Source organism: Streptomyces sp. NPDC048600 (assembly GCF_055587025.1).
This window is the reverse complement of sequence record NZ_JBVJGZ010000009.1, coordinates 242,219-286,751: the sequence shown is the minus strand read 5'-3', so window position 1 is coordinate 286,751 and position 44,533 is coordinate 242,219. Positions and strand designations below refer to the sequence as shown.

General features: G+C 73.0%; 38 protein-coding genes and 1 pseudogene. 24 read left to right on the top strand and 15 right to left on the bottom strand.

What is annotated here, in order from left to right; translation table 11 throughout:
* Positions 1 to 655: 655 nt before the first annotated feature.
* Positions 656 to 1,408 (bottom strand): hypothetical protein, encoded by a 753-nt coding sequence (locus ACZ6SQ_RS15790; RefSeq protein WP_469561649.1) that lies wholly within the window; start codon positions 1,406 to 1,408, stop codon positions 656 to 658.
* Positions 1,409 to 1,574: 166 nt separating this feature from the next.
* Positions 1,575 to 2,135: an RICIN domain-containing protein gene (locus tag ACZ6SQ_RS15785; protein WP_469561647.1), complete on the bottom strand. Its 561-nt coding sequence runs from the start codon at positions 2,133 to 2,135 to the stop codon at positions 1,575 to 1,577.
* On the opposite strand from ACZ6SQ_RS15785, the gene ACZ6SQ_RS15780 reads away from it, so the two are divergent.
* The 5 genes from ACZ6SQ_RS15780 to ACZ6SQ_RS15760 all read left to right on the top strand — a co-directional run bounded on the left by ACZ6SQ_RS15780 (position 2,080) and on the right by ACZ6SQ_RS15760 (position 6,813).
* Positions 2,080 to 3,090 carry an amidohydrolase family protein gene (locus tag ACZ6SQ_RS15780; protein ID WP_469561644.1) on the top strand — a complete coding sequence of 337 codons (1,011 nt, stop codon included), beginning with the start codon at positions 2,080 to 2,082 and terminating at the stop codon, positions 3,088 to 3,090. The two genes, ACZ6SQ_RS15785 and ACZ6SQ_RS15780, sit on opposite strands and share 56 nt — an antisense overlap.
* A 13-nt stretch (positions 3,091 to 3,103) precedes the next feature.
* Positions 3,104 to 3,685, top strand: coding sequence for an NUDIX domain-containing protein (locus ACZ6SQ_RS15775; protein ID WP_469561641.1), 582 nt, complete (start codon positions 3,104 to 3,106; stop codon positions 3,683 to 3,685).
* A gap of 102 nt (positions 3,686 to 3,787) precedes the next feature.
* Complete coding sequence (locus ACZ6SQ_RS15770) at positions 3,788 to 5,350, top strand: serine hydrolase (protein WP_469561638.1); 1,563 nt, start codon at positions 3,788 to 3,790, stop codon at positions 5,348 to 5,350.
* Positions 5,351 to 5,554: 204 nt separating this feature from the next.
* On the top strand, positions 5,555 to 5,893 hold the full coding sequence (locus ACZ6SQ_RS15765) for a hypothetical protein (RefSeq protein ID WP_469561635.1): 339 nt from the start codon (positions 5,555 to 5,557) through the stop codon (positions 5,891 to 5,893).
* 41 nt (positions 5,894 to 5,934) lie between these two features.
* Positions 5,935 to 6,813, top strand: a complete 879-nt coding sequence (locus ACZ6SQ_RS15760; protein WP_469561632.1) for a TetR/AcrR family transcriptional regulator — start codon at positions 5,935 to 5,937, stop codon at positions 6,811 to 6,813.
* A gap of 34 nt (positions 6,814 to 6,847) precedes the next feature.
* On the opposite strand, the gene ACZ6SQ_RS15755 is transcribed toward ACZ6SQ_RS15760, so the two are convergent.
* The gene (locus ACZ6SQ_RS15755; RefSeq protein WP_469561629.1) at positions 6,848 to 7,498 is read right to left on the bottom strand and encodes a TetR/AcrR family transcriptional regulator; all 651 of its coding nucleotides are present in this window, start codon (positions 7,496 to 7,498) and stop codon (positions 6,848 to 6,850) included.
* 190 nt (positions 7,499 to 7,688) lie between these two features.
* Here ACZ6SQ_RS15755 and ACZ6SQ_RS15750 point away from each other — a divergent pair, with 190 nt between their 5' ends.
* From ACZ6SQ_RS15750 to ACZ6SQ_RS15730, 5 genes are all read left to right on the top strand, one after another.
* Entirely contained in the window at positions 7,689 to 10,295 is a 2,607-nt protein-coding gene (locus ACZ6SQ_RS15750; protein ID WP_469561626.1) for a beta-glucosidase, read from the top strand.
* 103 nt (positions 10,296 to 10,398) lie between these two features.
* Positions 10,399 to 11,679, top strand: a complete 1,281-nt coding sequence (locus tag ACZ6SQ_RS15745; RefSeq protein ID WP_469561623.1) for an extracellular solute-binding protein — start codon at positions 10,399 to 10,401, stop codon at positions 11,677 to 11,679.
* Between the two features lie 32 nt (positions 11,680 to 11,711).
* A complete protein-coding gene (locus tag ACZ6SQ_RS15740) occupies positions 11,712 to 12,692 on the top strand; it encodes a carbohydrate ABC transporter permease (RefSeq protein WP_469561619.1) in 981 nt (326 codons plus the stop codon).
* A gap of 3 nt (positions 12,693 to 12,695) precedes the next feature.
* Positions 12,696 to 13,559: a carbohydrate ABC transporter permease gene (locus ACZ6SQ_RS15735; RefSeq protein ID WP_469561617.1), complete on the top strand. Its 864-nt coding sequence runs from the start codon at positions 12,696 to 12,698 to the stop codon at positions 13,557 to 13,559.
* A 256-nt stretch (positions 13,560 to 13,815) separates the two neighbouring features.
* Entirely contained in the window at positions 13,816 to 15,684 is a 1,869-nt protein-coding gene (locus tag ACZ6SQ_RS15730; protein WP_469561614.1) for an RICIN domain-containing protein, read from the top strand.
* 54 nt (positions 15,685 to 15,738) lie between these two features.
* Here ACZ6SQ_RS15730 and ACZ6SQ_RS15725 read toward each other — a convergent pair whose 3' ends face one another.
* From ACZ6SQ_RS15725 to ACZ6SQ_RS15715, 3 genes are read right to left on the bottom strand one after another with little or no spacing between them, the layout of a single operon-like run.
* Positions 15,739 to 16,488, bottom strand: a complete 750-nt coding sequence (locus ACZ6SQ_RS15725) for an anti-sigma factor (protein ID WP_469561609.1) — start codon at positions 16,486 to 16,488, stop codon at positions 15,739 to 15,741.
* Positions 16,485 to 17,081, bottom strand: a complete 597-nt coding sequence (gene sigK / locus ACZ6SQ_RS15720; RefSeq protein WP_469561608.1) for an ECF RNA polymerase sigma factor SigK — start codon at positions 17,079 to 17,081, stop codon at positions 16,485 to 16,487. The genes ACZ6SQ_RS15725 and sigK overlap by 4 nt, the downstream gene beginning before the upstream one ends.
* A 5-nt stretch (positions 17,082 to 17,086) precedes the next feature.
* On the bottom strand, positions 17,087 to 17,611 hold the full coding sequence (locus tag ACZ6SQ_RS15715; protein WP_469561605.1) for an ATP-binding protein: 525 nt from the start codon (positions 17,609 to 17,611) through the stop codon (positions 17,087 to 17,089).
* A gap of 222 nt (positions 17,612 to 17,833) precedes the next feature.
* On the opposite strand from ACZ6SQ_RS15715, the gene ACZ6SQ_RS15710 reads away from it, so the two are divergent.
* The 6 genes from ACZ6SQ_RS15710 (at position 17,834) to ACZ6SQ_RS15685 (ending at position 23,384) form a co-directional block, all read left to right on the top strand.
* A complete protein-coding gene (locus tag ACZ6SQ_RS15710; protein ID WP_469561603.1) occupies positions 17,834 to 18,217 on the top strand; it encodes a hypothetical protein in 384 nt (127 codons plus the stop codon).
* Positions 18,218 to 18,403: 186 nt separating this feature from the next.
* A complete protein-coding gene (locus ACZ6SQ_RS15705; RefSeq protein ID WP_469561600.1) occupies positions 18,404 to 19,717 on the top strand; it encodes an NAD(P)/FAD-dependent oxidoreductase in 1,314 nt (437 codons plus the stop codon).
* A complete protein-coding gene (locus tag ACZ6SQ_RS15700; RefSeq protein ID WP_469561597.1) occupies positions 19,714 to 20,472 on the top strand; it encodes a DUF1365 domain-containing protein in 759 nt (252 codons plus the stop codon). The genes ACZ6SQ_RS15705 and ACZ6SQ_RS15700 overlap by 4 nt, the downstream gene beginning before the upstream one ends.
* Positions 20,469 to 21,752, top strand: a complete 1,284-nt coding sequence (locus ACZ6SQ_RS15695) for a class I SAM-dependent methyltransferase (protein WP_469561595.1) — start codon at positions 20,469 to 20,471, stop codon at positions 21,750 to 21,752. Before ACZ6SQ_RS15700 ends, ACZ6SQ_RS15695 begins: the two co-directional genes overlap by 4 nt.
* Before the next feature lie 103 nt (positions 21,753 to 21,855).
* Positions 21,856 to 22,692, top strand: a complete 837-nt coding sequence (locus tag ACZ6SQ_RS15690) for a DUF1295 domain-containing protein (RefSeq protein WP_469561592.1) — start codon at positions 21,856 to 21,858, stop codon at positions 22,690 to 22,692.
* Entirely contained in the window at positions 22,689 to 23,384 is a 696-nt protein-coding gene (locus tag ACZ6SQ_RS15685; RefSeq protein ID WP_469561589.1) for a dienelactone hydrolase family protein, read from the top strand. The genes ACZ6SQ_RS15690 and ACZ6SQ_RS15685 overlap by 4 nt, the downstream gene beginning before the upstream one ends.
* Before the next feature lie 53 nt (positions 23,385 to 23,437).
* Here ACZ6SQ_RS15685 and ACZ6SQ_RS15680 read toward each other — a convergent pair whose 3' ends face one another.
* From ACZ6SQ_RS15680 to ACZ6SQ_RS15670, 3 genes are all read right to left on the bottom strand, one after another.
* Positions 23,438 to 24,190 carry an anti-sigma factor gene (locus tag ACZ6SQ_RS15680; protein WP_469561586.1) on the bottom strand — a complete coding sequence of 251 codons (753 nt, stop codon included), beginning with the start codon at positions 24,188 to 24,190 and terminating at the stop codon, positions 23,438 to 23,440.
* Positions 24,187 to 24,771 carry a sigma-70 family RNA polymerase sigma factor gene (locus tag ACZ6SQ_RS15675; RefSeq protein ID WP_469561584.1) on the bottom strand — a complete coding sequence of 195 codons (585 nt, stop codon included), beginning with the start codon at positions 24,769 to 24,771 and terminating at the stop codon, positions 24,187 to 24,189. Before ACZ6SQ_RS15675 ends, ACZ6SQ_RS15680 begins: the two co-directional genes overlap by 4 nt.
* Before the next feature lie 88 nt (positions 24,772 to 24,859).
* Positions 24,860 to 25,498 (bottom strand): hypothetical protein, encoded by a 639-nt coding sequence (locus tag ACZ6SQ_RS15670; protein ID WP_469561582.1) that lies wholly within the window; start codon positions 25,496 to 25,498, stop codon positions 24,860 to 24,862.
* 184 nt (positions 25,499 to 25,682) lie between these two features.
* On the opposite strand from ACZ6SQ_RS15670, the gene ACZ6SQ_RS15665 reads away from it, so the two are divergent.
* A complete protein-coding gene (locus ACZ6SQ_RS15665; RefSeq protein ID WP_469561579.1) occupies positions 25,683 to 26,957 on the top strand; it encodes an archease in 1,275 nt (424 codons plus the stop codon).
* 54 nt (positions 26,958 to 27,011) lie between these two features.
* On the opposite strand, the gene ACZ6SQ_RS15660 is transcribed toward ACZ6SQ_RS15665, so the two are convergent.
* From ACZ6SQ_RS15660 to ACZ6SQ_RS15645, 4 genes are all read right to left on the bottom strand, one after another.
* The gene (locus ACZ6SQ_RS15660) at positions 27,012 to 28,799 is read right to left on the bottom strand and encodes a serine/threonine-protein kinase (RefSeq protein WP_469561577.1); all 1,788 of its coding nucleotides are present in this window, start codon (positions 28,797 to 28,799) and stop codon (positions 27,012 to 27,014) included.
* Positions 28,800 to 28,907: 108 nt separating this feature from the next.
* Entirely contained in the window at positions 28,908 to 30,026 is a 1,119-nt protein-coding gene (locus ACZ6SQ_RS15655) for an ABC transporter substrate-binding protein (RefSeq protein ID WP_469561574.1), read from the bottom strand.
* Positions 30,027 to 30,184: 158 nt separating this feature from the next.
* On the bottom strand, positions 30,185 to 30,607 hold the full coding sequence (locus tag ACZ6SQ_RS15650) for a DUF6003 family protein (RefSeq protein WP_469561572.1): 423 nt from the start codon (positions 30,605 to 30,607) through the stop codon (positions 30,185 to 30,187).
* 183 nt (positions 30,608 to 30,790) lie between these two features.
* Complete coding sequence (locus tag ACZ6SQ_RS15645; RefSeq protein ID WP_469561569.1) at positions 30,791 to 32,548, bottom strand: ATP-binding SpoIIE family protein phosphatase; 1,758 nt, start codon at positions 32,546 to 32,548, stop codon at positions 30,791 to 30,793.
* Between the two features lie 268 nt (positions 32,549 to 32,816).
* On the opposite strand from ACZ6SQ_RS15645, the gene ACZ6SQ_RS15640 reads away from it, so the two are divergent.
* The gene (locus tag ACZ6SQ_RS15640; RefSeq protein WP_386385366.1) at positions 32,817 to 33,200 is read left to right on the top strand and encodes a VOC family protein; all 384 of its coding nucleotides are present in this window, start codon (positions 32,817 to 32,819) and stop codon (positions 33,198 to 33,200) included.
* 96 nt (positions 33,201 to 33,296) lie between these two features.
* Here the strand turns inward: ACZ6SQ_RS15640 and ACZ6SQ_RS15635 are convergent, their stop codons facing one another.
* Positions 33,297 to 34,667 carry an FAD-dependent oxidoreductase gene (locus ACZ6SQ_RS15635; RefSeq protein WP_469561566.1) on the bottom strand — a complete coding sequence of 457 codons (1,371 nt, stop codon included), beginning with the start codon at positions 34,665 to 34,667 and terminating at the stop codon, positions 33,297 to 33,299.
* Positions 34,668 to 34,877: 210 nt separating this feature from the next.
* Between ACZ6SQ_RS15635 and ACZ6SQ_RS15630 the strand changes: the two genes are divergently transcribed.
* The 3 genes from ACZ6SQ_RS15630 (at position 34,878) to ACZ6SQ_RS15620 (ending at position 38,858) form a co-directional block, all read left to right on the top strand.
* Positions 34,878 to 35,735, top strand: a complete 858-nt coding sequence (locus ACZ6SQ_RS15630) for an endonuclease/exonuclease/phosphatase family protein (protein WP_469561671.1) — start codon at positions 34,878 to 34,880, stop codon at positions 35,733 to 35,735.
* Between the two features lie 65 nt (positions 35,736 to 35,800).
* A complete protein-coding gene (locus tag ACZ6SQ_RS15625) occupies positions 35,801 to 38,581 on the top strand; it encodes a SpoIIE family protein phosphatase (RefSeq protein WP_469561563.1) in 2,781 nt (926 codons plus the stop codon).
* Positions 38,582 to 38,687: 106 nt separating this feature from the next.
* On the top strand, positions 38,688 to 38,858 hold the full coding sequence (locus ACZ6SQ_RS15620; protein WP_386385373.1) for a hydrophobic protein: 171 nt from the start codon (positions 38,688 to 38,690) through the stop codon (positions 38,856 to 38,858).
* Between the two features lie 137 nt (positions 38,859 to 38,995).
* Here ACZ6SQ_RS15620 and ACZ6SQ_RS15615 read toward each other — a convergent pair whose 3' ends face one another.
* Positions 38,996 to 39,616: a CBS domain-containing protein gene (locus ACZ6SQ_RS15615; protein ID WP_469561558.1), complete on the bottom strand. Its 621-nt coding sequence runs from the start codon at positions 39,614 to 39,616 to the stop codon at positions 38,996 to 38,998.
* A gap of 274 nt (positions 39,617 to 39,890) precedes the next feature.
* Between ACZ6SQ_RS15615 and ACZ6SQ_RS15610 the strand changes: the two genes are divergently transcribed.
* The 3 genes and pseudogenes from ACZ6SQ_RS15610 (at position 39,891) to ACZ6SQ_RS15600 (ending at position 44,359) form a co-directional block, all read left to right on the top strand.
* On the top strand, positions 39,891 to 40,796 hold the full coding sequence (locus ACZ6SQ_RS15610) for a universal stress protein (protein ID WP_469561555.1): 906 nt from the start codon (positions 39,891 to 39,893) through the stop codon (positions 40,794 to 40,796).
* A 181-nt stretch (positions 40,797 to 40,977) separates the two neighbouring features.
* Positions 40,978 to 43,677: a bifunctional acetate--CoA ligase family protein/GNAT family N-acetyltransferase gene (locus ACZ6SQ_RS15605; protein WP_469561552.1), complete on the top strand. Its 2,700-nt coding sequence runs from the start codon at positions 40,978 to 40,980 to the stop codon at positions 43,675 to 43,677.
* A 12-nt stretch (positions 43,678 to 43,689) separates the two neighbouring features.
* Positions 43,690 to 44,359 (top strand): annotated as a pseudogene (locus ACZ6SQ_RS15600) (CBS domain-containing protein).
* Positions 44,360 to 44,533 lie beyond the last annotated feature (174 nt).

The window sequence follows — 44,533 nt, the reverse complement described above, 5'->3', positions numbered from 1 at the left end:
GATCCGAGGACCCGCTCCCCGACCGCTCACCACCCTCGTCGTCACTGCTGCTCGTGCCGCAGGCGGCGAGCGCGGTCAGCGTCAGCGCGGAGACGAGGGCGGCGGCGCCGGCACGACGACTGCGGCGGAACCGGGTTCTACTCATGCGGATCCCCTTCGGGCATGTGCGTGGAGGTTGCCCGACACCGATGCGTTGTGTGGGGCGCGGCACACTCAACCATCGTCGACAAGTGGACGCAAGATGTCGCGTCAGTTTTGCAATTGCTCGACAGTCCTTCGTCGTTTGCGGGTGCGGGTCCCCGGTGGCCGTTCGCGCAGTTCCCCGCGCCCCTTGGGTTCTCGGGTGCGGGTGGTCGATGGCTGATCGCGCCCGCGCGGCGGAGCCGCAAATCGATACAGCCCCGCGCCCCTTAGGGGGTGGGTGGCTCGCGCGCGTTAGCGAGTGCGGGTCTCCCGTGGCTGGTCGCGCAGTTCCCCGCGCCCCTTAGGTCGGTGGTTGCTCGCGTCCGCGCGGCGGAGCCGCAAATCGATACAGCCCCGCGCCCTGTCTTGGGGGCGCGGGGAACTGCGCAATCTTTTAGGGGGCGCGGGGAACTACGCGAGCGGGCAGGGGTGAGCCGTGGTCGAGGTCTCTCACAGGCCCGGCGGCGAGCCCTCAGTGCTGGGTGGCCATCGCCAGCGCGGTGAGGACACGCTTGGTCTTGTTCTCGGCGTGCTCCGAGACCGTCACCCCACGCCCCCGCACCGCATCCAACAGCTTCCGCTGCTTCCGCTCGGCCCGAGCGACGAACTCCTCGGCGTCGTCATCATCCTTGGGCTTCACCCGGATCGAGCACTCCAGGAACTCCAGTCCGGCGACCGACCACGCCTCCAGGTCGACCTCCAGATCGTCGAGCGGGACGTCGTCGAACTTGGTCGCCAGGACCGGCCCGAGCGCGACCAGCGCGTCCACCGGGACATCGGGAGCGCAGGCATGCAGGAACTGATCCTGCAGGGCGTCGACCGGCAGCGCGGGATCGCCCCCGGGGGCCACCGCGCCGGACAGCGCGCCCGGCGGGTGGTCGCGTACGAGAGAAGCGGCCAGCACCCGCCCGCCGGCCGACCAGTCATGCTCGATCTTGTACGTGAGCGGTCGCACCTCGAAGGGCGCGGCGAACCGGCCGACGAGCTGTTCCCGTTCGCAGGGGCGCAACTTGACCGTCAGATCGTCGCCCCCGCCGCCGATTCTGAACCGTACGATCACGCCGCCGGTCAGGAGGGGCAGCCGCCCCTCGCTGACACCGTCGCGGTCCTCGGCGAACCAGATCCGACGCGTCGTCATCGGACCGTTCCCCCCGCCGAGTGCCGACACCGCGGCAGGGACGTCGCCCTCGACATTGACCTTGATCTCGACCGGTGACAGGTCCATCGCACGGCTCCCACACACATCGAAGGAGAGGGGGGAGGAGGGGAGGGAAGGACGAGGAGCGGGCGGAGCAGCTCTTTCCAGGATATGCGCCCCCTCACCCGGCCGCAGTCCGGAGATGAGGGGGCGGGCGGAGGATCCTGACCAGGCCGGCTGACCTCGCGGTCCTTCAGACCCGCCGGAGGCGCCAGATCTGCGGCTGGAGGCCGTTGCAGGTCCACTGCTGGACATCGGCACCCGGCTCCCGCGAGCCCGCGGCCACGTCCAGGCACTGTCCACTGGAGCGGACGACCAGCCGGTAGTAGCCCCGGCCGACGTTCTCCAGTCGCCAGTCCTGGGCGGACTGCCCGTTGCAGTACCACTGCCGGACGTTCGCGCCCGGTGCCGGGGACCCGTTCTCCACGTCCAGGCACAAGCCGCTGTTGCGGCCGGTCAGGGTGAAGTGGCCGCCGCCGTGGGCCCGCAGGGTCCAGTCCTGGGGGCCGAGTCCGTTGCAGGTCCGCTGCTGGACGTTGCCGCCGGCCGTGCGGGAGTCACCCGCCACATCGAGGCAGTGGCCGCTGCCCGAGGCGACCAGCCGGTGGAGCCCGCCGTCCACGACTCCGGCCGCGTCGCCGCTGCCGGTCAGGCCGCCGGTGCCGAACCAGGCCCGGCACACCGTGCCGTCGAAGTCGGTGGCGATCGGCTGGAACGCCGAACGCCACCTGGAGCTGATGGACGAGTGGGGCATCGCGACCTCCCTGCTGTCGATCTCCTCGCCCGGCACCCACTTCGGCGACGACAGGGCCGCGCGCGACCTGACCCGCCACGTCAACGAGACCGGAGCCGCCCTGAAGCGGTCCCACCCCGGCCGCTTCGGCCACTTCGCCTCCCTCCCGCTGCCCGATGTCGACGCCGCCCTCGACGAACTCGCCCACGCCATGGACGTGCTCGGCAGCGACGGCGTCACCCTCGAGACCAACGCCCACGGCGTCTACCCCGGCGATCCCCGGCTGGAGCCGCTGCTCGCCGAACTCGACCGCCGCCGCACACCCGTCTTCGTGCACCCCACCTCACCGCCGAACCAGGAGGCGGTCTCCCTCGGACGCCCGCGCCCCATGCTGGAGTTCGTCTTCGACTCCACCCGCGCGGTGAGCGACCTCGTCTTCAGCGGGCGCCTGCGGCAGTACCCGGACATCCCCTGGATCTTCACGCACGGGGGAGGGACGCTGCCCCTGCTGACCCAGCGCATGGAACTCTTCCGCAGTGTCTTCGCCGCCCACACTGCCACGGGCGGGGACCCGGACCCCGTTCCGGAACAGGTCGCGGGCCTGTGGTTCGACATGGCAGGTACCCCGTTCCCGTACCAGGTCCCGGCCCTGGCCGCCGCGTTCGGCACGGAACGGCTCCTCTACGGAAGCGACTACTGCTTCACTCCCCACCAGGGCGCCGCGGCCCAGATCGCCTCCCTCGACTCGGCCGCTCAGCCGGCCCCGCACACCTGGCGCTCCCTGACGACCCGCAACGCCCGACGGCTCTTCCCGCACCTGGCCACACCCGACCGCACCTGGCCACACCCGACCGCACCTGACCTCACGTCACCATCGGGGACGGGTGAAGGGATTCGGCCAGGAGCCGACCGAAAGACATGTCCTGAAACACCGCGCCGCCTCGTTGGACTCCGTAGACAGCCGCCAACCTGCTGAACCGAGGCCGACGATGACGACTTCCGTCCCCGACGACGCGGCCGCCGCCGGTGAGTTCTGGCTGCCGCCGGAGGAGTACGCCGCGACCCTGCCGAAGGCGACGGTGTTCGGCGCGTTCTTCTTCACCGACCGGCACGACCGGCCCCTCCAGCTCCACGCTGTCTACACCGTGGAACACCCCTGGCAGTGGCCCGGTGGCACGGCGGAGGAGGGCGAACGGCCGTGGGACACCGCCGTCCGCGAGACCCAGGAGGAGACCGGGCTGGTGGTCGACGGACCGCCGAGGCTGCTCGCGGCCGTGTTCGGACTGCCCGGCGCGGCATGGCCGCACGCGACCGTGGGCTATGTCTTCGACGGCGGCCGACTCACCGACGAACAGATCGCGCACATCACGCTCTCGCCCGCGGAGCACGACGAGGTGCGCGTGCTGGCCCTGGAGGACTGGCGCCATCTGATGCCCCGTCGGGACTTCGAACGCCTCGACGGTGTCATGCGGGCCCGCGGCACAGGCGTTGCGGCCTACCTCGACACCTGGGACTGGGACGGCGACCCGGAGGACGACCCGGCCGCCCGCCCCGGCCCGCCTCTGTACTGACCCGGCCCTGCACCGGCCAGGCCCTGCAGGACCGGCGCATCCGGTCCGGCCGTCCGCGACCGATCCGGTCATCGCGCGACAGAACGTGCCACGCGTCCTTCAATGGAAGATGTGAGCCTTCTCGGATGCATGGCCGCGGCCGGACTGACCGCGCTGCTCGGGGTGAGTGCGCCGGGGCCCTCGCCGCCCCCGCCGCAGCCGCCGCCCCAGCTGGACGACGCCGATGTCCAGCGGGCCGTTGACCAGCTGGACCAGGTGGTCGAGGGGGCCATGAAACGCACCGGGGCGCCCGGAGTGGCCGTGGCCGTCGTCCACGAGGGCGAGGTCGTCCATCTCAAGGGCTACGGCGTCCGGAAGGCCGGTGAGAAGGCGGCGGTGAACGCCGACACCGTCTTCCAGCTGGCCTCCGTCTCCAAACCGATCGCCTCCACCGTCGTCGCCGGTGCCGTGGGCGTCGACGGCTGGAGCGAGCCCGTCGCGCCGAACGTGCCGGACTTCCGGCTCAAGGACCCGTGGGTCACCCGCCATGTGACGGCCGCCGACCTCTTCTCGCACCGCAGCGGCCTGCCCGACCACGCCGGCGACCTCCTCGAGGACCTCGGCTACGACAGGGCGTACGTCCTGTCCCATCTGCGCTACGAGCCCCTCGCGCCGTTCCGCGCGAGCTACGCGTACACCAACTTCGGTCTGACGGCCGCCGCCCAGGCCGTCGCCGACGAGAAGAACACGAGCTGGGAGAAGCTCGCCGCCGACACCCTCTACGAGCCCGCCGGTATGGCGTCCACCAGCTCGCGCTTCGAGGACTTCGCGAAGGCACGGAACCGGGCCTGGGGCCATGTGGAGACCGCCGACGGCGACTGGACGGCGCGGTACGTGAGGGATCCGGACGCGCAGTCACCCGCCGGCGGGGTCAGTTCCAGCGCCCGTGACATGGCGGTCTGGATGCGGCTCCAGCTCGCGGACGGCAAGCTCGACGGCAAGCAGATCATCGACGCCGAGGCCCTGGAGCGCACCCACTGGCCCGAGTCGGTCGCCAACCCGCCCGGGGCCCCGGCCGCCCGGACCGGCTTCTACGGCCTCGGCTGGAACGTGAGTTACGACGACGCGGGCCGGCTCAGGCTCTCGCACACCGGCGCGTTCGCGCTGGGCGCGCACACCAACGTCACCATGCTGCCCGGCGAACAGCTCGGCATCGTCGTCCTGACCAACACCTCACCGGTAGGGGTCGCCGACGCCGTCGCCCTGGACTTCTTCGACATCGCGGAGCACGGGAAGGTCAGCCGGGACTGGATCCCGCTCGTCGACGCGCTGTACCAGCAGCAGGAGGACGCGGGCAGGTCGAAGACCGACTACGCCCACCCGCCCTCCGGCGCCGAGCCCGCGAAGCCCACCGGCACCTATACGGGGACGTTCCGGAGCGACTACTACGGCCCGGCCCAGGTCGTCGCGGGCACGGACGGCACCCTGACACTCCGGCTGGGGCCGAAGCCGCAGTCGTACCGCCTCACGCACTACGACGGCGACACGTTCAGCTTCCGGACCGCCGGCGAGAACGCCGTCGGCCTCACCGGGGTCACCTTCACCCCGGACGGGAAGTCCTTCACCGTCGAGTACCTGAACGCCGAGGGCCTCGGCACCTTCACCCGGACCGGGCCTGCGCCCTGACGCCCACGCGGTCCGGCGAACGCGGCCCCGGCCCGTGCGCGCTCCCGCGACACGCTCGGCGTACGCCGAGCGGAGGCCCGCGCGCCCCGCGCACCGGGCAACGCCCACAAGCAAAGTAACGGCCCGTTACCCGGTGACGCCGACGGGCGTTTCCCAGGTACGGGCACGGCGGGATGCCACGGGGTGAGCGGAGGAACGGTGCTGTTGGAAACGTTGTGGGGGCTGGCCGCGGGCGGGGGAGCGGCGGTGGCGGGAGCCGTGGCGACAGACGTCTGGGGAGCCGCAAGGCTGCGGTGCGCGGGACTGTTCGGCCGAGGGCCGGCCCGGCGGCGGGGGGAGCCGGACGGAGGCGGGCCGGGGCGACCCGGTCCTGTCGCCGCGGACGGCGCCGGGGCTCGCGCGCAGGCCCCGGAGGACGGACACCGGCCGCCCCTGGACCGGCTGACCCTGGCCCAGCACAACATCGCCCACGACGGCGGGACACAGCACATCACCCTCAGCGGCGACGTCACCGTCCGTGGCGAGAGCCGGGTCCGGCGGTGAAGGGCGAGGCGGAGCCCGGGGGCGTCGGCTCGGCTGCCGCGATGCCGGGGCAGACGAACGCGGCGCATCAGGGCGGCACGCAGTACATCACCGGCGGCGGTGACGTGAGGACGGTCAACGTGTTCGTCGTGCTCCCCGAGCACGCGCGGCCGGACGCCCCGCCGACGGCCGCCCCCACCCGTCGGGAGAGGCAGCGTCGCGCGATGTCGAGGGACGTCCGTGCGGCGGCGCGGGACGTCATCACCCGCCAGGGCGTGGAAGCACTGACCCTCGCCGAGATCGCCCGGCGGGTCGGGGTGACCCCGGCGGCGCTCTACCGTCACTTCGACGACCTCGGGGACATCGTGCGGCACACGGCCCGGGACATCGTCGCCGAACTCACCGGCCGGTTGCGGGAGGCCATCGAGGGGGAGCGCGAGTCGGACCACGCGGCCCGGCTGATCGCCCCCGCCCGGGTGTTCCGCCGCTGGGCCCTGGCGCATCGCCAGGAGTTCAGGCTGCTGTTCGGCACCCCCACCGTCGCGTCCGGTGTGACCCACACCGATGTGACCGCCCAGTGGGTACGGGAACTCGCCGGCCTCTGGGGCGCCGAGCACATGCGGCTCTGGGCGGCCCGTCCCTATCCGATCCTGGCCGATGACGAGCTGGATCCGAGAGTGCGCCGCCAGATCGCCGACTACCGCGCCGCCACGGGCGTCGAGATCCCCCTCGGCGCGCTGGTCGTCATGCTGGGCTGCTGGCGCACCCTGTTCGGGCAGGTGGCCCTGGAGGTGTTCGAGCACCTGCCGCCGCTGATCACGGATCTGGAGCCGCTGTTCGAGATGCTGATGCTCGACTCCGTGTCCCGGATGGGGCTGGGCGCCGACTACCGGGCACCGGAAGGCCTCGGCTGCCGCCTCGAGGCGCAGCCTTCGGCCTGAGGCCTGTCCGGCGAGTGACCGCCCGCCGTGCTCGTCACCGGCCGACGGGGAACCGGTCGGGCGCCAGCGTGCTGAGGAGGGAGGACACGACGAGGTCCGTCGACACCGCCATGTCGACGGAGCCGGGCGCCAGGAGCCACTGGACCTGGAGGCCGTCCATGACGGCGATGACCGCGTTGGCGGCGGGCTCGACGCGGGCGTCGTCCTCCGGCAGTCCCGCGGCCTCGCGCAGCGCGTCGGCGACGAAGGCCCGCAGTCCGGTGTAGCGGTCGCGGAAGTAGGACTGCGCGGGGTGGTCGTCGGTGACGGACTCGGCGGACAGTACGGCGTAGAGCCGCACGATGCCCTCGCGCTCCGCGTTGCGGCGGGCGGTGTCCACGAGGTGGTGCAGGAACTCCAGCCCGTGCGGTCGGACAGGGCCGAGCTGCTCGATGTCGCTGTGGTCGCGCAGTTCGAGGACGCTGGTGAGGAGCTGGGCCTTGGTGCGGAAGTAGTGCAGGACGCCTGCCTGGGTGAGTCCGGCGCGGTCGGCGATCTCCTGGAGCGAGGCGTTGTTGTAGCCGCGGGCGGCGAACGTGTCCATCGCGATGCCCAGGATGTCCTGCTGCCGCTGCTTGGCCTCCGCGCTGCGAGGTGTGCGGGGCCCGCCCCTGCGGGCCGTTCTGCCTACCGAGTGGTTACTCACCTGCGACAGCATAAACCTCTCGTAATCCCCGTTGATCGACTTCCGGGGCCCGTCGGCGATGTGTGATCCACACCACTTACCAACTACTTAGTAAGTGTGATCTCTGTCACTTACTAAGTACTTAGCAGGTGTGCTTTCATGTGGCCGTCATCACGACGACATGCCGCCGATACGGCTCGAAAGGATCCCCATGCCCGTCCTGTCGCCCGCAGTCTCCGCCTCCCCGGCCCGGCCGGAACCGGCGGACGAGAGCAACTGGGCCGAGCTGATCCAGGGCTTGGACCTGGCGGAGAAGGTGCGCCTGCTGACCGGGGCGACCCTTTGGGCCCTGCACGCGGAGCCGCGCCTCGGCCTGCACCCGGTCGTCACCTCCGACGGACCGCAGGGCGTGCGCGGCACCGGCGCGGTGCCCGGCGGGACGGGGCTGCTGGCACCGGCTCCGAGCGCGACCGGCGCCACCTGGGACACCGGCCTGGCGGAGCGGCTGGGCCGCCTGTTCGCCACCGAGGCCCGCCGCAAGAACGTCGACGTCGTCCTCGCACCCCTGGTCAACCTCCAGCGCACCCCGGTCGCCGGACGCCACTTCGAATGCCTCTCCGAGGACCCCCTGCTGTCCGGCGCGCTCGGCGCCGCACTCGTCCGCGGCCTTCAGAAAGAGGGCGTCGCGGCCTGTCTGAAGCACTTCGTCGCCAACGACTCCGAGACGGACCGCACCCGGTACCGGTCGAGGATCGACGCCCGGACGCTCCGTGAGGTCTATCTGGCCCCCTTCGAACGCATCGTCGCCGAGGCCGGCCCCTGGAGCGTGATGGGCGCCTACTCCGGACTGGACGACGGCGTCGAGTCCGCCCCCGTGCTGGAACACCACCGCGTCCTGCGCGGTGTGCTGAAGGACGAGTGGGGCTTCGACGGGGCGGTGATCAGCGACTGGGCGGCCACCCGGACGACCGCCGCCTCGGCGAACGCCGGGCTCGACCTCGTCATGCCCGGCCCCGACGGCCCGTGGGGCGCCGCCCTCGTCGCGGCGGTCCGCGGCGGCGAGGTGGACGAGGCGGTCGTGGACGACAAGATCCTGCGGCTGATGCGCCTGGCCTCCCGGGTCGGCAGGCTCACCGAGCCCTGGACCCCCGGCGAGCAGGCCCCGCCGCCACCCGTCGCCGGCCCGCCCGCACCGGTCGGCGAGGAGGACTTCGCCGTGCTGCGCGAGGTCGTCACCCGGGGCACCGTCCTGCTGCGCAACGAAGGCGGTCTGCTGCCGCTGGACGCGCGGCGGCTCGCCCGTGTCGCGCTGATCGGCCCCAACGCGGTCGCACCCTACCTCCAGGGCGGCGGCAGCGCCTACGTCCCCGCCGTACGCACCGTGGGCTTCGCGGAGGGACTGCGGGCCGCCCTGCCGGACGAGGTGGAACTGAGCGTCCACCGCGGCGGGTCCTCCCGCAGACACGCCCCGTTCGTCGAACCCTCGCGCCTCGCCGGGCTGCACGCCAGGTACCTGGCCGAGGACGGCTCGACGCTGGGGGAGGAGGTCCGCGCCACCGGAGACTGGGGGTTCCACCGCCTGCCGGAGGAGGTGGCCGACGTAGTGCTGACCGGCCGGGTCACCCTGGCCGAACAGGGCACCCACACCTTGGAGTTCGGGTGCGCCGGGCGCTTCACGGTCGCCCTCGACGGCGAACGCGTCCACTCGGGCGACGACGACCGGGGCGTCGAGCTGATCCTCGAATCCAGCCACAGCCACCCCGAAACCCACCGGCACACCGTGCGCGTGGGCGACACCCCCGTCGAACTGGACCTGAGGATCGCCCTGCACGTCGTCGACGGCGAGGGATACGGCCACTTCGTCACCGCCCACGTACGCCACCAGCCGCCCGGCCCTACGGTCGAGGAGGAGATCGCCGAGGCCGTCACGGCCGCCGGGGCCGCCGATGTCGCGGTCGTCGTCATCGGCACCAACGAGGAGATCGAGTCCGAGGGCTGGGACCGCCTCGACCTCGAACTCACCTCGCAGCAGCACCAGTTGGTGCGCGCGGTCACTGCCGCCAACCCCCGCACGGTCGTGGTCGTCAACGCCGGCGCCCCGGTGCTGCTGCCCTGGGCCGACCAGGTGCCCGCCCTGCTCTGGGCCTGGCTGCCCGGCCAGGAGGCGGGGCACGCCCTCGCCGACGTCCTGCTCGGCCGCGCCGAGCCCGCCGGCCGCCTGCCGTGGACCCTGCCCGCACACCCCGCCGACGTCCCGGTCCCCCACGCCGTACCGGTCGACGGCGTCGTCGACTACCGGGAGCGGCTGCACATCGGCCACCGCGCCTACGACCGCTCCGGCACCGCCCCCGCCTTCCCCTTCGGACACGGCCTGGGCTGGACCACCTGGTCCTACACCGGCGCCCGCGCCCACGAACTGTCCGTCCCCGCCGACCTGGCACGCCCCGCGGGCGGGGACGGACCCCAGGTCACGGTGACCCTCGCCAACACCGGGCCCCGGACCGGAAGCGAGGTCGTCCAGGCCTATCTGGAGGCACCGGCCCCGGGCGCCCCCGACGACGACCCCGTCCGCGTCCTGGCCGGGTTCGCGGTCGCCGAGGTCACGGCCGGCGACACCGCCGAGGTCACCCTGACCCTGCCCTGGCGGGCCTTCCAGTACTGGGACGACGGCAAGGGCTGGCGACCGCGCACCGGACGGCACCGGCTGCGCATCGGCCGCTCCAGCCGCGATCTGCGCCTGGCCCTCGACCTTGACCTGGACCTCGACGTCCCGGCCGACGCCACCGGCACCCGGCACACCCTGCGCCCCGCCCGCTGACCCACCCCGGGCCGGACACCGCCCCCTCAGCACCGGCGCGCGCAGCCTGACCTGTCGCGCGCCGGCCCATCCGCGCACCGCCCGCACACCAGGAGTGATGAGCATGTCCCGCACCACCCGCGCCGCGAGAGTCACCACCGCCTCACTCGCCGCCCTGCTGCTGGCCACCGCCTGCGGCCGCGGCGAGGACAGCGGCCCGGACAAGGCGGCCGCCGCCCTCGGTGAAGGGCCCGCCAAGGGCGAGGTCACCATGTGGTCCATGGGCGACCCCGACCCGACCCTGGAGGCCCTCGCCAAGGAGTTCGAGAAGCAGAACCCCGAAGCCGACATCCGGATCACCCCGGTTCCCTGGGACGCCGCGCACGACAAGCTGACCACTGCCATCGCGGGCGGCAACGGCCCCGACCTGTCCCTCGTCGGCTCCACCTGGATGGCCGAGATGGCCGCCATGAACGGCTTCGAGGCCACGCCGAAGGAGATACCCGCCGACTCCTTCTTCCCGGGTCAGTGGGCCACCACCGAATACCGCGACACCGCGTACGGAGTGCCCTTCATCGCCGACACGTCGGTGATCTACTACCGGGCCGACCTCGCCGCGAAGGCAGGCATCGACCGGCCCGCCACCGACTGGAACGGCTTCTACGCCGACCTCCAGGCCCTCCAGCGGACCGCCGGCAAGCAGAACCCGAAACTGCGCTACGCCTCCGGCCTCCAGACCGGGTTCAACGCCTGGCTGTTCTGGCTCCCCATGGTGTGGCAGAGCGGCGGCGACATCTACGACCCGAAGACGAAGACGTTCACCTTCGACACCCCCGAGGTCGCCCGGGCCCTCGACTACTACGGCAAGATCTTCGACGCGAGGATGGCGCCCACCGACAAGACCGACGGCCCGCAGGGTTTCCACGACGGTCTGATCGCCACCCTCCAGCAGGGCGCCGGCGTCGGCGGCAACCTCCACAAGGACAGCCCCGAACTCGATGCCAAGTGGCAGACCGTACCGCTGCCGGTGAACAAGCAGGCAGCCGGTCTGGCCGGCGGCAGCGACCTCGCCGTCTTCCGCAGCAGCGACAACAAGGACGCCGCCTGGAAGTTCGTCCGCTTCCTCACCGACGGCAAGAACCTCGCCACCTACGGCGCCGGCACCGGACAGCTGCCCGCCGCCACCGCCGCCTGGGACGACGAGCGCATGTCCGGCAACGCCAAACTCGCCGCGTTCCGCGAGCAGTTGGAGGTCACCAAGGCCCCGCCGGCGCTCACCACCTGGCAGCAGATCGCCTCGGTCATCGACTCCGAGCTGGAGAAGCTCGCCCTCGGCAAGGCCACACCCGACGACGTACGCAAGGCGCTCCAGTCCCAGGCCACCTCCATCGGCACCGGACGCTGATCCCGCCCACCCCACGGACGGACCACACCGCCATGCCCTCCACCCGAACCCCCGGGCCGCCGCCCACCAGGACACCGGCACACCCGCCGCGGGCGAAGTCGGACACCCCAAGGCGCCCGCTCGTCACCAGGCCCACCAGGGCCCGGCGCCAGAGCCGCGCCGCATGGACCCTGGCACTGCCGTTCCTCGCCCTGTTCGCCGTGTTCATGCTGCTGCCGGTGACCTGGTCGCTGCTGATGAGCGTCACGGACACCAAGAGCGCGGACCTCCGGACGCCGCTCGCCGTCGGCTTCGTCGGCCTGGACAACTACGTGAAGCTGTTCCAGGACCCGGTGTTCTTCACCGCCCTGCGCAACACCGGCGTGTTCGTCCTGTTCGGCCTGCCCCTGACCCTCGCGGCCGGTCTCGCCGCCGCCGTGGTCCTCGACCGGGGCGTCCGCCGCTTCCGGGCCGTCTTCCGCGTCGGGCTCTACCTGCCCGTCGTCACCAGCGTCGTCGCCATCGCCGTCGTGTGGAAGACCCTGCTCGAACCCCGCGCCGGACTCGTCAACACCGCACTCGGCTGGGCCGGCGTCGACGGCCCCGCCTGGCTCGCCGACACCCGTCTCGCCCTCCCCGTCATGATCGCGATGGCCGTGTGGCGCAACCTCGGCACCGTCATGATCATCATGCTGGCCGGACTCCAGGGCGTCCCGCGGTCCCTCATCGAGGCGGCCGAGCTCGACGGCGCCGGCCCCTGGCAGCGGTTCTGGCGCGTCACCTTCCCGCTGCTGCGCCCCGCCCTGCTGCTCACCTCGGTCACCACCGGCATCGGCTATCTCCAGTTCTTCGACGAGCCGTTCGTCATGACCAACGGCGGCCCGCTGGACTCCACGCTGTCCGCCACGATGTTCTCCTACCGCCAGTTCGGCTACGGCAACTACGACTACTCCGCGGCGGCCAGCTACGTCGTCTTCGTGCTCATCGCGGCACTGACCGTGCTCCAGTTCCGTGTGCTGCGGGAGAAGGACTGACCCATGGCCACCACCGCCGTCACCCGACTCGCCCGAAGGCGCCGCACCCGGCAGCGCTGGGGCAACCCGTGGCTCTACCTGCCCATGACGGGCGTCCTCCTCGTCATGACCGTGCCCTTCCTGTGGATGCTCTCGGGCTCCTTCAAACCCGAGTCCGACATCCGCGAGGTGCCCCCGGTCCTGGTCCCCACCGAGCCGACCACCGCCAACTACGCCGAACTCTTCGACAGCCTCGACTTCGTCGGCATGTTCACCAACTCGCTCGTCGTCGCCCTCGCCGTCACCGCCGGCAACCTGCTCTTCTGCTCGATGCTCGGCTACGCCCTGGCGAAACTGGAGTTCCGCGGCCGCCGGGCCGTCTTCGCCCTGGTCCTCGCCACCCTCATGGTGCCCGGCCTCGTCACCTTCGTGCCCCTGTACGTCCTCACGACCAACCTGGGGCTCACCGACTCGCTGCTCGGGCTGGTCCTGCCGTTCCTCGCCGCGCCCTTCGGGGTGTTCCTGATGCGGCAGTTCATCGGCTCGCTGCCGGACGAGCTGATCGACGCCGCCCGGATGGACGGCTGCGGGGAGACCGCGATCTTCTGGCGGATCATCCTGCCGATGACCAGGCCAGCCCTCGCCACCCTGGGCATCATCAGCTTCCTCGGCTCCTGGAACAACTTCCTGTGGCCGCTGGTGGTGGCCCAGAACGAGGACCAGTACACCCTGCCCGTCGGCCTCGCCCTCGTCAGCAGCGGCCAGGACTTCACCCGCTACGGCGTCCTGCTCGCCGGAGCGGCCGTCGTCCTGATCCCCGTACTCGTCGTCTTCCTCCTCTTCCAGCGCCACTTCATCGCGGGCATCGCCACGACGGGCCTGAAGTAGTCGCCGCAGCGGGCCCGAAGCAGTCGCCACGACGGGCCTGAAGCGTCGCCGTGCCGGGTCCGAAGCAGCGCCCCCGTGCCGGGTCCGAAGCAGCGCCCCCGTGACGGTCCGAAGCAGCGCCCCGTGACGGGCCGAAGCAGCCGAACACCCCTCCCCATCTCCGGAACGCCGCGCGAGCACGCACGTGCCCGCCCCGCCGCGGTCCGGGTGCACCACCTCCTCGCACCAGGTCACCCCACCGAAGGAGAGCCGCACCGTGTCCACCAGAACGACGATCCGGGCCCGCGCCGCGGGCGCCGCCCTCGTCCTCGCCGTCGCCGGTCTCGCCGCCGGCACCACCTCCGCCCGGGCCGCCGACCCCACGGCCCAGGTCTGGGTCACCACCCCGGACGGCGCCAGGAAGCTCAGCGCCGAGACCGTGACCTTCAACAGCCCGGTCCAGCCCATCGACATCCGGGTCGACGCGGGCAGCAGGGGCCAGAAGTTCACCGGCGCCGGCGCCTCCGTCACCGAGGCGTCCGCCCACCTCGTCCAGAGCCTGCCCGCGGACCGCCGCGCCGACCTGATGAAGTCCCTGTTCTCCACCACCGAGGGCATCGGGCTGAACTACCTTCGTCAGCCGCTCGGCAGCACCGACTTCAACTCCGGCGGCTTCTACACCTACGAGGACACCCGGGGATCGTTCTCCATCTCCCGCGACCAGCAGGAGATCATCCCCGTCGTCAAGCAGGCGACCGCCCTCAACTCCTCTATCCGCTTCATGGGTTCGCCCTGGTCACCGCCCGCCTGGATGAAGACCGGCAACTCCCTGAACGGCGGCAGCCTCAGGACCGACCAGTACCAGGCCTACGCCGACTACCTGGTCAAGGCGATCAAGGCCTACGGACAGCAGGGCATCACCCTCACCGACCTCACCGTCCAGAACGAGCCCGAGTTCGCGACCAGTTACCCGTCGATGTCGATGACCTCGGGCGAGCAGGCCGCCTTCCTCAAGGTGCTCGACCAGACCCTGACCGCGAACGGGCTGCCCACCAACGTCCTCGCCTACGACCACAACTGGGACCACCCCAACTATCCGCTGGAGGTCTTCAACGCCGCCCCGAACATCCCGCGGGTGATCGGCGCGGCCTTCCACTGCTACGGCGGAGCGCCCTCGGCGCAGCAGCAGGTCGTCAACGGTGGCAAGCGGGTCTTCTTCACCGAGTGCTCCGGCACCGACAGCGCCAACACCGCCACTACCTTCGCCGACACCCTGCGCTGGCACGCCGAGAACCTCGTCGTGCAGAACATGCGCAACGGCGGCGAGACGGTCGTCAACTGGAACCTCGCCCTGGACCAGAACGGCGGCCCGCACCAGGGCCACTGCACCAACCGGTGCAACGGTGTCGTCGAGATCGCGAACGGCAACGTCACCCGCAACGCCGAGTACTACGTGCTCGGCCACGTCACCAAGTTCATCAAGCCCGGCGCCACCCGGGTCGGTTCCACCAGCCAGGGCGCCGGCGGCGTGCAGAACGTCACCTTCCAGAACCCCGACGGCTCCTTCGCCGCCTACGTGGTCAACACCGCTTCCGGCGCCCAGCGGTTCTCGCTGACCGAGGGGGGCAGGACCCTCGCCTACACCCTCCCGGCGGGCGCCGTGGCGACCGTCGTCTGGACCGGCGGCGGTGACAACCCGGGCGGTCCCATCGACTCCGCCGCCTGGTACCGCGTCGTCAACGCGGGCAGCAACGCCTGCCTGGACGCCGCCGACTGGGGCACCGGTGACGGCACCGCGCTGCAGCAGTGGTCCTGCGGCACCGGCACCAACCAGCGGTGGCAGTTCCGTCCGACGAGCAACGGCTACTACCAGGCCGTCAACCAGTTCAACACCAAGGTGTGGGACGTCGACGGCGGTCCGGGTGCCACCGCCGACGGCACCCAGATCCACCTGTGGAGCTATGTGGGCGGCACCAACCAGCAGTGGCGTCCCGAGGCCGTCGGCACGGGCGGCCAGTACCGCTTCGTCGCCCGCCACAGCGGCAAGTGCCTCACGGTGAACAACGCCTCGACCGCCAACGGGGCCCGGCTCTCCCAGCAGCCCTGCACCAGCTCGAACGCGCAGCGGTTCGCCCTGACCAGCTGACCCGCGCGGACGGCGGGGCCCGGCGCGCGTCGCCGGGCCCCGTCGGCGCGCACCTCACGCACTGACCTCGATGAGCCCGAGCGGCTCCGAGGTGGGCTGGGCCGATCCGCCGGCCGGTTCGACGGTGATGCCGACGGCGACCGCCTCGCCGAGGGGCCCGGCCAGGACCCGGGCCGAACGGTCCCCGGTACCGGGCAGGAGACCGGCCGGGCGCAGGCTGCCCGACGGGGCGGCGTACCACAGCTCGTACACCTTGCCGTCGTCGAGCGCCGGGAGTCCCGCGGCGGCGAAGGCGGCCCGGTCGGCGGTGCGGGAGACGACGACGGCGGCGGCGGCGCCGCCGGTGAGTTCCGCGGTGTGCACCGTGGCGTCCGGCGCGGTCAGCACCTCGGTCAGGGCCTGCCTCACGCTCTGGAGCGCCGCGGTCTGGGCACGGGCGTCCTCGGCCCGGTCGTACTGCCAGACCGCGACGCCGCCGAGCGCCGCGGCGGCGACACTGGCGGCCAGTGCCCAGGACAGCACGCGCCCGCGCCGCCGGACGGGCGGCCGGGCGGCGGGCGCGGGACGGTTCTGCGGGGTGCGGTCGATCTCGCGCAGCAGGTTGTCGAGGAGACGGTCCGGCACGGGCGTCGGCTCGGTGCCGATGAGCGCGAGCCCGGCCGCCGTCTCGGAGAGCTCGGCCACCTCGCGCCGGCAGTCCGGACAGGTCTCCAGATGCCGTTCGAAGGCGGTTTCCTCGTCCGGGGGCAGTGCGTGCAGGACGTAGGCCCCGGCGGCCAGGTGCGGATCGTCCTCGGTCGTCATGCGCGGGCCTCCAGACAGTCGCGCAGCAGGCGCAGTCCGGTGCGCATCCGGGACTTCACGGTACCGGCCGGAGCGGACAGTGTGGCCGCCACCTCGACGTAGGTCAGTCCCTGGTAGTAGGCCAGCACGAGGGGGACGCGGTACATGCGGGAGAGCCGTTCCAGGCACTCCCTGGCCCGCCGGCGCTCGTCGTCGTCCTCGACGGCCTCGGCGACCTCGTCGTGCTCCCGGCCCGCCACGACCGCCCCGGCCCGGCGCTCACGCCGTACCGACGCCTCCACATGGCGGACCCGGTCCACGGCCCGGCGATGGGCCAGGGTCAGCACCCACCCCTTGGCGCTTCCCCGGTCCCGCCGGTAGCGGCCCGCCGTGCGCCAGACCTCGACCATCACGTCCTGAGTGACCTCCTCCGCCTGCGCCGGGTCGTGCAGAATCCGGCAGGTCAGTCCCATGACCGGACGGGCCATCGCCCGGTAGACCCCCGCGAACGCCCCCTTGTCGCCGTCGGCGACCCTGGCCAGCAGGGCCTCGACGCTCTGGTCGTCCTCGGCGGCGGGCGGCTCGGGTTCTTCCTCGTAGGCGGTACCGGGCATGTCACTCACGTTCCGTCGACGTGCTCTTCCCGAGCGATCCTGCACCCCTGGAGCCGAGTGCGCAGCCGGGCGGGGTCGTCCGGCCCACCGGGATCACCCCAGGAACGCCGTGTTCCCTGCCCGAGGTCGAGCACGGCGTGCACGGTCTTGCCCGACGCGGTGTGCGCGACGGTGATCCTGGCCCCGGTCGCGCACACCAGGGCCAGGCCGCGGCCACCGGTCGCGTCCACGTCCGTGACGGCCCGCACGCGGGGGTCCCGCGGGCTGGTGTCGGCGACGGCGATGTCCACCACGGTGCCGTGCGCGGTGAGGACGAGGGTGCAGCGGCCACTCGTGTGCCGCAGGGCGTTGGTGACCAGCTCGGAGACGATGAGCAGCGCGTCGGAGGCGGGGCCGTTCGCCACGCCGTGGACGGCGAGCCAGCGGCCCGCGACCCGGCGTGCCACGGCCGGCGCGTGGCGGCTGCGGGCCAGTGCGACGCGGTGACCGGCACCGCTGCCGCGGAACGGGGGGAGGTCGGTGGTGGTCATGACCGGTCCTGGACGAAGGGGGGATGACACTGCTCTGTCAGGGATTCGAGGCCGCGGCCGCCCCGGATTGCCGGCGGCCCCGTCTTTCTCGCCCGCCACCTCCTGCCCTCCCTCCCCGCTCTCCCTCCACCGCAAAAAAACTTCGCCCGCGACTCATACGCGGCTCCCCGTGCCTCGAATCCCTTGCGTCACGGTTCTCGAGCTCTAAAGAGGTGAGCCTCAATGGCTGTTTCCCTGCGGGTCCGCCGTCTGGTGGCCGGCGCCGCCGCCACCGGACTGCTGGCCGGAGGCACGGCCCTCGGACTGTCCGGCACGGCCGCGGCGGCTCCGGCGACCACGGCCCCGGCCGCGGCGCCGACCCACGACCGCCCCGACCGCCACGACCGCTGCGAGTGGCAGAAGGGCCACTGGGCCAAGAAGTGGGTCAAGGCCCACTGGGAGAAGAAGGTCTACTACACGAAGACCTGGCACAAGGGCCACTACGACCACCACGGCAAGTGGCACAAGGGCTACTGGGACCACGAGCGCCACTACAAGTGGGTCTACGTCCCCGCCCACTGGCACCACTACTGGGTCAAGGGGCACTGGGTGTGCCACCACCGGTGACGCCACATCGCACTGCACACGGCCCGCGGGACTCCTCCCGCGGGCCGCTTCGCACCGGAATGCCGCACGGCCTCCGCCCTCCCGACGGGGAGACGCGGCGAACCGACGCGCCGATCGACCAATCCGCCACCGCTCCGGCTCCGGATTACCCCGAATCCGTGATGGCCGAGGGCGGGAGAGAAGACGATGGTACGGAGCTCGGGCGGTGTCCCGGACAGCCCGGAGCGCACGGCACCCCAGGTCAGGCGGGTGGCCGTGGTGGGGTCCGGGGTGGCGGGGCTGACCGCCGCGTACATCCTGGGCCTGCACGATCACGTCACCTTGTACGAGGCCGACGACCGGCTCGGCGGGCACGCGCACACCCATGAACTGACCTCGGCCCACGACGGCCGGGTGCACCGCGTCGACTCCGGCTTCATCGTGCACAACCGCCGCACCTATCCGCACCTGCTGCGGCTGTTCGAGGAACTCGGCGTGCCCACGCAGGAGTCGGAGATGAGCATGTCGGTGCGGTGCGAGGGGTGCGGGCTCGAGTACGCGGGGGCGCGCGGCCCGTCCGGGCTCTTCGCCCAGCCCCGCAGCCTTCTGCGCGGCCCCTATCTGCGACTGCTCACCGAGGTGCCCGCCTTCCACAGGGCGGCCCGGCGGCAGCTGGCCGGGGACGGCGAACAGACGCCGACCCTGGGGGAGTTCCTGGACCGGGAGGGCTTCTCCGCGTACTTCAGGACCCATTTCATGACACCCGTGGTGTCGGCCGTCTGGTCCTGCGACGCCGCCGACGCGCTGCGCCACCCCGCCACCCATCTGTTCCGCTTCCTCTCCCATCACGGGATGCTCTCGGTGAGCGGCTCACCGACGTGGCGCACGGTGACCGGGGGTTCACGCACGTACGTCGACCGGATTGCGAAGCACATCGGCGAGATCCGCGCCGGCACGCCGGTACGCGCGATTCGCCGCCACGCCGACGGTGTCGAGGTGACCGGCGAGGACGGCGTCACCACCTCCCACGACGCCGTGGTCGTCGCGACCCACCCGGACCAGGCACTGCGGCTGCTGGCCGACCCGACCGGGCCGGAGCGCGAGGTGCTCGGCGCGTTCCGCTACTCCCGCAACACCACCCTCCTGCACACCGACTCCCGGCTGCTGCCCCGCTCCCGCGGCGCCCGGGCCTCCTGGAACTACCTGATGCCCTCCTGCGAGGCGGGCGCCGACCGGGTACGGGTCAGCTACGACATGAACCGGCTGCAACACCTGGACGCCACCGAGAGGTTCGTGGTCACGCTGGGCGGCGAGGACCGTGTCGACCCGGACCGGGTGCTGGCCCGCATGGTCTACGAACACCCCGTCTACACACCGGATTCGGTGGCCGCGCAGCGCCGGCTGCCCGAACTGGACAGCCAGGTCTGCGCGTTCGCCGGCGCCTACCACGGCTGGGGTTTCCACGAGGACGGCTGCCGCTCCGGTGTGCGGGCCGCCGCGGCCCTGGGAGCGCGCTGGTGAACACCGTCCCCGCACTGTACGAGTCCACGATCGCCCATGTGCGCACCGCGCCCCGCCGCTACGCGCTGCGCCACCGCACCTACCTGTGGCTCGTCGACCTCGACCGGCTGCCCCGGCTCCCGAGGCCGCTGCGGCCGCTGGCCCGGTTCGACCCGCGCGACCACTTCACCGGGGAACAGCCCTCGATCCGGGCCGGGCTGGAGGCGTTCCTCGCCGGGCACGGACTGCGCCTGGACGGCGGCCGGGTGCTGATGCTCACCCACGCCCGAGTGTTCGGGTACGTCTTCAACCCGCTCACCCTGTACTGGTGCCACGGACCCGGCGGCGAACTGCGCTGTGTCGTGGCGGAGGTGCACAACACCTACGGCGGACGGCACTGCTATCTGCTGCGCCCGCACCGGACGACCGGGCCCCGGCAGCCGCGGCACGACGACACCCACCACGTGGGCAAGGAGTTCTACGTCTCGCCCTTCTTCCCCGTGGACGGCCGTTACCGGATGCGGCTGCCCACGCCGGGCGAGCGGCTCGATCTCACCGTGCACCTGGACCGGCAGGGCGGCCGGGCCTTCACGGCGACCGTGCGCGGCACCCGGCGGGAGGCCGACACCGCCACCGTGCTGCGGCTCGCCGTGCGCCACCCCTGGTCCACCCTCGCCGTGTCCGCCGCCATCCGCGTCCACGGCATCCGTCTGTTCCTGCGGGGACTCCCCGTACAGCCCCGGCCCGCGCATCACACCCCGGAGAAGGCCATATGACCATCGCACAGGCCCCGACGACCCCCGACGCGGACGGCGGGTCCGAAGGACAGGCCGCCGGCCCCGCCCCCTGGCCCGACATCACCGCCGTACCCCCGTGCTCCCGGCTCCGTGCCGTGGTGACCGGGCGGCTGGTACGCCGGGCCCTGGCCCGGCTGCCGCTGCACGCCCGCTACGCCGGGGCGGACGCCGTCGGACTGGGCGGCCCGCTGCTGGAGGTGCGCGACCCGGCCGCCTTCCACGCCCGGATCGGCACCGCCGGCCTGGTCGGCTTCGGCGAGTCGTACATGGCGGGCGAGTGGGACGCCCCCGACCTCGTGGCCGCCCTCACCGTGCTCGCCGCGCACGCCCCCGAGCTGATCCCGGCGCCGCTGCAACGGCTGCGCGGCCTCTGGGCGCCGCGCCGTCCGCACGAGGAACGCAACACCCCCGACGGCTCCCGCTCCAACATCAGCCGCCACTACGACCTGTCCAACGACCTGTTCGCCCTGTTCCTCGACGACACCCTCACCTATTCCTCGGCCGTCTTCCGCGGCTTCCCGGCGCAGTGGGACCTGCTCGCCGCCGCCCAGCGGCGCAAGATCGACCGGCTGCTCGACCTGGCCGACGTCGGCGAGGGCACCCGGCTGCTCGAGATCGGCACCGGGTGGGGCGAACTCGCCCTGCGGGCCGCAGCCCGCGGCGCCCGCGTCACCTCGCTCACCCTCTCCCACGAGCAACGGGCCCTCGCCCGGGAACGGGTGCGCGCCGCCGGGCTCGCGGAGCGGGTCTCCGTCGAGCTGTGCGACTACCGCGAGGCACGCGGCGAGTACGACGCCGTCGTCAGCGTGGAGATGATCGAGGCGGTCGGCGCGGAGTTCTGGCCGGACTACTTCCGTGTCCTGGACGCCCGGCTGGCCCCGGGCGGCCGGGCCGCGCTCCAGGCCATCACCATGCCGCACGAGCGGATGCTCGCCACCCGCGACACCTTCACCTGGATCCACAAGTACGTCTTCCCCGGCGGCTTCCTCCCCTCCACCCAGGCCATGGAGGAGACCGCCCGCGACCACACCTGGCTGCGCCTGGCCCGTCGCGACGCCTTCGGCGCCCACTACGCCGAGACCCTGCGCCTGTGGCGCGAACGGTTCACCGAGGGCGCCGACGACGTCGCCGCCCTCGGCTTCGACGACGTCTTCCGCCGGCTGTGGACCTTCTACCTCGCCTACTCCGAGGCCGGATTCCGCTCCGGATACCTCGATGTGCAGCAGTACCTGTTCACCAAGGAGGCCGGCCCGCGATGACCAGCACCGCCACCACCGGCGCCGCCCACCGGCCGACCGCCCTCCTCACGGGCTTCCTCATGCCGGCCGTCACACTGATCCGGTACCAGGGGCTGGAGGCGCTGTGAGCGGCTTTCCGTGGAGCGCGTTCGCGCTCAACCTCGCCTGGGCCGCCGCCGCGGCGCTCACGGTCATGCTGGTCACCTTCGCCCGCGCGGTGCGCGGGGGACTCCACCGGATCGTCGACGTGGCCTGGGGGATCGCCTTCACCGCGGTGGCCGTCGTGACCTTCGCCGCCTCCGCGGGAGAGGGCGACCCGGCGCGCCGAGGGCTGGTCACCGCCCTCACCGCGGTGTGGGGCCTCAGGCTGGCCGTGCACATCGCCCGCCGGGGCCGCGGCCACGGGGAGGACCCGCGCTACGAGGCGATGCTGTCCAGGGCGCCCGGCAGCCGCGCCGCGTACGCCCTGCGCAAGGTGTACCTGCTCCAGGGCGCCCTGGTGTGGCTGGTCTCCCTGCCGGTGCAGGCCGCGCAGTACGTGCCCGGTCCGCCGTCCGCCCTGTTCTGGGCCGGCACGGCACTGTGGGCGGTCGGGGTCGCCTTCGAGGCGGTCGGCGACGCCCAGCTGGCCCGTTTCAAGGCCGATCCCGCCAACCGGGGCAGCATCATGGACCGGGGCCTGTGGGCGTGGACACGGCACCCCAACTACTTCGGCGACTTCTGCGTCTGGTGGGGCCTGTTCCTCCTGGCCTGTGACTCGGTGGCGGCGGCCGCCGTGTCCGTGGTATCCCCGGTGGTGATGACTCTGCTGCTGACCCGGGGCAGCGGGAAGCGACTGCTGGAGAGACACATGGCCCGGCGCCCCGGCTACGCCGACTACCAGTCCCGCACCAGCGGCTTCTTCCCCCGGCCGCCGCGCCGCAGCAGTTCGCAGGACCGGAAAGGGGTGGGCCCGCGGTGACAGAGTCACCTTCGCCCGTGCGCACGCTGCTGCTCCGGTCCTGCCCGCCACGGCCACGGGCCGCCGTGCTGGTGCTGCACGGCGGCCAGGCGGTGAGCGCCCGCCCGGCCCGGCCCTGGCAGCTCGCGGCCCTGCGCATGGACCTCTTCGTACGGGCCCTGTCGGACGCGCTGCCCGCGCGGGACGTCCTGGTCGCCCAGGTCCGCTACCGGCTGCGCGGCTGGAACGACCCGCACGCCGACCCCGCCCGGGACGCCGAGCGGGCGCTCGACCACCTCGCCGAACAGGTCGGCCCGGTGCCCACGGTGCTCCTCGGCCACTCCATGGGCGGCCGCGCCGCACTGCGGGCCGCGGGTCACCCACAGGTGTCCGGCGTGGTCGCCGTGGCGCCGTGGTGGCCGCGCGGGGAGCCGGTCGAACAGGTCGCGGGCCGCCATGTCGTCGCCCTGCACGGCGACCGCGACCGGATCACCTCGCCGGCCGAATCGGCCGACTGCGTGCGCCGCGCGCAGCGCACCGCCGCGCGGGCGGGCATGGCCGTCGTCGGCGGCGGCGACCACGCGATGCTGCGCCGCCGGGACTTCTGGCACGGCACCGCGTCGACGCTCGTAGCGCACCTCCTGGATCCCGGCGAGGTGCCCGACCCCCTGCCGGAGCGGTGCTACGGGCCGAACGGGTTCCCCGTGCTCTGAGAGGGCCGCCCCGCGCGTGGGCGGCCCCAGCAGGGGCGAGGCGCTCCGCCCGGTCAGCCGGCGAAGGGCATCTGGGCCAGCGGGGCGGACGTGGGCCGGGGCGAGCCGCCGTGGGGTTCGAGGGTGATGCCCATGCCCGACGCGTCGCCGACCCCGCCGCGCATCAGGACCGTCTGATCGGTGCGGGCGGGGTCGAGCAGGCCGGCCGGCCGCATCGTTCCCCCGTCGTCGAACCACAGCTGATACACCTTGCCGCCGGGCGGACGGGCCATCTTCGAGGCGACGAACACGGCCCGGTCCTGTCCTCGGGACACCACGACGGCACCGGTGCCGCCGTCGGCCAGCCCGGAGGCCTGTGTCCTGGCGTCCGGCGCGGACAGCACGGCGGCGATCTCGTCCGCCGCACGCGTGGCGCCGCGTGCCTGGTCGCGGGCGTCCTCCGCCTGCCGGTGCTGCCACACGGTCGTCCCGCCGAGCGTCGCGGCGGCCGCCAGACAGGCGGCCAGCGCCCATCGGGACAGCGCCCGCGACCGCCGCCCGGACCGGCCGGTCCTGACCGGATCGGGGCCGCCGGGCGTCTGCTGGCGGACGGTGCCGATCCGGCGCAGCACCTCCTCGCGCATGCCGGGCGCGGGCGCGGTGGCGACGGCCAGACCCAGCCGGGCCGCCGTCGCGGACAGCTCGGCCGTCTCCTGGGCGCACGGCTCGCAGCCGGTGAGGTGACGCCGGAACCGCTCGTCCTCCTCGGCGGACAGGGCGTGCAGGGCGTAGGCACCGCTCAGCCGGTGCAGATCGACGGTCGTCACGCGGTCACTCCCAGGCAGTCGCGCATCCGGATGAGCCCGTCCCGCAGCCGCGTCTTCACGGTTCCCAGCGGCAGGGCCAGCGCCTCGGCCACCTCGCGATACGTGAGTCCCCGGTAGTAGGCCAGGGTGATGGCCTGGCGCTGGATCTCGGTCAGGGTGCGCAGACAGCGCCGCACGTGTTCGCGTTCCAGACGCGCCTCGACGTGCTCGGCGACCTGGTCGTACTCGGGCATCCGCTCCAGGAGCGCGACCTTGTGGTCCCGGACGGCCGCGGCGTCCACCGAGCGCACCCGGTCCACCGCCCGGCGATGGGCCAGCGTGAGAATCCAGTTGATCGCCGTCCCGCGGTCCGGCCGGTAGCGGGGCGCGGTCCGCCACACCTCCACCAGCACCTCCTGCGTGACTTCCTCCGACTGCGCCTGATCGCGCAGTACGGCCCGTACGACACCCAGCACCTGGCTCACCACCGCGTCGTAGACACGGGCGAAGGCGTCCTCGTCGCCCAGGGCCACACGTCCGACGAGCTCCTCCAGATCCGGTTCGGCCTGGGGGTGCACGCCGATATGTACTGCTTCCTTCACCGAGGCCTCCGCGGTCGGGACATGTCCGGGTGTAATCCGTTCCTGTCCGGACCGCGGATTGGTTGCAGCGGGCTGGAAGTTTCCGCAGTCAGTAGCGCTGCGCCTTGGCGAGATAGGGAGTCAGCTTCGGCTCCAGGGGCTGACGGCTGATCGCGAACGCCTGTTCGCGCTGCCCCGGCTCCAGGTTCTCCGCGCCCACGAACCGTGACTCGACCACCTTGCCGTCCGAGTCCCGGAAGTCGATCTGAACGGCGTAGGAGGCCTCGCTCTGCGTCTTGTTGGTGATGGTCACCGCGACGGCGAGCAGTCCTCCGGTCTCGGCCGTCGGCAGCCCGGTCATCCCGACCTCGGACAGAGCGTTGCCCCGGCCCTGGACGCCCTTCAGTTCCTCCTGCGCCGCCGCGCTCCTACGGGCCGTCTCGGCGCTCACCGACGCCTCGAACTCGGAGGCGCGCGCCGACGCGGACGAGGCGGCGGCCGACGCGGAGGCGCGTGCCGAGTCGACGGCGGAGGCGGCCTTGGAGGCCAGCGCGGACGGTGGCGTTCCGGAGAAGGAGGCGGTGTCGGGCGCGCGGGTGAGGCCGGGCGTCGGCGAGGTCGCGGAGTCGTCGCCGTTGTCGGAGTCGCATCCGACGAGGCCCAGGGTGAGGACGAGGCAGCCGAGCGCGCTCGTCACCGCGAGCCGCCGCCGGGTCTTTGCGGAGCCGCCGTTCGTGGTTGCAGACATGGTGCCGTCCCAGGTCGATGATCTGGCATCTCATCGTCACGGCACGTCCGCCCGCGCGCGACTCGGGAGACCGGGGAGCGCACGCGCCTCCGAAAGGGTGACGGAGCCCTGGGCGGGTGCGGGCCCCGGAGCCCGATGTGGGCCCGGCCGGTGATGTCAGTGGCGGGGGCTAGTGTGCTGCTACATGGAGATCACTTCCCTTCTCGACGACCTGGCGAGCGACGACACAGCACTCAAGGAGGCCGCAGCCGCCCGGTTGACGGAGCAGGCGGACAGCTTGCTGCCAACAATCCTGCGGAGTCTGGCCGGTGTGCAGCGGACGCCTGATCTTCAGCCGGCCATCAGGGCGTTGAAGCACATCGGGCCGCCCGCCTTCGACGCCGTGCTCGAGACCTGGCGGCGCAAGGAACTGAAGGACTGGGTGGCAGGCCGACTCCTCAACGTGTTCGACGAGCGCTCCGCCGGCCAGTACGCGGCGCTGGCCGGTGATCCGGACTTCGGGAAGTCGGGCGACGGCTTCCAGGGGCTGCTGCGGCTGCGAGTGGACTCGGAGGCCGGACTGCGGGCCCTGGTCGACGCATACGGCAGCCGCCGGCTCGTCCCCTTCAAGGGCAGGGACTACGCCCGGCAGATGCACGACGCGTTCAGCCCGCGGCTGCGCGCCCTGCGCCGTGACCCGGCCGAGTCCCCGAGGACCCGGCGGGGCGCGATGGCCGCGCTGGTGGCGGGCGGCGGCGCCGACGCGCTCGACGACCGCGACCGCGCGGCGATCCGGCGGCTGATACAGGTGAAGATCCCCAGCGAGATCCCGAGACTGCCGGACTCGACCCTCAGCGGCTGGTGGATGGCCGTGCCCGGCGCGTCGTACGAGGGGGCCTTCGAGGCGCTGGGCCTGCACGACCCGCAGCCCGTCACGGTCTCCGCGGGCGTGGAGGCGACGGAGTGCCGGGAGATCCGGGTGACCGGCGAGGACGGTGCCGACCTCACGGTGGGACGGGCCTTCGTCTCCCCCGAACTGGACGGCTGGCGGCTGATCTTCGGCTCCTTCGACCTGCTCGTCGGCGACCCCTGGGACGGCATGATCGAGACGGTCGAGCGGCTCAGCGTCCACTGCGGCCACGCCCAGTTCTTCTTCCTGGACGACGCCGGGGGCTCCGATGTGTGGCTCGTCGCCGAGAAGGGCCGGGTGATCCGCCAGTACGTCGCCGAGGGCGAGCCCGAGTGGGAGGGCGATCCGCTGCCCTGGGAGACCCTCGCGGCCGACGACCCCGAGTTCGACCCCGAGTACGACGGGGCCCCGGCCAACGCGGGTACCACCGGGGCCCGTTCCGCCTGCGCGTACCTCTCGGTCGATCCCGGCGCGGTCGGCCCGGACACCGTGCGACGCGGGCACGGCTGGCTGGCCGTCACGGCACCGGGCGTCGGCCACGGGGCCTTTCCCGGGACGCTCCGCATCTGACACTTGCCGGCGGCGGCTCCCGCACGCAGCCGGGAGCCGCCGGACCGTCCCGGGTCAGTCCTCGGCCGGCCACACGCCGGTGACCTTGCCCTTCAGGTCGGCCTGCAGATGACCGGAGGCGTAGTCGTCGCTGCGATAGACGGCCAGCCCCAGCGGGGTGTCGAAGGTGTCGCTCGCGGCGTTGACCGTGACGTAGATCAGGGTCGCATTCGGCATGTTCAGATCCTTCTCCGCGCGCTTCAGCAACGCGGGAACGACGTCCCAGTCGATGTCGTCCAGGCTGAAGGGGCGGTCACCGGAGAAGATCGTGCTGCTGATGATGCCCTTCTCGACGCCTCGGCCGGGGTAGTAGGTGTAGCTGTCGTACTTGGTGTCGCTGCCCTTGACCATGACTTGCACCGTCACGTACTCCGGATAGACGGTGAAGTCGCCGGCACGGTCCGTGCCGGTCGCGGCCTTGATCTCCTTCACCGCGGTCCGGATGCCGTCCGGTGTGAGCAGGTCGGTCTCGGTATCGGCCTGGGACGCCGACGCCGACGCCGAACGGGACGCCGAGGGCGTCGTGGGAGTGACGTCCTTGTCCTTCGCCTTGGGTGTGGACGAGGACGAGGACGAGCCGGGTCCCTGAGCGCCCGTGCCGCCGCCGTCCTTCTCGCCTCCGTCCGGGAGGAGGGTCCACACCAGCACGCCCACGAGCACGGTCCCGACGACGGACGAGGCGATCGCGACACGGCCCCTGGCACGGCCGTTCCCTCGCTGAGGTGTCTGCCGTGTCGGGCCCGCCGGATAGGGCGTCGGCGTACCGACGGGACCGGGAAAACCGGGGTGAGGTGTCGACGGTCCGGCCGGACCCGGGAAGCCCGGGTGCGGAGTCGACGGCCCGAAGCCGATCGGCGGTCCGAAGCCGGCCGGTGCCGACGGCGGGGTCGGCGCACCGGGCGGCGCCAGCGGGTACGAGGTGGTCCCCGGCGCGACTCCAGGCGTACCCGAGGCCGAGCCCCGGCCCTCGGCCGCCTCCGCGAGCATGCGGTCGGCGGTCTCCGAGTCCGGCCGGACCGCCGGGTCCTTGGCCAGCATGGCGTTCAGGAAACCGGTCAGCGGCCCCGACCGGACCGGCGGCGGCAACTCCTCGCTCAGCAGGGCCGCCAGCGTCGCCAGGGTGGTCGCCCTGCGCAGCGGGTGATGCCCCTCGACGGCGACGTACAGCATCATCGCCAGCGACCACAGGTCGGAGCCCGGTCCGCCCTCCTGGCCCGCGATGCGCTCGGGCGCCATGTAGTCGGGCGTACCGATGATGGAGCCGGTCGCGGTCAGGGCGGTCGACTCCCTGATGGCCGCGATGCCGAAGTCGGTGAGGACGGGCCGCTGGTCGAGCCGCATCAGGACGTTGGCGGGCTTCACGTCACGGTGGAGGATGCCGACGTCGTGGGCGGCGCGCAGGGCGGAGAGCACCTCACGGCCGATCCGCGCGGCCTCGACCGGTGACAGCGGCCCCTTCGCCAGACGGTCCTGCAGAGAACCGCCGTTGACCAGTTCCATGACGAGCCACGGGTACGTGTGCTCCCCGCCGTCCACCACGTGGTGGATGGTCACCACGTTGGGGTGCTCGACCCGGGCCAGCGCCCGCGCCTCGCGCAGCACGCGCGCCCGGAGCATCGCCGCGCCCGGCGGGTCGTACTCGGCGAGACCCGGATCGGGCGGCCGTACCTCCTTGAGCGCCACGGCCCGGTCCAGGACCAGATCGCGTGCCCGCCACACCATGCCCATACCGCCGCCGCCGAGCCGCGCCTCCAGTTCGAAGCGCCCGTCGATGACCCGTCTGCCGGATTCCCCGTCGTTCATGAGCGGGAGCCTACGAGATGCCGGTGACAACGTCCCACGCAGGTGGCCCGGGACGTACGGCCCCCGCCCGTGCGAGTGGCCCGTACCGGGGAGTTCGGCGGGACGCGTTCAGCCGGTGCGCAGGACCCGGAAGCGGCCCGGGTCGGCCGGGTCCCGGTCGACGACCTGGACCGGTGGCCAGGCCCATTGCCACACGTCGATGCCGGGCACACGGGAGAACCGGATCTTCCCGCGGGTGCCCTCGACCGCCACACCCGGCCAGGCCTCGGCGATGCGGGCCCGGTCCGTGCCGTGGGCCCGCAGTACCTCGGCGAGGACGGTGACCGTGTCGTAGCCCTCGAAGGCGACGAAGGAGGGTTCCTCGCCGAGTTGCTCGCGGAGCGCCGACTCGACCCGGGTGCCGAGGGAGTCGAGTCGCTCGGGCAGATAGCGCAGGAACGGGATCGCCGCGCCGTCGCCGCCCAGCAGTTCCGCCCACTCGGCGAACTCCGGCTGCCCGGCCGGCGCACCGATCAGCACGTCGGCGAGGCGCCGGTCGCCGCGGACGGCCCGGACGACCGGCACGGCCGGTTCCGGGTGCCCGACCAGCAGCAGGAGGGCGGTCGCACCGCTGTCGGCGAGTTCGTCGCACACCGCTTCGGGGGACAGCGCGCCCATCTCGAGCTCGACGACACCGCCGCCCTGTGCGCCGAGGCGCTCCCGCAGGATGCGCACTCCGGACGCCCAGTACACACTCGGCTGGGTCGCCACGGCGACGCGACGGTGGCCCGCGCCGAGGAGGAAGTCGGCGTAGATCCGCCAGCCGTGCGACTGCGCCGGGCACAGCCGCGCCACCCATGGCGTCGGCCGCTCGGCGAGCGCGTCGAGAACCGCCGACGAGCAGAGGTACAGCAGACCGAGCGCGTCCGCCCGGGCGGCGGCCGCGCGCGCGACGACGCTGTGATATTCCCCGGCCAGGGCGGCGACGCCCAGTCCCGCCAGTTCGTCCACGGCCGCCGCGGCCTTCTCCGGGTCGGCGGCGGTGTCCCGCACCACCAGCTCCAGCGGCCTTCCGGAGATGCCGCCCCCGACGTTCACCTCACGGACGGCCAGTTCGAGACCGGCGAGCAGATGCCGGCCCGCCCCGACCCAGCCGGGCCGGCTCAGCGGAACGAGCGCGCCGATCCGGAAGGGCGACGACGGTCCGTCGAACCGCCCTGCTCCGGATGTCGTCGGTGGCGTGGTCATGCTGCGGCGTCTCCCGTCGGACGATGCGTGGCGGCCGGCCCGGATCCTGAGTGATCGTCAGTGGGGTCGAGACTAACCCAGCCGGGCACCGCCGTCCCCGGCGCCCCGTACCGGCACCGGCGTCCCTGACGCCGTGTACCGGCTCCGCCCTCCGGCTGTCAGCGTGCCGCCGCCTCCACGACCGCCAGGTCCTCGCCCGTCAGTTCCGCGACACGATGGGCCGGTACGCCGGCGGCCAGCGCGCGGGTGAGCAGGGCGTCACGGCCGTCCGTGGTGGAGCGGTAGGCGAGCAGCTCGTCCTCCAGCCGCGCGACGTCCCGCGGCACGGCCTGGTGGCGTACGCGGCTCAGCTCCTCCTCGCCGAGGGGGACGGGGAGCCGCTCGGCGTCCTCGGGAACTGCCGAGGTCGCCTCCGGAGGCACCAGGCGCAGCCGGGGCGAGTGCGCGGTGATGCCGAAGGCGTGCAGCCAGGCCCGTACGGCGGGGGTGTCCATACAGGCGAGGTCGCCGACGGCGCCGGGAGGTACGCCGAGCGTCGAGCCCGTGCCGTTCACCAGGACGAGGTAGGCATCGTCGGTCATTCTCGGCTCCTCACGCGAGATGTTCCTGCCGGTTGCTGTCATGGGGCTTCCGTATACCCGCGGTTGCTCACTTCATCGCGGGCCGGGCATGGGCGTGGCACTCGGCGTGGGGTCTCGGTGTGCTCGGGCGGTGACTCCCGTGCCGGGGCGGCGGGTTCGGTTCCGCCGTCGCCGACTCCCCTGTCAGGACGGCAGATCCAGCTCCGCCCACACGACCTTCCCGGACGGAGTGCGGCAGGCACCCCACCGTCGGCACAGCATGTTGATCAGCTGCAGTCCTCGTCCGCCCTCGTCGCTGAGGTCGGCATGCTGGATCTGCGGCAGATCCGGGCCCGTGTCGGACACCTCCACCGACAGCCGCTCGTGCCGTACCAGCCGCAGCTCGCCCGGGGCGTGGCCGTAGCGCAGGGCGTTGCCCACCAGCTCGCTCACCACCAGCTCGGCGCTGTCGAGCAGATCCTGGAGCCCCCACTTCGCCAGCAGGCCGCGGACGGTGCGCCGGGCCAGGGACGCGGCCGAACCGTCGGAGGGCAGCTGGTGCACGTACACATCGCTGTCCGGGGCGAGCGCCACGGTGTCGGCCACGAGCACGATGGCGTCGTCCGCGGGGTCCCCGCCAGCGTCGGCCCGGACCGCGTCACAGACGGCCGCCGCCTGGGGGAGGGCGGTGCGGGTGGTCCGCAGCAGGCCGGCCAGTTGTTCGTCGACGTCCTCCGTACGGGAGCGGATGAGCCCGTCCGTGTAGAGCATCAGCCGCCCGCCCGGGGGCACGGCGCACTCGATCGGGTCGTACGGGATCACTCCGGTGCCGAGGGGTGCCCCGACCGGGATGTCCAGGAAGGACGCGGTGCCGTCGGGGGAGGTCACCAGGGGTGGGAGATGGCCGGCGCTGGCGACGCGGAAGGTGTTGTCCCAGGGGTCGTACACCGCGCACAGACAGGTCGCGACCTGGTCCTCCTCCAGGTCCCGCACCGCGAGGTCGAGGCGGGCGAGCACCCGCTCGGGCGCGATGTCGAGGGCCATCAGCGTCCGCGCCACCGTGCGCAGGCGGCCCATGGTCGCGGCCGCGGCCAGTCCGCGGCCCATGACGTCGCCCACCATCACCGCGCTGCGGCCGCTGGGCAGCGCCACCACGTCGAACCAGTCGCCTCCCACCCCGCCGGGGTCGGGGGTGGGGGTGTAGCACGAGGAGACGTTGAGCCCGGGCGTCTGCGGGGCGCTGCGGGGGAGCAGGGTCCGCTGCAGGGTGACGACCTGGATGCGCTCGCGGCCGTAGAGGCGGGCGTTGTCGATGTATACGGCCGCCTTGGAGGCGAGTTCGGTGGCCAGCGCCAGGTCGGCGCGGGTGAACGAGGGACGCCTGCCCGCCCGGATGAAGTCGGCCATCCCGAGCAGCATCCCGCGGGCGATCAGCGGGACGGCCATGTAGGAGTGCACCCCGGCGCGGCGCATCAGGTCGGCCGCCTGCGGGCTGGGCCCGACGGAGTCGTAGTCGGCCCGGGTCATGCGGCTGCGCAGGACCGGGGTGCGGGACATCAGGCACTGGGCACCGAGCCGCTGCGGGGTGTGCACGGTCAGCTGTCCGACGGGATCGGGGGCGAGATCGAGGCCCGCGATCTGGGACACCGCCATGGCCCGCAGCAGCGGCGCCTCGTGCCCCTTGCTGCGATCGCCCTCCTCGAACCGCAGGACGGACTCCAGCAGGTCCACCGCGCAGCCGTCCGCGAGTTCGGGCACCGCGAAGCCGGCCAGTTCCTCGGCGGTGTGGCGCAGGTCCAGCGTGGTGCCGATACGCAGCCCCGCGGCGTTCAGCCAGGCCAGGCGGCGGCGCGCCGCCAGTACGTCGGTCACCGGTGACAGTACGTCGCGCAGTGCCCGGTGCCCTTCGAGGAACCGATGGACCGGGCCCGGCGCGCCGCCGCCCCGCTGTGGTACGCCCACGCCACCTCCGTCGCGCTCTGTCTCCGCCGATCCCGCCCGGGTCACCGTCACGGTGCCCGTGCCCCACTGCGCAGCCTCTCGTATTCCTTCGCGGCCGGGCAACCGCTGGCGCGACTCCATGTGAGCCGGCCGCTGGTCCGGCGCTGGTCGGCGGGGCCTTCCGCGCACCCGGGCGGGCGGGACCAAGCGCTCGCTCAGCCGGGTGCCGATCGGCTGCGGCCCGGTGCGCGGCTCCCCGGGCGACCGAACAGCCCGTACAGTGCCGGGCATGGCTTGTCGCATCAGTGAGCTGGTCATCGACTGCGTCGACCCCGAGCGGCTCGCCGCTTTCTGGGGCGAGGTTCTCGGGTACGTGGAGTGCGGGCGGGAGGACGACGGCAGCATCCACATCGGGCCGCCCGGCACCGGCTTCGGCGGCCCGCTGCCCACCCTCGTCCTCAGTCCCAGCGGCGATCCGCGGCCGGCCAGGCTCCGGCTGCACATCGACGTCAGCGCCACCGACCGCGGTCAGGACGCCGAGCTGGAGCGGCTGCTGGCGCTCGGCGCCAGGCCCGCCGACGTCGGCCAGACCGGCGCCGAGAGCTGGCACGTCCTGGCCGACCCGGAGGGCAACGAGTTCTGTCTCCTGCACGCCCGCATCCAGCCCGTCTGACGTGGCGCGGGCCGGTCAAGGTCCGGCCCGGGCGGACTCTCCCGAGCGAACCCCACCCGGGCGGTCACTCACGAGCGGGCCCGCCCCGGCGGTCTCTCACGAGACCAGCGCGTCCCATTGGTCGCGCGTCGGGCCCTCCTGCCGGGGCGTGAAGTCCGGACGGGCGTCCAGCCAGGCGGTGACGTGCCGGTCCACCTCCTCGGTGCCGTAGGCCTCGTCGGCCCGGCGCAGCAGGTGGCGTACCTGGGCCCGGGCTCTCATGACGACGGGGTCGTCGAAGGCGCAGGCGGCCTGTGCGGCGGCCCGGCGGTCCGTGGAGGGTGAGCCGTCGGCGAGGCGCCGGGCGCTGAGGCTGTCGGACTTCACCTGGGCGTCGAACCACGGGCGCAGCGTCCGTGCCGCCCAGGAGTGGTATCCGGCCGGGTCGGCCGCGATCTGGTCGGCGTGGGCGGCGAGGTACTGGCCGGCGAGCAGGCCCAGGGCCACGCCGTGGCCGAAGGTGGGGTTGGTGTGGATGAGGCTGTCCCCCGCGTTGACCAGGCCGGTCACGATCGGTCCTGCGTCGTCGGCGAGGGCCGTCCAGCGGTTGTCGAGACCCGCCATCGCCAGGACGGGGGACTGCGGTTCGGCGTCCAGACCGAGCCAGGCGGCGGTCGCGGGGAACCGGCGGGCGGCGGCCTCGAACACCGCCGGGTCGGTCAGTGCGGCGCGGGTCGGATCGCCGGTGGAGAGGACCAGGTGCAGGGCGAACGAGTCGTTGTCGGACGGGAAGACACCCGCGAGGGCGAACGGCACGGACGAGCCGGTCTTCACCCTTCCGGGATCGCGCGGGCCGTCGGCGCGCAGCCGGTACCAGCGGCACAGATAGGCGATGCCGATGCGCCCGCCGTCGACCACGGGCGGGCGGCACCCGGCCGCGGTGAGCCAGCCGGGCACCGGCGAACGACGGCCGGACGCGTCGACGACGAGGTCCGCGTGATACGTGTGCGCGCCCACCCTGACGCCGGTGACCCGGGCGGGGCTGCCCTCCTGCACGGCGAGGCCGTCGACCCGGCAGCCGCCGCGCAGTTCGACGTTCGGTTCGCGCCGCGCGGCATCGGCCAGGGCGGCCTCCAGCACGATGCGCCGGGTGCGCACCGTCACCAGATCCTCGTCGCCGGGCCGGTGCGTTGGATGCTCGTCGAACCAGTCGAACTCGTGGTACTCGCGGGCCCCTCGTGCCAGCAGGTCGGCGTAGACGTCGGGAGCCTCGGCGCGCAGCACGGTGCGCACGGGTGCCAGCAGCGAGTGGGGCTGGGCGGCCTGCGGGACGCGGGGGCGGTGCCAGTCGAAGAAGTCCCGTTCCAGGTCCTCTCCGGCTTGCCTGGCGTCCTGTTCGAACAATGTGACCGTGTGACCTTTTCGACCGAGCATCAGCGCTGTCCCCAGCCCGCTGATGCCCCCGCCCATCACTGCAACCCGCGCCACCGATGATCCCCTTCGCGTCGTGTTGCATGACGAGCCTACTAGTTGATGATCTTCGGGCGGACGGCGCCCTCGGCCGCCGGGGAGCGGTGTGTGCGTCACCGCCCGCCGAGCGGTCCGGGAAGGACCGGTAACACGCGCTCCTTACATCCCCGTCCCATACGCTCGTGAGAGAGACGGTCGGACGCCCTGTGTATCCACGCCGAGGAGGCGATAGTGCTCGGTAGGGAAGCGCGGTTGCTCGCGGGCGCCGTGATCGTGGCGTGCGTGGTGCTAGTCGGTCCCAGCGCGCCGGGCGGCCCCTTCTTCGGCGGTCCACAGGCCGTCAGCGCCGTCAGGGACGTCGTACCGAACCGGGTCATGACATGGAACATGTGCAACCCGTGCGAGGAGAGCAACACCGACCGGGCCGCGGAGATCGCGAGGTACGCGCCCCAGGTCATCGGCCTCCAGGAAGCGTGCGCGCGGGACGTCGAGCGGATCAGGGAGTATCTGGAGACCCGTCACGGGCTGGTCTACCACGTCGAGTACGGCACGGTGCTGCGCAACTGGAGCCGGTGCGGGGGAGCGCCCTGGCGGCCGGGCGGGTACGGGCAGGCGATCCTCTCGGCGGCACCGATGACGGACCGCGTCAACGTCGAGTACCCCGACGGCGGCTCCGAGGACCGCGGCTACATGGCGGTCACCACCACGGTCGGCGGCGTGCGCGTCCGGGTCTTCAACACGCATCTCGCCGAGCGACGTCAGGAACTCGTGCGCGCGAACCAGACACGCGTACTCGCCGCCGCGGTCGCCCGGCACGACCGCACCATCCTCCTCGGCGACTTCAACGCCGTACCGGACGCTCCCGAGCTCGACCGCATCTGGGCACTGGCCACCGACACGGACCCCCAGTGCCGCCCCGCGCTCTACGGCGCCTGCCGGACGACCGCCGACTGGGACACCAAGTTCGACTACGTCTTCCTGCGCGGCATCACCTCGCGCGGGCACCAGGTGAAACCCAGCGTGTATTCGGACCACCACCTCGTGTACGCGGAACTCGACCCGATCCAGGCATCACCCGGGCCCTAGGGTCCTCGGCCGCCGCGAAACCGCACCGGTCGCTCGTCGTACCGGCACAGTGCTAGAAATGGGACATGATCGGTCCTTCTCGCCGGTCCAGGACGAGAGCGGCGCCGTTCGGCGAAGGACGCCCCACCGACTCGTCCCGCCGTGCGGCGGAGCCGCGTTCCCCGGAACACCGCCTCACCCCGTCACTGAGCTTCCGCCCGCTCGCCGCCCAGGTCTTCCTGCTCCAGGTACTGATCATGCTGGTGCTGATCGTGGCGGCGGTCGCGGCCCTGGTGGTGCAGGGACGCTGGGAGGCCGAGCAGGGCGCCAGGAACCGCTGCCTGGCCGTGGCGCAGGGATTCGCCCAGACGCCCGGCACCGCGGCCCTGCTGGCGTCGCCGGGGGCGACGGCGCTGCTCCAGCCCGCCGCGGAGGCCGCCAGACGAGGCTCCGGCGTCGACTTCGTCACCGTCCTGGACAGGAACGGGGTGCGGCTCACCGACCCCGTGCCCGACCTGATCGGCACCAGGGCGCAGGGGGTCGACCGGGCCCTCGCGGGGGAGACCTTCACCGAGACGTTCCACGGCGAGCCCGCGGACGCCGTGCGCGCGGTCGTGCCCGTCAAGGACGCCGACGGGCAGGTGGTCGGCTTGGTCAGCGCCGGAATCCAGTTCGACACCCTGGGGCAGGTGCTGAACCGGCAGGTCCCGGCGATGGTGGCCGCCGCGGCGGCCGTGCTCGCCCTGGCCACCGTCGGCACGGCCCTGGTCAGCCGGCGGCTGCGCCGGCAGACGCACGGGCTCGGCCCCGCCGAGATGACCCGGCTGTTCGAGCACCACGACGCCGTGCTGCACGCGGTGCGCGAGGGCGTCCTGATCGTCGGCGGCGACGGCCGTCTGATGCTGGCCAACGACGAGGCGCGCCGCCTGCTGGACCTCCCGCGGGGCGCCGACCGGCGGCCCGTCGCCGAGCTGGGACTCGGCGCCCGCCTGACCCAGCTCCTGGAGTCGGACGAACCCGTCTCCGACGAGGTGCTCCCGGCCGGTGAGCGGCTGCTCGCCGTCAACACCCGCCTCACCGAGCCCTACGGCGGCGGACAGGGCCTGGTGGCCACCCTGCGCGACACCACGGAGCTGAGCGCCCTGTCGGGGCAGGCCGAGACGGCGCGGGGACGGCTGACCCTGCTGTACGAGGCGGGCGTACGCATCGGCACCACACTCGACATCCGGCGCACGGCGGAGGAGCTCGCCGAGGTCGCGGTCCCGCGCGTCGCCGACTTCGTCACGGTGGAACTCCTCGACCTGGTCCTGCACGGCGAGGAGCCCACCGGCGCCGTCCGGCGGATGCGCCGCACCGCGCTCAGCGGCGCCCAGGGCCACCCGCTGCAACCCGTGGGCGACCTGATCCAGTTCGTGGTGGCCGACACCCCGATGGTGGCCGCCCTGCACCGGGGCAAGGCCGTCCGTGTGGCGGACCTGAACAGCGCCCAGGACTGGCGGGCCCAGGACCCGCAGGGCGCCCGCGAGGCCCTCGAGTACGGCATCCACTCGATGATCTCGGTGCCCCTGCAGGCCCGGGGCGTGATCCTCGGCATGGTCAACTTCTGGCGGGGCTCGGGCTCACCGCCGTTCGAGGCGGAGGACGTCTCGGTCGCCGAGGAACTCGTGGCGCGGGCCGCCGTCGCGATCGACAACGCCCGCCGCTACGCCCGCGAGCACACCATGGCCGTCACCCTGCAACGCAGCCTGCTGCCCCGTGACGTGCCGGAGCAGGAGGCGCTGGAGATCGCCTGGCGCTACCTGCCCGCACAGGCCGGGGTGGGCGGCGACTGGTTCGACGTCATCCCGCTGCCCGGATTCCGGGTCGCGCTGGTCGTCGGCGACGTCGTCGGCCACGGGCTGCACGCGGCGGTGACCATGGGCCGGCTGCGCACGGCGGTGCTGAACTTCTCCTCGCTCGACCTCGCCCCGGACGACCTGCTCGGCCACCTCGACGAGATGGTCGCCTCGTGGGACACCGAGACGTCGAGCGCGGGCGCCCATGACGCCCAGGTCACCGGCGCGACCTGTCTGTACGCCGTCTACGACCCGGTCGGCGGGCGCTGCACCGTCGCGCGCGCCGGGCATCTCGCACCTGCCGTGGTCGGTCCCGACGGTGCGGTGACCTTCCCCGACCTGCCGCTGTCGCCGCCCCTGGGCGTGGGCGGACACCCCTTCGAGACCGGCGAACTGGAACTGCCCGAGGGCAGCCGGCTGGCGCTGTTCACCGACGGCCTGGTCGAGGACCGCGGCAGCGACATCGACGAGGGCCTCGACCGGCTCCGCTCGGCCGTCGCCGGTCCGCACCGCACTCCCGAGGAGACCTGCCGGGCCGTCATCGAGTCGATGCTGCCCGAGCATCCCCAGGACGACGTGGCCCTGCTCGTGGCCCGGACCCGGCTGCTGGACCCGGACCATGTCGCGACCTGGGACGTGCCCTTCGACGTGACCGCCGTCTCGCGCGTGCGCAAGGAGGTGGGCCGCAGGCTCGACGCCTGGGGCCTGGAGGCCGCGTCCTTCTCCACGGAACTCATCCTCAGCGAGCTCCTCACCAACGCCGTGCGCTACGGCGCCGCGCCGGTCCGGGTCAGGCTCCTGCTGGGCGGCACCCTCGTCCTGGAGGTCTCGGACGGCAGCAACACCTCACCGCGTCTGCGCCGCGCGGCCACCACCGACGAAGGGGGCCGGGGCCTGTTCCTCGTCTCCGAGTTCGCGGACCGCTGGGGCACCCGCTACGCGGCGAACGGAAAGGTGATCTGGGCCGAACAGTCCCTGGGCCACAGCCCCGAACCGGACCCCGCCGCGCTGATCGACGAACTGGCCTGGTGATCCGAAAGGCCCTCCGGATGCCCCGAGTCTGCCTTCGTAAACAAGGAACCTGCGACGTATGAGGCGTGGATCGCAGGGTAACCGGTCGGTCAGGAGGTTGATATCCATGGTTCCCGTTCTGCTGGTTCTGCTTCTTGCGCTGCTCCTGTTCGGTGCCGGCTTCGCCGTCAAGCTTCTGTGGTGGGTGGCCATCGCCGTGCTGGTGGTGTGGCTGCTCGGTTTCGTGATGCGGTCCACGACCTCCGGGGGCGGCCGCGGGCGCTGGTACCGCTGGTGAACTGACCCGCCCGCACATCCACGACGGTGGGGCCCGACCGCACGACGGTCGGGCCCCACCGTCGTGGTGTGACGGCGCGCGGGCGTGCCGCGGCCGTGAGACCGGTGCGGCCAGGGTCCGGCCCTCCGAGCTCCCCGTCAGCGATGAGTCAGCTCCAGACGGACGTCGACCACGCCCTCGACGGCGCGCACCGCCCGGGCGATCACGGGTTCCAGCCCGCGGTCGGGCAGGGAGCCGCCGAGCGTGGCCACCCCGTCGGTCACCGATGTGGTGAGGACGTCGCCGTAGGGCAGCGCGCCGAGGACGCCCTTGCGGATCTCCCCGGCGATGTCCTCGTCGGAGCGCAGGAACACCTTCAGCAGGTCACCGCGGCTCACGACGCCCTGGAGGAATCCGGCGCCGTCCACCACCGGCAGGCGCTTGACGTGCCGTCGGGCCATGATGCGCGCGGCGTCGGCCACCGTCGCGTCCGCGTGCACGGTCACCGCCGGGGCGCTCATCAGTTCCCCCGCGGTCACGGCGCCCGCCTTGAGCCGCAGGGCGAGGTCACCCTCGTCGGTGTCCCGGAACTCCTCCTTGGCGAGCAGATCGGCCTCGGAGACCACTCCGACGACCCGGCCCTCACCGGCCAGTACCGGCAGGGCGCTCACCTTCCACTGGTCGAGCAGTTCGACGACCTCCTTGAAGAGTGCCTCGCTGCCGACGGCGACGACCGTGTGGGTCATCACGTCGCTCACGGTGTACGGCGATCCAGGCATCCCGGCCTCCCGTGACGGAACCCCCCTCACCTTCGACCCTGCCGGACCTCGCGCGGAACGCACAGGTGCCAGGGGGCCCCGACCGGGATCCGGTCGGCCCCCACCGTCACGGCCGCGCCGGCCGCGCCGCACCGCAACAGCGCCCGCGACCCGGGCCGTTGGGCGCGCGAACCAGGGCCGGTCGGCCCCCCGCCGGGCCCTGCGGCCCCTGTCCGCGACCGTGCCGAGGAGAGAGGCTCGAATCGCAACCCCCGGTCCAGGAAGGTGGAAGGTCATGACCCGCAGCGTCATCGTCGGACTCGACGGCTCCCGAGAGAGCAGTGCGGCGGCCGAATGGGCGGCGCGTGAGGCGCGGCTGCTCGGCGCCCCGTTGAAACTGGTTCATGTCATGGAGCCGGTACCGGTGCCCTGGGCGGAGGCGCCGCTGCTCGGCGTCGAGACCCAGCAGCACTGGTCCGAACGCATCCCCCGCGAGGCCGCCGAGGGCCTGCGCGCGCGCCACCCGGACCTCGAGATCACGATGGAACAACGAGCCGGACGGGCCACCGAGTTGCTGCCCCAGGAGGCGGGCGAAGCGGACCTTCTGGTGCTCGGCTCCCGCGGGCTGGGAGGGTTCGGCGGCTACGTCGTCGGCTCGATCGGCCTGTCCCTGGTCGCGCACACCGAGCGGCCCGTCGTCCTCGTCAGGGCGGGCGAGCAGGCCGCCGACGAGCACGAGAAGGACCCGGCCGGCGGACCGTCCACCGAGACGCCCTTCCGGCCCGTCCTGCTCGGCCTCGACATCGAGAGCCCCGACGCGACCCTGATCGAGTTCGCGTTCGCCGCCGCCTCCCGCCGGCACACCTCGCTGCGCGTCGTCCACGGCTGGAACCCGCCGCCCTACTACGCGTACGGCCTCGCCGCCAGCCTCGAACTCCACGGAGCCCTGGCACGCCAGGAGACCCACGCGCTGAGCGACGTGCTGCGGCCGTGGCGCGAGAAGTTCCCGGACGTCGAGGTCACCGAGGAAGCCCCCTACGGGTCCGCCTCCGACCACCTCGTCGACGCCTCCCGCGAGGCCTCGCTGGTCGTCGTGGGCCGCCGTATCCGCCGCAGCCCCTTCGGCGCGCACATCGGCCATGTGACCCATGCCGTCCTGCACCACGCCGCCGCCCCCGTCGCCGTCGTCCCGCACCACTGACCGGCGGGCCGGGGAACAGACCCCGCGGACCCGGCCCGCGCCGACGGGCGCGCGCCGGGTCCGCGGGCGGTGCGGGCCGAGGACGGGCCGACCGGTCCCCGACGCACCCCGGTCAGCCCGAGCGGCGCTTCACCGGTCCGCAGGATCCTCGAAGCGCCGGCAGTCCTGGAGGAGGCCCACCATGACCACGACCACCGGCGACCGGGGCGAACCGGCCCCGATCCACGCACTGCTCACGGACGGCACCACGGTGTGCGTCCGCCCGGCCGTGCCCGCCGACCACGACCGGCTGGAGGCGCTCTACGACGAGATGTCCCCGGAGAACCTCAGGCGCAGGTTCTTCGCGGTGAGCCACCGTTCGGTCGCCCGGGCCGCCGCCCGCGCCTGCGCCCCGCCCCGCCCCGGCTACCGGGCACTGGTGGCCGAGACACAGGACCGCATCGTCGGACTCGCCGAGTACGACACCGGCGGCGACGAGGACACCGCGGAGATCTCCATCGCCGTGGCCGACGGGGTGCACCACCGCGGCGTGGGCACCCTCCTCGTCGAACACCTCGCCTCCGCCGCCCGCGCCGAGGGCGTCACCTCCTTCACCGCCGACGCGCTCAGCGAGAACTACGAGGTGCTCCGCCTCTTCGTCGACCTGGGACTACGCGTCAGCCGCCGCTTCGACGGCCCGGAAGTGCGCTGCACCGTCGGGCTCGACGCCGACGACACCTATCTGACCGCCGTGGAGGCCCGCGGCAGCCGCGCCGACGTGGCCAGCCTGCGACCGCTGCTGCGGCCGGAGGTGGTGGCCGTCGTCGGCGCCGGACGCAGGCCCGGCTCGGTCGGCCGCGCAGTCCTCCACCACCTGCGCACCGGCGGCTTCACCCGGCGGCTGTTCGCGGTGAACCCCGCCGCCGACGCGATCCTCGGCGTCCCCTGCCACCCGAGCGTCGGCGACCTGCCCCTCACCCCCGACCTGGTGGTCGTCGCCGTACCGGCCGCCGCCGTGCCGGACACCGCCGAGGCGTGCGGCAAGGCGGGCGTCCGGGCACTGCTCGTGGTGACAGCGGGACTCGACAACGCCCAGGCGAAGGCACTGCTGTCGGCCTGCCGCAACTACGGCATGCGCCTGGTCGGACCCAACTGCCTGGGCATCGCCAACACCGAACCCGGCCTGAAGCTCGACGCCACCTTCGCCTCCGGCCACGCCCGCCCCGGCACCGCCGGAGTCGCCGTACAGTCCGGCGGGGTGGGCGTCGCCCTGCTCGACGGACTCTCCCGCCTCGGCATCGGCGTCTCCTCGTTCGTCTCGCTCGGCGACAAGTACGACGTCAGCGGCAACGACATGCTCCAGTGGTGGGAGAGCGACGACCGCACCGACCTCGCCGTGCTGCACCTGGAGTCCTTCGGCAGCCCACGGGCGTTCTCCCGGACCGCCCGCCGGGTGACCCGCCGGATGCCGGTGCTCACCGTGGACGCCGGACGCACCGAGGCCGGCCGCCGCGCCGCCGCCTCGCACACCGCGGCCGCCGCCACCCGCACCATGACCCGCCAGGCCCTGTTCACCCAGGCCGGCGTCACCGCCACCCACTCCATCGGCGAACTCCTGGAAACGGCCGCCCTGCTGCACTCCCAGCCGCTGCCGGAGGGCGCCCGGGTGGCGATCGTCACCAACGCCGGGGGCGCCGGTGTCCTGGTGGCGGACGCCTGCGCGGAGGCCGGGCTCACCCTGCCGCCGCTCACCCCCACGACCGTGGACGACCTGCTCGCCGTCCTGCCCGCGGGAGCCACGGCCGGCAATCCGGTCGACGCCACCGCGGCGGTGACCGAGGAGCAGCTCGGCGCGTGCGTGGACCGGCTCGCACGCTGCCCGGGTGTCGACGCCGTGATCGTGGCCCTCGTCCCGACCGCGGTCGCCGAGGCGACCGGCGACGACCTGGTCCGGGCGCTCACCCGGGCACCCGGACACCGGGCCCGGCCCGTCGCCCTCGTCCGGCTGGAGCAGGCACGGCCGGTCGAACTGCTCGCCGCCGCCGACGGAACCGTCCCCTCGTACGCCGAACCCCACGCGGTCGCACGGGCGCTGGCCCACGCGGCCCGTCGCGCCGCCTGGCTCGCCCGGCCCCCGGGCACGGTGCCGGAAACCGAGGACGTCGACGCCCCGCGCGCGCAGGCCATGGTCGAGGCGTACCTCGCCGCCCACCCAGACGGCGGCCGGCTCGACCCGCGGTCCTGCGCCGACCTGCTGGCCTGCTACGGCGTCCCCCAGATGCCGTGGGCGTGGGCCGAGACGGAGGACGAGGCCGTGGCCGCCGCCGAGCGGCTGCGCGGACGCGACGGACGCGTCGTCCTGAAGGCCCACTGGCCCGGACTGGTGCACAAGAGCGTCGAACGGGCCGTCCTGCTGGACCTGCGCGGCGACGCGGAGGTGCGGGCGGCGTTCAAGGACCTGCGCACACGGTTCGCCGGACTGATGACCGGGGTGGTCGTGCAGCCACTGGCCGGCCGAGGCACCGAACTCTTCGCCGGCGTGGTCCAGGACGACGTCTTCGGCCCGCTCGTGCTGTTCGGGCACGGCGGCACGGCCGTCGAGGTCCTCGCCGACCACGCGGCCCGGCTCGCCCCGCTCACCGACCACGACGTGCACGACCTGATCACGTCCCCGCGCTGCGCCCCGCTTCTGTTCGGCGCGCACGGCAGCCCGCCCGCCGACCTCGAAGGACTGGAACAACTGCTGCACCGGCTGTCCCGTATGGCGGCGGATCTGCCGCAGCTCGCCGAGGCCGACCTCAACCCGGTCCTCGCGACACCGGACGGGGCCGTGGCGCTCGACGCCCGGGTCCGGCTGCTGCCGCGCCGGTCCCACGACCCCTATCTGCGCCGACTGCGCTGAGGAGGACCAGCCATGAAGCACGACAAGGTCGGCTCCGTGATGACGAGCGACGTCGTCCGCGCCGGAACCGGCACACCGTTCAAGGAAGTGGCACGGCTGCTGGCCGGCCACCACATCAGCGGCCTTCCGGTGACCGACGAGGACGACAAGGTGATCGGGGTCGTCTCCGAGACGGACCTGATGATGCGCCGGGCCGTGACCGAGGCGGGCACCGGAACGGGACCCGCGCGCCGGTGAGCTGATGACCACCCCACCGGTGACCGTGCACGCCGACGACACCATCGTCCAGGCCGCCCGGACCATGGCCCGGCGGCGGGTGGAGCGGCTGCCGGTCCTGGACGAGGAGGACCGCCTCGTCGGCATCGTGACCCGGCGTGACCTCCTCCAGGTCTTCCTGCGCCCCGACACCGACATCCGGCACGAGGTGGTCCAGGAGGTGCTGCTGCGCAGCCTGTGGCTGACGCCCGGCAGCGTCGAGGTGTCCGTCGACGACGGGGAGGTCACGCTCACGGGCGAGGTGGAGCGCAGGAGCGAGGCCGACATCGCCGTGTCGATGACCCGCCAGATCGACGGTGTGGTCGCGGTCGTCGACCGGTTGACGCACCGGCTCGACGACACCAGGCTGCAGCCCGACGAGCAGGCCCTGCACGGCGTGGCCGACGACTGGCTGCGCAGGCTGTGACGGCGGGGCGGCGAGGGCCGCCCCCCGTGCACGGCGCACGGCGCGAGGCGCACTGCGCGAGGCGGGGGGGGGGGGGGGGGGGGGGGGGGCGGTGGGGGGGGGGGGGGGGGGGGGGGGGGGGGGGGGGGGGGGGGGGGGGGGGGTGGGTGGGGGGGTCGACCGAGTGCGGGACAC

Bases quoted from the DNA above. Each gene is read 5' to 3' on its own strand.
- ACZ6SQ_RS15610 (WP_469561555.1), top strand. From the start codon at position 39,891: ATGACCCGCAGCGTCATCGTCGGACTCGACGGCTCCCGAGAGAGCAGT.
- ACZ6SQ_RS15650 (WP_469561572.1), bottom strand. From the start codon at position 30,607: ATGACCGACGATGCCTACCTCGTCCTGGTGAACGGCACGGGCTCGACG.
- ACZ6SQ_RS15745 (WP_469561623.1), top strand. From the start codon at position 10,399: ATGTCCCGCACCACCCGCGCCGCGAGAGTCACCACCGCCTCACTCGCC.
- ACZ6SQ_RS15625 (WP_469561563.1), top strand. From the start codon at position 35,801: ATGATCGGTCCTTCTCGCCGGTCCAGGACGAGAGCGGCGCCGTTCGGC.
- ACZ6SQ_RS15750 (WP_469561626.1), top strand. From the start codon at position 7,689: ATGCCCGTCCTGTCGCCCGCAGTCTCCGCCTCCCCGGCCCGGCCGGAA.
- ACZ6SQ_RS15655 (WP_469561574.1), bottom strand. From the start codon at position 30,026: ATGACCACGCCACCGACGACATCCGGAGCAGGGCGGTTCGACGGACCG.
- ACZ6SQ_RS15775 (WP_469561641.1), top strand. From the start codon at position 3,104: ATGACGACTTCCGTCCCCGACGACGCGGCCGCCGCCGGTGAGTTCTGG.
- ACZ6SQ_RS15740 (WP_469561619.1), top strand. From the start codon at position 11,712: ATGCCCTCCACCCGAACCCCCGGGCCGCCGCCCACCAGGACACCGGCA.
- ACZ6SQ_RS15790 (WP_469561649.1), bottom strand. From the start codon at position 1,408: ATGGACCTGTCACCGGTCGAGATCAAGGTCAATGTCGAGGGCGACGTC.
- ACZ6SQ_RS15665 (WP_469561579.1), top strand. From the start codon at position 25,683: ATGGAGATCACTTCCCTTCTCGACGACCTGGCGAGCGACGACACAGCA.
- ACZ6SQ_RS15760 (WP_469561632.1), top strand. From the start codon at position 5,935: ATGCCGGGGCAGACGAACGCGGCGCATCAGGGCGGCACGCAGTACATC.
- sigK (WP_469561608.1), bottom strand. From the start codon at position 17,081: ATGCCCGGTACCGCCTACGAGGAAGAACCCGAGCCGCCCGCCGCCGAG.
- ACZ6SQ_RS15715 (WP_469561605.1), bottom strand. From the start codon at position 17,611: ATGACCACCACCGACCTCCCCCCGTTCCGCGGCAGCGGTGCCGGTCAC.
- ACZ6SQ_RS15660 (WP_469561577.1), bottom strand. From the start codon at position 28,799: ATGAACGACGGGGAATCCGGCAGACGGGTCATCGACGGGCGCTTCGAA.
- ACZ6SQ_RS15615 (WP_469561558.1), bottom strand. From the start codon at position 39,616: ATGCCTGGATCGCCGTACACCGTGAGCGACGTGATGACCCACACGGTC.
- ACZ6SQ_RS15640 (WP_386385366.1), top strand. From the start codon at position 32,817: ATGGCTTGTCGCATCAGTGAGCTGGTCATCGACTGCGTCGACCCCGAG.
- ACZ6SQ_RS15605 (WP_469561552.1), top strand. From the start codon at position 40,978: ATGACCACGACCACCGGCGACCGGGGCGAACCGGCCCCGATCCACGCA.
- ACZ6SQ_RS15670 (WP_469561582.1), bottom strand. From the start codon at position 25,498: ATGTCTGCAACCACGAACGGCGGCTCCGCAAAGACCCGGCGGCGGCTC.
- ACZ6SQ_RS15785 (WP_469561647.1), bottom strand. From the start codon at position 2,135: ATGCCCCACTCGTCCATCAGCTCCAGGTGGCGTTCGGCGTTCCAGCCG.
- ACZ6SQ_RS15620 (WP_386385373.1), top strand. From the start codon at position 38,688: ATGGTTCCCGTTCTGCTGGTTCTGCTTCTTGCGCTGCTCCTGTTCGGT.
- ACZ6SQ_RS15695 (WP_469561595.1), top strand. From the start codon at position 20,469: ATGACCATCGCACAGGCCCCGACGACCCCCGACGCGGACGGCGGGTCC.
- ACZ6SQ_RS15725 (WP_469561609.1), bottom strand. From the start codon at position 16,488: ATGACGACCGAGGACGATCCGCACCTGGCCGCCGGGGCCTACGTCCTG.
- ACZ6SQ_RS15710 (WP_469561603.1), top strand. From the start codon at position 17,834: ATGGCTGTTTCCCTGCGGGTCCGCCGTCTGGTGGCCGGCGCCGCCGCC.
- ACZ6SQ_RS15770 (WP_469561638.1), top strand. From the start codon at position 3,788: ATGGAAGATGTGAGCCTTCTCGGATGCATGGCCGCGGCCGGACTGACC.
- ACZ6SQ_RS15705 (WP_469561600.1), top strand. From the start codon at position 18,404: ATGGTACGGAGCTCGGGCGGTGTCCCGGACAGCCCGGAGCGCACGGCA.
- ACZ6SQ_RS15735 (WP_469561617.1), top strand. From the start codon at position 12,696: ATGGCCACCACCGCCGTCACCCGACTCGCCCGAAGGCGCCGCACCCGG.